The 44507-nt window shown below is 63.9% G+C and carries 41 protein-coding genes; 29 read left to right on the forward strand and 12 right to left on the reverse strand.

Annotated features, from left to right (window positions below; genetic code table 11):
• Both VIQ49_RS23265 and VIQ49_RS23280 read left to right on the forward strand, forming a co-directional pair.
• Positions 1-380 (forward strand): zinc-binding dehydrogenase (locus VIQ49_RS23265; protein ID WP_331888962.1); only part of this gene is annotated, 380 nt, incomplete at its 5' end.
• 416 nt (positions 381-796) lie between these two features.
• Positions 797-1225 carry a PPOX class F420-dependent oxidoreductase gene (locus VIQ49_RS23280; RefSeq protein ID WP_331888963.1) on the forward strand — a complete coding sequence of 143 codons (429 nt, stop codon included), beginning with the start codon at positions 797-799 and terminating at the stop codon, positions 1223-1225.
• A gap of 37 nt (positions 1226-1262) precedes the next feature.
• Here VIQ49_RS23280 and VIQ49_RS23285 read toward each other — a convergent pair whose 3' ends face one another.
• Together VIQ49_RS23285 and VIQ49_RS23290 are read right to left on the reverse strand one after the other, a co-directional pair.
• Positions 1263-2699, reverse strand: coding sequence for an AarF/ABC1/UbiB kinase family protein (locus VIQ49_RS23285; protein WP_331888964.1), 1437 nt, complete (start codon positions 2697-2699; stop codon positions 1263-1265).
• Positions 2700-2739: 40 nt separating this feature from the next.
• A complete protein-coding gene (locus VIQ49_RS23290) occupies positions 2740-3948 on the reverse strand; it encodes a cytochrome P450 (RefSeq protein ID WP_331888965.1) in 1209 nt (402 codons plus the stop codon).
• Between the two features lie 96 nt (positions 3949-4044).
• Between VIQ49_RS23290 and VIQ49_RS23295 the strand changes: the two genes are divergently transcribed.
• The 4 genes from VIQ49_RS23295 (at position 4045) to VIQ49_RS23310 (ending at position 7606) form a co-directional block, all read left to right on the forward strand.
• The gene (locus VIQ49_RS23295; protein WP_331888966.1) at positions 4045-4638 is read left to right on the forward strand and encodes a helix-turn-helix domain-containing protein; all 594 of its coding nucleotides are present in this window, start codon (positions 4045-4047) and stop codon (positions 4636-4638) included.
• Between the two features lie 127 nt (positions 4639-4765).
• Positions 4766-6805: a CocE/NonD family hydrolase gene (locus VIQ49_RS23300; RefSeq protein ID WP_331888967.1), complete on the forward strand. Its 2040-nt coding sequence runs from the start codon at positions 4766-4768 to the stop codon at positions 6803-6805.
• Between the two features lie 8 nt (positions 6806-6813).
• Positions 6814-7293, forward strand: coding sequence for an FCD domain-containing protein (locus VIQ49_RS23305; protein ID WP_331888968.1), 480 nt, complete (start codon positions 6814-6816; stop codon positions 7291-7293).
• A gap of 112 nt (positions 7294-7405) precedes the next feature.
• Positions 7406-7606, forward strand: a complete 201-nt coding sequence (locus VIQ49_RS23310) for a DUF3263 domain-containing protein (RefSeq protein WP_331888969.1) — start codon at positions 7406-7408, stop codon at positions 7604-7606.
• Between the two features lie 10 nt (positions 7607-7616).
• Here the strand turns inward: VIQ49_RS23310 and VIQ49_RS23315 are convergent, their stop codons facing one another.
• The gene (locus tag VIQ49_RS23315) at positions 7617-8054 is read right to left on the reverse strand and encodes an SRPBCC family protein (RefSeq protein WP_331888970.1); all 438 of its coding nucleotides are present in this window, start codon (positions 8052-8054) and stop codon (positions 7617-7619) included.
• A gap of 277 nt (positions 8055-8331) precedes the next feature.
• Between VIQ49_RS23315 and VIQ49_RS23320 the strand changes: the two genes are divergently transcribed.
• From VIQ49_RS23320 to VIQ49_RS23340, 5 genes are all read left to right on the forward strand, one after another.
• Positions 8332-8829 (forward strand): DUF6764 family protein, encoded by a 498-nt coding sequence (locus tag VIQ49_RS23320; protein ID WP_414731699.1) that lies wholly within the window; start codon positions 8332-8334, stop codon positions 8827-8829.
• 167 nt (positions 8830-8996) lie between these two features.
• Positions 8997-9965, forward strand: coding sequence for a polyphosphate kinase 2 (ppk2, locus tag VIQ49_RS23325; protein ID WP_331888972.1), 969 nt, complete (start codon positions 8997-8999; stop codon positions 9963-9965).
• 43 nt (positions 9966-10008) lie between these two features.
• Positions 10009-10830 (forward strand): hypothetical protein, encoded by an 822-nt coding sequence (locus VIQ49_RS23330; protein ID WP_331888973.1) that lies wholly within the window; start codon positions 10009-10011, stop codon positions 10828-10830.
• A 51-nt stretch (positions 10831-10881) separates the two neighbouring features.
• Positions 10882-12087 carry a DNA polymerase IV gene (gene dinB / locus VIQ49_RS23335; RefSeq protein WP_331888974.1) on the forward strand — a complete coding sequence of 402 codons (1206 nt, stop codon included), beginning with the start codon at positions 10882-10884 and terminating at the stop codon, positions 12085-12087.
• 89 nt (positions 12088-12176) lie between these two features.
• Positions 12177-13655: a DUF2079 domain-containing protein gene (locus tag VIQ49_RS23340; protein WP_331888975.1), complete on the forward strand. Its 1479-nt coding sequence runs from the start codon at positions 12177-12179 to the stop codon at positions 13653-13655.
• A 228-nt stretch (positions 13656-13883) separates the two neighbouring features.
• Here VIQ49_RS23340 and VIQ49_RS23345 read toward each other — a convergent pair whose 3' ends face one another.
• The 6 genes from VIQ49_RS23345 to VIQ49_RS23370 all read right to left on the reverse strand — a co-directional run bounded on the left by VIQ49_RS23345 (position 13884) and on the right by VIQ49_RS23370 (position 22106).
• The gene (locus VIQ49_RS23345) at positions 13884-15923 is read right to left on the reverse strand and encodes a prolyl oligopeptidase family serine peptidase (RefSeq protein WP_331888976.1); all 2040 of its coding nucleotides are present in this window, start codon (positions 15921-15923) and stop codon (positions 13884-13886) included.
• A gap of 114 nt (positions 15924-16037) precedes the next feature.
• Complete coding sequence (locus VIQ49_RS23350; protein WP_331888977.1) at positions 16038-17714, reverse strand: nucleobase:cation symporter-2 family protein; 1677 nt, start codon at positions 17712-17714, stop codon at positions 16038-16040.
• A gap of 130 nt (positions 17715-17844) precedes the next feature.
• Entirely contained in the window at positions 17845-18810 is a 966-nt protein-coding gene (locus tag VIQ49_RS23355) for a M28 family metallopeptidase (RefSeq protein ID WP_331888978.1), read from the reverse strand.
• 42 nt (positions 18811-18852) lie between these two features.
• Positions 18853-19113, reverse strand: coding sequence for a hypothetical protein (locus tag VIQ49_RS23360; RefSeq protein ID WP_331888979.1), 261 nt, complete (start codon positions 19111-19113; stop codon positions 18853-18855).
• Positions 19110-20057 carry a M43 family zinc metalloprotease gene (locus VIQ49_RS23365; protein ID WP_331888980.1) on the reverse strand — a complete coding sequence of 316 codons (948 nt, stop codon included), beginning with the start codon at positions 20055-20057 and terminating at the stop codon, positions 19110-19112. Before VIQ49_RS23365 ends, VIQ49_RS23360 begins: the two co-directional genes overlap by 4 nt.
• A 12-nt stretch (positions 20058-20069) precedes the next feature.
• Positions 20070-22106, reverse strand: coding sequence for a DNA/RNA non-specific endonuclease (locus VIQ49_RS23370; protein ID WP_331888981.1), 2037 nt, complete (start codon positions 22104-22106; stop codon positions 20070-20072).
• Positions 22107-22641: 535 nt separating this feature from the next.
• On the opposite strand from VIQ49_RS23370, the gene VIQ49_RS23375 reads away from it, so the two are divergent.
• From VIQ49_RS23375 to VIQ49_RS23425, 11 genes are all read left to right on the forward strand, one after another.
• Positions 22642-24192 carry a sugar ABC transporter ATP-binding protein gene (locus VIQ49_RS23375; RefSeq protein WP_331888982.1) on the forward strand — a complete coding sequence of 517 codons (1551 nt, stop codon included), beginning with the start codon at positions 22642-22644 and terminating at the stop codon, positions 24190-24192.
• A gap of 56 nt (positions 24193-24248) precedes the next feature.
• The gene (locus VIQ49_RS23380; RefSeq protein WP_331888983.1) at positions 24249-25316 is read left to right on the forward strand and encodes an ABC transporter permease; all 1068 of its coding nucleotides are present in this window, start codon (positions 24249-24251) and stop codon (positions 25314-25316) included.
• On the forward strand, positions 25309-25662 hold the full coding sequence (locus VIQ49_RS23385; protein ID WP_331888984.1) for a bifunctional 3-phenylpropionate/cinnamic acid dioxygenase ferredoxin subunit: 354 nt from the start codon (positions 25309-25311) through the stop codon (positions 25660-25662). Before VIQ49_RS23380 ends, VIQ49_RS23385 begins: the two co-directional genes overlap by 8 nt.
• Positions 25663-25712: 50 nt before the next feature.
• Complete coding sequence (locus VIQ49_RS23390) at positions 25713-26717, forward strand: sugar ABC transporter substrate-binding protein (RefSeq protein WP_331888985.1); 1005 nt, start codon at positions 25713-25715, stop codon at positions 26715-26717.
• A gap of 29 nt (positions 26718-26746) precedes the next feature.
• On the forward strand, positions 26747-27604 hold the full coding sequence (locus tag VIQ49_RS23395) for an alpha/beta hydrolase (protein WP_331888986.1): 858 nt from the start codon (positions 26747-26749) through the stop codon (positions 27602-27604).
• A 22-nt stretch (positions 27605-27626) separates the two neighbouring features.
• A complete protein-coding gene (locus VIQ49_RS23400; RefSeq protein WP_331888987.1) occupies positions 27627-29003 on the forward strand; it encodes an aromatic ring-hydroxylating dioxygenase subunit alpha in 1377 nt (458 codons plus the stop codon).
• Positions 28987-29574, forward strand: a complete 588-nt coding sequence (locus tag VIQ49_RS23405; RefSeq protein ID WP_331888988.1) for a 3-phenylpropionate/cinnamic acid dioxygenase subunit beta — start codon at positions 28987-28989, stop codon at positions 29572-29574. The genes VIQ49_RS23400 and VIQ49_RS23405 overlap by 17 nt, the downstream gene beginning before the upstream one ends.
• 18 nt (positions 29575-29592) lie before the next feature.
• Complete coding sequence (locus tag VIQ49_RS23410) at positions 29593-30831, forward strand: NAD(P)/FAD-dependent oxidoreductase (protein WP_331888989.1); 1239 nt, start codon at positions 29593-29595, stop codon at positions 30829-30831.
• Positions 30828-31691: an alpha/beta hydrolase gene (locus VIQ49_RS23415; protein ID WP_331888990.1), complete on the forward strand. Its 864-nt coding sequence runs from the start codon at positions 30828-30830 to the stop codon at positions 31689-31691. Before VIQ49_RS23410 ends, VIQ49_RS23415 begins: the two co-directional genes overlap by 4 nt.
• A 245-nt stretch (positions 31692-31936) precedes the next feature.
• Positions 31937-33064: a LuxR C-terminal-related transcriptional regulator gene (locus VIQ49_RS23420; RefSeq protein ID WP_331888991.1), complete on the forward strand. Its 1128-nt coding sequence runs from the start codon at positions 31937-31939 to the stop codon at positions 33062-33064.
• A gap of 120 nt (positions 33065-33184) precedes the next feature.
• On the forward strand, positions 33185-34396 hold the full coding sequence (locus VIQ49_RS23425; protein WP_331888992.1) for a multidrug effflux MFS transporter: 1212 nt from the start codon (positions 33185-33187) through the stop codon (positions 34394-34396).
• Between the two features lie 337 nt (positions 34397-34733).
• On the opposite strand, the gene VIQ49_RS23430 is transcribed toward VIQ49_RS23425, so the two are convergent.
• On the reverse strand, positions 34734-35948 hold the full coding sequence (locus tag VIQ49_RS23430; RefSeq protein ID WP_331888993.1) for an NADH:flavin oxidoreductase: 1215 nt from the start codon (positions 35946-35948) through the stop codon (positions 34734-34736).
• A 123-nt stretch (positions 35949-36071) separates the two neighbouring features.
• Here VIQ49_RS23430 and VIQ49_RS23435 point away from each other — a divergent pair, with 123 nt between their 5' ends.
• The 3 genes from VIQ49_RS23435 (at position 36072) to VIQ49_RS23445 (ending at position 38646) form a co-directional block, all read left to right on the forward strand.
• Positions 36072-36239: a hypothetical protein gene (locus VIQ49_RS23435; protein WP_331888994.1), complete on the forward strand. Its 168-nt coding sequence runs from the start codon at positions 36072-36074 to the stop codon at positions 36237-36239.
• 97 nt (positions 36240-36336) lie between these two features.
• A complete protein-coding gene (gene lpdA, locus VIQ49_RS23440) occupies positions 36337-37722 on the forward strand; it encodes a dihydrolipoyl dehydrogenase (protein WP_331888995.1) in 1386 nt (461 codons plus the stop codon).
• A 15-nt stretch (positions 37723-37737) separates the two neighbouring features.
• Positions 37738-38646: a 3-methyladenine DNA glycosylase gene (locus tag VIQ49_RS23445; protein WP_331888996.1), complete on the forward strand. Its 909-nt coding sequence runs from the start codon at positions 37738-37740 to the stop codon at positions 38644-38646.
• A gap of 83 nt (positions 38647-38729) precedes the next feature.
• Here the strand turns inward: VIQ49_RS23445 and VIQ49_RS23450 are convergent, their stop codons facing one another.
• Positions 38730-39605, reverse strand: a complete 876-nt coding sequence (locus tag VIQ49_RS23450; RefSeq protein WP_331888997.1) for a DUF559 domain-containing protein — start codon at positions 39603-39605, stop codon at positions 38730-38732.
• A 223-nt stretch (positions 39606-39828) separates the two neighbouring features.
• On the opposite strand from VIQ49_RS23450, the gene VIQ49_RS23455 reads away from it, so the two are divergent.
• Genes VIQ49_RS23455 through VIQ49_RS23465 form a run of 3 tightly spaced genes read left to right on the forward strand, consistent with a single transcriptional unit; the run spans position 39829 to position 42596 of the window.
• The gene (locus VIQ49_RS23455; RefSeq protein WP_331889002.1) at positions 39829-41916 is read left to right on the forward strand and encodes a RecQ family ATP-dependent DNA helicase; all 2088 of its coding nucleotides are present in this window, start codon (positions 39829-39831) and stop codon (positions 41914-41916) included.
• 27 nt (positions 41917-41943) lie between these two features.
• Complete coding sequence (locus VIQ49_RS23460) at positions 41944-42180, forward strand: type II toxin-antitoxin system prevent-host-death family antitoxin (protein WP_331888998.1); 237 nt, start codon at positions 41944-41946, stop codon at positions 42178-42180.
• The gene (locus VIQ49_RS23465; protein ID WP_331888999.1) at positions 42177-42596 is read left to right on the forward strand and encodes a type II toxin-antitoxin system VapC family toxin; all 420 of its coding nucleotides are present in this window, start codon (positions 42177-42179) and stop codon (positions 42594-42596) included. The genes VIQ49_RS23460 and VIQ49_RS23465 overlap by 4 nt, the downstream gene beginning before the upstream one ends.
• Here the strand turns inward: VIQ49_RS23465 and VIQ49_RS23470 are convergent.
• Positions 42593-44035: an amidase gene (locus VIQ49_RS23470; protein ID WP_331889000.1), complete on the reverse strand. Its 1443-nt coding sequence runs from the start codon at positions 44033-44035 to the stop codon at positions 42593-42595. The genes VIQ49_RS23465 and VIQ49_RS23470 overlap by 4 nt on opposite strands.
• 72 nt (positions 44036-44107) lie before the next feature.
• Here VIQ49_RS23470 and VIQ49_RS23475 point away from each other — a divergent pair.
• A partial coding sequence (locus VIQ49_RS23475; protein WP_331889001.1) for a FadR/GntR family transcriptional regulator occupies positions 44108-44507 on the forward strand: 400 nt, incomplete at its 3' end.

The raw sequence follows: 44507 nt of genomic DNA on the forward strand, positions 1-44507 counted from the left end.
GTGGCGACGAGGGCATTGCCAAAGTCCGCGACCTCACCGACGGACTCGGGTGTGAGATCGTGCTCGAAGCAGTCGGACACCGCCCCGCCTACGACCAGGCCCCGGGTGTCATCCGCCCGGGTGGCGTGATCAGCCGCGTCGGTGTTCCGCAATACAACGACGCCCCAGTCGGATTCGGCAGCCTGTTCGGTCCGAACATCACCCTCGCCGGTGGGCCGGCCCCGGTCCGCGCCTACATCGGACACCTGCTGCCCGCGGTTCCCGACGGAACTGTGAATCCCGGCAAGGTGTTCGACCGCACCGTCGGACTCGAAGAGACTTCGAAGGGTTACGCGGCCACGGATGCCCGCGAAGCGCTGAAAGTCGCGATCCGGCCATGACACTGAACCCGTCGACAGAGTGTGGGCGAGCGAAAGAAGGAAGGATTCTGTGAACTCCATGACACCTACAAATACTGTCCTCAACAACGGAATCACCATGCCTGCGATCGGCTTTGGCGTCTACCAAACACCTCCTGACGAGACGGCCGTAGCGGTGACCACTGCGTTGGACGTCGGATATCGGCATATCGACAATCCAGTCGCGTGGCGAACCAAAAGTCGAAGTGGCTCCCGGGCAAACGGTGTATTGTCCACCGGGTGAGGAGCATTGGCACGGAGCATCGCCGGATTCGTTCATGGAACATCTGGCGATGCTCGACAACGCCGACGATCCGGCGGCCACCACCACCTGGCTCGAACACGTCACGGACGACGACTACTTGCGGTGATATGGCCCCGCCGGGAATAGTCGACGTATGACCGACCAATCAGCGTTTCTCGAGTTCATCACCGAACACAGCCGAGGAACCCTCGCGACGATCAAGCGCAACGGGATGCCGCAATTGTCCACGGTGGCTTACTCGTTCGATCTACGCACGCGGATCTTTCGGATCTCGGTGACTGCGGGGCGGGCGAAGGTTGCCAACCTTCGGCGCGATCCGCGGGCCAGTTTCCACGTCAGCAGCGAGGACGGCTGGTCGTACGCGGTCGGCGAGGGTCGCGTGGAACTGAGCCCGGTCGCCTCGCAGACCTGTGACGACGACACGGTGTCGGAATTGATCGACCTCTACCGCGAGATCTCGGGCGAACATCCCGACTGGGACGAATACGCGCAGGCGATGGTCGACGACCAGCGGCTGGTGATCCGCCTCCACGCCGAACACTTCTACGGTCAAGTCGGCTGAGCGGCGACACCCGGACCAGGTCCCCGGTGCCGGCAGGTCAACGTTCGTCGAGGCCGAACGGCAGCCCGCGCTCGTATGCCCAGTGGGCGTGGAGTTTCGCTGCCCGGCCGAGGGGCGCTGCGGCACCGTCGAGCGTGTCGGTCAGATCACGCATGTCGAGCGTGGCGCCCAATTCACTGAGTATCGCGTGGACACCCATGTTGATCCGACTGATCATCAGGTAGTCGCTGGGCACGTTCATCTTGCGGACGGCCGATCCGAGGCTGCCGCTGTCGAAGACCGATTGCACCATTGCTGTGCCGTCGGCCGGGACAAAGGTGTGCGGTTGGTCATCGAGCACTGCCGCCGCAGACATCGCCCACCATTCGTAGGCCTCGTCGACGGTGAGTTGTGAGGCGGAGTCGACAAATCCGTGATTCTTCATGAGCCGGAAGAGTTTGTCACGATCGCCGTCACAGGTAGCCCGGAACATGGTGACGATTCCGCGCCGAACATGCTCCGGGAACTGTTTGACACAACCGAAGTCGACAAATCCGACCGATCCGTCGGCGCCGAACCGGTAGTTTCCGGGATGCGGGTCGGCATTGAAGAGATTGCTGTGCCGGTACGCCGAGGCCGCGAAAACACAGATGGACTCTGCCCATCTGTTACGCAGGTCTTCGTCTGCGGCCTTTGCCTCCGACCACGAGACCCCGTCTACGAATGTCATTGTCAGAACCTTTGTGCCGCAAAGGTGGGAGATGAGTTGTGGCACTCGGATGAACGGGTGGTCGCGGTAGAGGTCGGCGAAGCGCTCGATGTTGCGGGCCTCGCGGCGATAGTCGACTTCCTCGGCGATGCGCTCGGCCAATTCGGCGGCCGCGCCGCGTTGATCGGTGCGCATCGACCGCGGCGTCAGCGACATACCGAGTTTGAGGAACGTCGCGAGCAGTTCGGTGTTGGCGAGATCGTCCCGAATTGCCTGCGCGACACCGGGGTACTGAACCTTGACGGCAACACGGCGACAGTCGTCCAGACGGGCCTCGTGGACCTGGCCGATCGATGCCGCTGCCATCGGCTCCACGGCGAACTCGGCAAACAGCTCGTCGAGCGACGCACCGAGATCGGCCTCAACGATATCGCGCACGCACGACGAGTCCATCGGCGGAGCGTCGGCCTGAAGACGTTGCAAGGCTTGCTGATACGTGCTCATGGGTCCGATGGCAGCGCCGTCGACGCTGAAGGTCGACAGCAGCTGCCCCGCCTTCATCAGCACTCCCTTGGAGTGTCCGAGGAGCTCGGCGTACCGGTCCGATGTGCGCTCGTGGAAGCGATCGATGGCGTCACGATCGCCGGTACCCGCACGCAGGCCCGCAACGACGCGACCGCCGGCTGCCCGGGCGGCGAAGCCCACCACGGGCAGTGTGCGGCGTACCCGCCCCGCGCGTACGGAACGGAATCGATCCAGCTCATCGTGAGGTGGTTGATCATTCATCAGTACTCCTCGGGAGAGAGTTCACCGTTGGTAGGGGGGATCAGGGGGCGCGGAAGACCATCGGCACCGTTTGCGGCCCGCGCAAGATCACTGACGGACGGTGGGTTCCGGGCGCGCCCACCAGGATCGGATCCCGGTCGAGGACTCGACGCAACGCTGTGTCGGTCTCCAGCCGGGCCAAGGCGGCCCCGAGGCAGCGGTGCCGCCCGAACCCCAGCGAGAGGTGGCCGGGGGCTTCCGTGCGATCGATGCGGAACGAGTCGGGATCATCGAAGATGTCGGGATCCCGGTTGGCTGCCGCGATGGCAACCACCACCCGTTGCCCCGCCTCGACGGTGCAGCCCTCGAGGTCGTGGGACCGCAGTGCAGTGCGACCCACCGCGTGCGCTGGTCCCTCGAGCCGGAACAACTCGCCGACCACTTCGGGTGCGGTGAGGTCGATCCGGTCGGTGAGACGACCTCCTTCGGCTTCCGCGAGGAGTCGAATCATGCTGTTTCCCAACATGTTTGCCGTCGTCTCGTGGCCTGCGATCGCCAGTAGGATCGCGTTGACCACCACTTCCTCGAGATCGAGGGTCGTATCGACGGCGAGGAGGCTCAGGAGGTCGTCGCCGGGGTCTTCGCGCCGGGCGGCCGCCAGTGGCAGGAACTCGGCGATGAGGGCGGTGAGCGCTCCCATGTCGGGCGCCGATTGCCCCGGCTGGAGCACGCCGTCGAGAAGCCGCACCAGCTCTGCGGCCTCGGTCCACAGGATGCGAGTCGTATCGAGGTCGAGTGCGAGCCATTCGGCGATGACGGCGATGGGGAACGGTTTGGCGATGCTCGCCATGAAATCGAATGGTTGCCCGGTCGGCAGCGAGTCGATGGTGTCGGCGGCGATGGCTTCGATCCCGGGGGCCAGTGCCGAGACGTAGTTCGGTGTGAAGACATCACGAACCGAATCACGTAGACGCGAGTGATCGGGTGGGTCGGCCGTGAGCATGCTCCCGCCGAACGCGGAGTCGCCGATCCCTTGCTCCTCGAGCATCCGCCGGATGACATCGGACGACATCGGGTCGCTACTCCAGTCGCGGCCGACAAGGACCTCCCGAGCGGCCCGATATCCGACCACGAACCAGCTCTGCGCCTGGTCGTCCCACGCGACCTGACCGTGCTGATCTCGCCAACCCTGGTAAGCGGCGTAGACGTCGTCGGCACGCCACGGCGACCAGGCCTGGGTGATGGATCCTGGTTCGGTGTCGGCAGTCATTGTGATCCGCACTCCTAAGTGGACACTTGGGTGGTCTACTTGGCTAGACTAAGTGAGCACTTAGGAGGAGTCAATGGACATTTGTTGGCAGCGGTCATGAGCGCGTCGACAAGAGATCGCCTCATCGGCGAGGCGATGCGACTGTTCGGCGAGCAGGGTTATCGCGCGACCAGCGTTGCCCAGATCGAGGCCGCCGCGGGTCTCGCGCCCGGTTCCGGCGGCCTCTACCACCACTTCCGGTCGAAGGAACTTCTGCTCGAGGCGGGTATCGACCGCCATCTGGATCGACTGCGGGCGCTCCGCGACATCCGCCAGATCTTCGAAGGTCTGACCGACTTGCGGTCGGAGTTGTTGGTGCTGGGGCGCTACACGCTGGAGGTCATCGACGAAGAGTCCCAGTTGCTGCGAATCGCATCCTCGGAGTTGCGGAACCGCCCACAAAAGCTGACCGACACGTTTGCCGCTCTGATCGAGGAAACCTATGGCGGCATGAGTGATTGGGTCGCGCAGCGCGCGCCCGCCGCCGGCCGCGACCAGGCCGAAGCGATCGCGGCGGTAGCCCTCAATGCACTTTTTGCTCACCGGACGATGCGGGACTTCCTTGGTGTGCAGCCACTTTCTGTTGAGGACGGGGCCCTGATCGCGGAGTGGGTGGAATTGATAGCGGGGCGCATCGAATCGCTGGGTTGACAAAGTTACCCGCCGGTAGCAAGTTATGTCGTGCATCACTATGTGATTTGTGGGGGTCTGGATCACATCGGGGAGGTGTTCGTCGACAGGGCGAACCAACTGCATAGAAGACGGGGGCTCGGAGGGAATGTCGATTTTCAGGGGACGGCATGTGGTGGTCGCCGTTGCGTTGTTGGCGGTGCTGCAGGTGGGCTTGACGAGTGTTCCGATGGCGGGTGCTGCGACGTCGATCAATCCATCCGAGTGGACCGAGGTTCATTCCTCGGGTACGCAGAAATACGCCGGTGTCGCTGTGACGCCCAGCGTGCCGATCCGGATGTCCGATGGCACGGTGCTGCGCGCCGACGTCTATCGTCCGGCGGACGCCGCGGGTCGGGCCACCGCCGACAAGAATCCGGTGATCGTCAATCTGACGCCGTACAACAAGCTGATCAGCATGATCGCCGGCGTGGCGATGAATATCCCCGGACTGTCCGAACCCCTCATCGACTTCCTGGCGGGGATCGACCTGTCCGGCTCCCCGATATCGGGGACCGAACGATTGCTGAAGGTGGCCAGCGGCGGCCTGGTCAGTTCGTTCGCCGTGGACCCACAATTGGTCCGCAGCGGATACACGCAGGTTGTTGTCGACGTGCGCGGCACCGGGACCTCGCAGGGTGTCTGGGACGTATTCGGTCCACGTGAACAGCAGGACACACTCGAAGTGCTCGAATGGGCCCGGACCCAGCCCTACTCGAACGGCGACCTCGGGATGTCGGGGTATTCGTACTCGGCGATCAATCAACTCCAGGCCGCGTCGGCAAAGCCCAAGGGGCTCAAGGCGATCTTCCCGGCGGCGCCGATGAGCGACATCGTCGCCGACGTGGTCGCGCCGGGGTCAGGGTACGGTGCCGGATTCCTCGCGTTGTGGTTGTTCGCGGTCAACGCGACCAAGGTGATCCCCGACGTGCCGAGTCTGCTGCGCGGTGAATTCGATCCGGTCTGGCTATCCGATCGCCTCAACAACCCGGCGGTCTTCGCCCAGGAGTACCTCCAGGGGCTCGCCGCACCGAATGCGGAATCGCTGACCGGCCGGACAAAGGAACTGGTCCAGATCAATTCGGCGTACCGCGACGCGCTGACCACCGATGTGGCCCAGGTCGAGGTTCCCACCTTCATCGTCGGTGGCTGGCAGGATCTGTTCACCAATTTCGAATGGCGTGCGCTCGACCGGTTGACGTCATTGACCCCCGACAAGAAGAAGCTCGTGATGAGCACCGGCGAGCACGTGACGAACGGCTGGGACATGCTCGGTGGTCCCGGCGAGCCGCCGCCGATGGGGGTGCTGCAACGGGCCTGGTTCGACAAGTGGATCAAGGGCGTCGACAACGGAATCGATCAGTACGGCACCGCGACAAGCCATCAGCAGGGCGGTGACTGGGTGCAGTCGGACACGATGCCCCGAGCCGGCCAGGAACACCGGCGGCTCTACCTGACGTCTGCCGCCAGCGGTACGTCGCCGACATCGGTCGAGGACGGAACCCTGGCCGCCTCAGGGCCGGGAACCGCTGCGAAATGGACTGTGAGCCCGGGTGTCACGACCCTGTGCTCAGGCGATACCAACCGGGATCAGATCGGGTTCCTGAGCCCGTTCGACTTCTGTACGGGCGACAACAGAATCGCAGAACGCGGCGCACTCACCTTCACATCACCGCCGGTGCCGCAGGACACGTCGATCAATGGCCCGATCAACGTGCACCTGAGGACCCAGGTTGATGCCACCGACGGGTTCTACTCGGCGATCGTCAGTGACGTCGCACCCGACGGTACGTCGACCGTTCTGACCACCGGCTCGATGACGGTGTCCATCCGAAACCAGTTGCTGGAGTCGGCATCCGGATACGCCCCCAACGGTGATCTCACCGATCCGTACTACGAACTCGACGCGAGCGAGCGGGAGACGGTCACGCCGGGGGCCATCCAGGATCTCGACATCGGAACACTGGGTACGGACGCGCTGCTGAAGCCGGGGCATCGATTGCGGGTCAGCATCTATGCGCTGAACGCGCCCCGTGCGGTGAGTCTCGGGCCGGTGAGCCACGACAGCGGACTGAAGCCGGAACACGTGCTGATCGATCCGGCGAACCCGAGCTGGGTGTCCGTACCCAGCGACCGGCCGATCGGCTGACCGGATTCATGATCACCCAACGCGGTGACGACGAACTGCTCGAACTCTTCGAGGCGCAGCCTGCGCTCGACGCCGCGGTGGCGTCGGCGGCCGCGGACCGTCGCATCGACGTCGACCTGCTCCGATTGCAGGACGCCCTCGACCGTTCGATGCAGCACGAGGACCCGGTAGACGTCCGTCTCGCGTTGCGGCAATGGCACGCCGCCCTGCGGGAGGCCGCCCACAACCGAACCATGACCGATCTGCTCGATCGGCTGGACGCCCAGATCGAACTCGGCGCGCCGTGGAAGCCCTCGTATTCCGATGGGGCGTTCGAGCGCCCGATCGCCGAACACCGGGAGATTCTCGCCGCGGTGCGCGCGCGACCGGGACGCGGCACGCCTGGCGATGTTGGCGCACCATGCCGCCGACCGCGACAACCGAATTGCCGAATTGGTCCAGAGGCACACGTGATTCGGGCCCGCGAGGGCGCCTTCCGATTCCGGTGATTCCATGTGGTGTGCCTACTGGCGCCGCGCGCTACCCTGTGACTACAGTCACTGTTCGTGACTCGAGTCACATGGTCGAAGGGAGCGGGTCTTGGCACCGGATGCGAAGGAAATGTTGGAGTTCGAAGTCCAGTGGTACCGCCTCGGCGGTGGGCCCTCCGGCCAAATCCATGAGCGATTCGGAATGTCGGATCGCGACTACTTTGCGTCTGTGAACGATCTCCTCCAGGAGAGTCCGCCTGAGCAACTCTCGCCGAGTGCGATCGAAAGGATGCGTGGAGTCGTCCGCCGACGGCTCTGGATGGCCAAGTAGTCGGGTCCGATCACGCGAGCCGGCGTTTGGCCTCTTCCTTGAGGCCCTTCTGGGCAGTGTTGAGTGCGGTTTTCTGGGCCTGCTTGACCAGAAGGCCGGGGAGCTTGATCTTCAGTTCCACCTCGAGCTCGAACTCGATGTGTGAACCCTTGCCGTTGGGCGTCACGGTGTACTGGCCGTGCTGATGGGACAGTTGGTCGGCTTCGATGAGGTCCCACGTGCAGGTGTTCTCGGTCCACGAATACGTCAGGAGTTGGTGGTCCGTCATCCCGACGGCCTGGAGTTGGAGTTTGACGGTCTTCGGTGAGCCGTCCTCGTACTCTTCGGTGATCTCGGCCTTCTTGTGCGGGCCCGACCAGTCCGGGAGGGACTCCACGTCGAGCAGGATCTCCATGATGACGGCCGGGGGCGCGTCGATGTCGAATTCGGTCTTTGCATTCACAGGCATGGGGGAAAATTACACCGGATGCGCCGCAATATCTGTCATCTTCGGGGCCCGACCGGTTGTCGTCGGTTTGTGACCGAAGTGTTGTCATCGAATCCGGATGCGGACCGGCGGCGGGGAGTATGGTCTGTCCCTAGTAGTCGGCGCGCAGCATGACGTCGGCTCTTCCAAGGCCTGGAATCCTGGGGGGCCTTGTATTTCTCTGACCTTCTTGATGGGACGAAACTTGTTCAAAGCTAGTAGTTTTGGTGACCGCTCGCGCTCTTGGGCCGGGCGCGCGGTGGCCGTGTTCATCGGCGCGGGGGCGCTGGCGGTGGCAGGTTTCGCGGGGATGGGCACCGCGTCGGCGGACCCGATCATCTGCCAGGTGTCCAACGGGCACAACGTCATACACGTCGACGGCAACGGCGGCTGCGGTGCCAATGCCGGGCCGGGAAGCACGGCCAGGGCCGAAGATCGAAGCGGAGGCGGCACGGCGGTTGCGTCATCGAACACCGGTGGAAACGCGAACGCATTGAACTTACAGCCGGGCGCAGCGGCGCTGTCGGGAGCGATCACCGGTGGCACCGGCTACGCGGTGACCACCGGCCCCGGTGGGATGTCGGTTGCCCAGGCGCGTGCCGGCGGGACGTCGGTGGCGATCGCCGGGTGGGGCGGCACCGCCTACTCGGGACCGTATGGGGCACAGTGCACCGGCAGTTTCGCGGCCGCGGTCGACACCAACACCGGACAGGGCTGCATCGGCGCCGGAGGCATTTGGCTGTCGACTCCCAGATAACAAAGACATGGTGCGGGGCGCCCTTCTCCCCGCACCCCCCGACGAAGAGCGGTGCCGCTTACGGTGCCGCTCTTCGCGTATCCGCGAACCCTCTCCGTCATTGGACGTTGGTCCCGCATTTACAGAGTGGACACGTGACAAACGGCGATTCAGACTAGATTGAATCGGTGAACGAGATACTGCGTCTATCGGATTTTGGCCCCGATCATCCCGACATCGGACCCGACTTCAGCGTTGTTGCCGGACGTGAGGCACTGCAGAAGATCGTCGACCTCGCTGACACCACCCAATTCTTGGTCGACGACCGCGATGACGACGATCCCCGTCTGCTGACCCTGCCAGGGCGCAACGTCATAGACACCTGGCGTGAGGACTACCCCTACGACGAACGTATGGGCCGCGATCAGTACGAGCTCGAAAAACGGTTGCTGCAGATCGAGTTGCTCAAACTCCAGCGGTGGATCAAAGCGACCAACCAGCGCCACGTGCTGGTCTTCGAGGGGCGTGACGCCGCGGGCAAGGGTGGCACGATCAAGCGTTTCATGGAGCACCTCAATCCCCGCGGCGCCAGGGTCGTTGCCCTGGAGAAGCCGAGCGAGAGGGAATCGACCGAGTGGTACTTCCAGCGCTACGTGCAGCACCTGCCCGCCGCCGGTGAGATCGTCATGTTCGACCGCTCCTGGTACAACCGGACCGGCGTCGAACGGGTGATGGGATTCTGCACCGACCAGCAGCACGCCCAGTTCCTGCACCAGGCTCCACTGTTCGAGGAGATGCTGATCGACGACGGCATCAAGCTCGTGAAGTTCTGGTTCTCGGTGTCGCCGCTGGAGCAGCGCACCCGGTTCGCGATCAGGCAGGTCGACCCGGTGCGGCAGTGGAAGCTGTCGCCGATGGACCTTGCCTCCCTGGACAAATGGGACAAGTACACCGCGGCCAAAGAGGAGATGTTCGCCGGCACCGACACCGACCATGCACCGTGGACCGTCGTGAAGAGCAACGACAAGAAGCGTGCCCGTCTCAACGCCATGCGGTATGTGCTGAGCCTCTACGACTATGACGACAGAGACGACGAGATCGTCGGCAGTCCCGATCCGCTGATCGTGGGTCGAGGTAGCGACATCCTCGATGAATAGGACGTTGCCGCGTTTCACGCCGACGGATCGGTAGCCTGAGTCGGTGCGTTCCTTCCTTGCTGCCCTGTTCAGTCTTGTTGCGATCGTCGCCGCGGCCATTGCGGTGCCGGCATTCTGGGTCAATTCGAATCTCGTCGACCGGGATGGCTTCAGCAGCATGGTGTCCCCGCTCGCGGACAATCCGAAGGTGCAAGAGCACATCGCCGACGAGATCACCGTGCAGGTTGCTGCTTCTGCGCCATTGGTTCCGGAGGCACTGATCCGGCCGCTCGCGGACGCCTACACCCGCAGTGACGACTTCGAACTCGATTTCACAGAGGCGATGAACCAGCAACACGACTGGCTCTTCAAAGAGGCGACCCCTGAAGACGAAGGTCAGGTGATGTCGCTGGACCTGACGCCGATGGTGAACCGCATCGTCGATGACGGGATCTTCAGCGGCATCGAGGTCACCGGTCCCATCGAGGTGCCGCTGAGTGACTCCGCCGCGGCGGGCCTCGAGGCCGGGCGCTACCACGATCTCGGAGATCAGATCGGGTACATCGCCTTCGGTGCGCTGGTGATCGCGGTGGTCGCGGCGATCGGTGCGCTGGTGGTGGCGCGGCGTCGTGGATTGGTCCTGGCCGCAGTCGGATTCGGTGTACTCCTCGGTGGAGTGCTGACGTGGTTGCTGGGTGACTTCGCTGAGCGACGCGCACTCGACGAGGTCTCCGGCGCGGAGGGATCGGCGCGCGAAGTCGCCGAGCTCATCATCGATGAGGTCGCAGACAGCATGCAGCGGATCGGCCTGATCGCTGCGGTCGCGGGCGTGGTCCTGGCCGTGGTCGGCGTGGTGGTCTCGGCGATGCTGGAACGGCGGCGCTAGTCGCGTTCCGCGCGGGGCCGTGTTGTCAGAGCCTCATGCGAACATGTGTTCGTGTCCCGGATCGAGCAACGCGAACAGTCGAGCATCCTGCATGCCGATCTCGATTCGTTCTATGCCTCGGTAGAGCAGCGCGATCACCCGGAACTGCGCGGCCGTCCGGTGATCGTCGGTGGCGGGGTGGTGCTCGCCGCCAGCTATGAGGCCAAGGCCTTCGGCATCCGCACACCGATGAACGGCCGCGAAGCACTGGCGATGTGCCCGCGCGCAGTGGTGATGCCGGCGCGGTTCGAGGCCTATAGCGAGGCGAGCAAAGCGGTCTTCGAGATCTTCCGGGACACCACCCCGATCGTCGAGGGGATCTCGATCGACGAGGCATTCCTCGATGTCGGTGGCCTACGCCGGATCAGCGGTGCGCCGTTGGAGATCGGTGCCCGCCTGCGGGCTCGGGTGGCCACCGAGGTCGGGCTGCCGATCACGGTCGGGATCGCGAGCACCAAATTCCTGGCCAAAGTCGCCAGTGCCGTGGCCAAACCCGATGGCTTGCTCGAGGTCGCGCGCGGCAGAGAGCTCGAGTTCCTGCATCCGCTTCCGGTCGAACGGCTGTGGGGCGTGGGTGCGGTGACCGCTGCCAAACTCCACAGCGCAGGCTTGCGCACCGTGGGAGATCTGGCGTCGGTGGGCGAGCCCTTGCTGGGTTCGGTGGTCGGGTCGGGTGCCGGTCGCCACCTCTTCGCGCTGTCGATGGCCCGCGACCCACGGCGGGTGGAGGTCGGGCGGCGCCGCCGGTCGATCGGCTCGCAGCGAGCCATGGGTCGCCGGGCGAAAACTCCCGGAGAACTCGAGGCCACGTTGGTCGCGATCATCGACCGGCTCGGCAAACGGCTCCGCGCAGCCGACCGGATGACGCGCACCGTGATCCTGCGCCTGCGGTTCGATGACTTCACGCGCGCCACCCGATCGCACACGCTCTACGAGTCGACCGATCGCACCGACGTCCTGATGACGGCGTCGCGGAAGATCCTCGACGCCGCCATACCGATGATCGAGGCCAAAGGGTGCACGCTGCTGGGTGTCTCGTTCACCAACTTGTCCGGCCGGGACGTCGTGCAGCTGGCCCTGCCCTTCGAAGAGCACCACCAGGAGAAGTTGGACATCACGGTCGACACCCTGCGGGATCGCTTCGGATCCAAGGCGGTTACCCGCGCCGTACTCATCGGCAGGAGCGAGGGTATGCAGGTGCCGATACTGCCCGACTGACCACACGACCGCCGATCTCGTTGATGCGGTTGAGACAATCGGCGCCGGTGCCGTCGGCGTCCGGTCCCGAGCCACGCTACGGTGGCAAAATGGCTTCATCCACCGTGACGGACGCCGGTGACGTAACCGGAGATGAGCTCGACGAACAACCACACCTCCGCACCAAACGGGAACAACTGGTTGATCCACGGCGCTGGAGCGCCCCCTGGGTGGTGGCGTTCGGCGCGTTTGCCGTGTTGGCGGTCGTCTACATCGTTTATGCGGTCAGGCGTTTCGAGCGGCTCGGATTCACTGGCTGGGACCTGGGCATATTCACGCAGGCCGTCAGCGCTTACGGTCGTTTCGAGGCGCCGATCGTGCCCCTCGAAGGCACCGACGTCAACCTGCTGGGCGACCACTTTCAGCCGTGGATCGCGCTGATCGGCCCGATCTACCGGGTGTTCCCGAGCCCGATCACGCTGCTCGTGGTCCAGGCACTGCTGTTCGCCGTCGCCGCGGTACCCATCGTGCGGCTGGCGACCAAGAACCTGGGTGTGGTCATCGGCGTGCTGATCGCGATCGCCTACGGGTTGTCGTGGGGTATCGCTCACGCCTTGGCGTTCGACTTCCACGAGATCGCACTGGCGGTACCACTGCTGGCCTTCAGTGTTGTTGCACTCGTCGAGGAGCGGTGGCGGGCGGCGCTGCTGTACGCGTTGCCGCTGGTCTTCTGCAAGGAAGATCTTGGTCTGACCGTGGCGGTGCTGGCAGCGGTGGTGGCGTGGCGATGCGGTAAACCGGCCTACCGTTGGGCCGCGGGCACCGCGGTGTGGGGTCTGGCCTGGACCGCGTTTGCCGCCAAGGTTGTCATTCCGGCGCTCGGCAGCGGTGACTATTCGTATGACACGAAGTTCGCCGAGTCCCCGACGGACGGCGCGAAGGAGTTCGTCCTCGGATTCGCGGCCGGCGACGCCCGGGCCTCCACAGCGTTCATGCTGCTCGTGATCACGTTGTTCCTGGCGTTGCGATCGCCCGTCGCGCTGATCGCGATCCCGACCATCGCGTGGCGGTTCTGGAGCACCAACCACCTCTACTGGTCGGACGATTACCACTACGACGCCATCCTGATGCCGATCATGTTCGTCGCGATGATCGATGCCCTGATGTCGCTGAAGCGGCAGGGCCGGTCGCGGCGGGTGATCACCGGGTTCGCCGCCGGGTCAGCCGTGGTTGCGTTGGCACTGGCCGCCGGCGGTCCGCTGCACCGCCTGGCCGAACGCGATTTTTATGACCCGGCGACAGCCGCGCAATCGGTCGACCTGGTCGCCCGGCAGATCCCGAAGGGCGATTCAGTGGCCGCGACCAACAACATCGCGCCCAAACTGGTCTCCGACTACGACGTGACATTGTTCCCGAGGCTGAGCCGCGACCGGTCCGTGCCGGATTGGATCATCGTCGACACGAACACCTACAACATGTTCCCGACCAGTCCGGACGGTGTCCGGAAGGCATTGGAACAGACCGAAGCCGGCGGCCAGTACCGCGAGGTCGACAGTCACGACGGCGTGGTCCTGCTACGCCACCGCTGACTCGCCGACCGTGCCAACATCACCGCCGAGCGTGCCGAAATGACCACCGAGCGTGCCAACATCACCGCCGAGCGTGCCGAAATGACCACCGAGCGTGCCGAAATGACCACCGAGCGTGCCAAAAGCGTTGGAGCGTGTGCACTTTCGGCACAGTGAACGGCGATATAGGCACGCTCGACGGTTGCATCGGCACGCTCGGCGGTTAGCTCGACGGTTTTATCGGCACGGTCAACGGGGGCCGATGCTCTCCCACAGGAACTCGTAGGCCAACGCCGACTTGAAGGCCGCCTGTTTGTTGTCAGCGGCGCCACCGTGGCCACCTTCGATGTTCTCGTAGTAGCTCACCGAGTGCCCCAGTTCTTCCATCCGGGCGACGAACTTGCGTGCGTGGCCGGGGTGAACGCGATCATCGCGGGTCGATGTTGTCATCAGGAGTTTGGGATAGTCGGCGTCGCGGCGGAGCAGTTGGTACGGAGAGTATTTCGAGATGAACTCCCACTGCTCGGGATCGTCGGGGTCGCCGTATTCGGCAACCCAGGAGGCCCCGGCGAGCAGCAGGTGGTAGCGCTTCATGTCCAGCAGCGGTACCTGACAGACCAGGGCGCCGAACAGTTCCGGGTAGCTGGTGAGCATGACGCCCATCAGCAGGCCGCCGTTGGAGCCGCCCTGCGCTGCCAGCTGCTCGCTGGTGGTCAGTCCGCGCGCGATCAGATCCTTTGCGACACTGGCAAAATCCTCGTAGACGAGGTGGCGGCCGGCGAGTTGGGCCTGGGTATGCCACGTCGGCCCGTATTCGCCGCCGCCGCGAATGTTGGCGATGACATAGATGCCCCCGCGTTCCACCCAGCTGCGGCCGGAGACGGCGCCGTAGCTCGGGGTCATCGAGTTCTCGAATCCGCCGTATCCGTAGAGCAGTGTCGGACCCGAATCCACGTCATCGCGCTTGACCACGAAGTAGGGGATCCGGGTGCCGTCGTCCGAGGTCGAGAAGTATTGCGATGCAGACACATTGCTCGTGTCGAACAGCGTGGGCGACTGCTTGATCGGAGCCACGCCACCGGTGCTCGTCCCGTGCAGCAGGCTGGGTGGGGTGGTGAAGCTGCTCGCCGACAGGAACAGCTCGGCGCTGTGGTCGGGATCGGTGTCGAGGACGGAGATGGTGGCCAGTTCCGGCAATCCGACCAGTTCGGACACCGACCAGTCGGACACCGACAGCAGCCGGACCTCGGTCTGCACGTCCCGAAGAATCACCAGGACCAGATGGTCGGAGGTGAACGAGAAGTTCTGCAGACTCGTGTGGTCGTCGGGTGTGAACAGGACCGTCGCATCACGGTTTCCGGTCAGGTATGCGTCGTGGTCGAAGGCCAGCAACGTTCCTGTCGGATGCGTGTGGCCCGCGCTCAGTTCCCAGGGGGATCGGGTGAACACCAGCAGCCACTGACGATGCACGCTGGTGTGGGCATCGGTGGGAACGTCGATGAGCGTCGCCGCGTCCCCGTCACCGAGGAGGTAGAACTCGTGGTTGAAGAAATCCGTCGACCTGACGACGAAGTGTCGCTCGAAACCGGGGGTGTCGTCGTACATCCCCTGTACCGCAACATCTTCCACGGATCCGTCGAAGACCGTGACTGCTGAATCGAGTGGTGTGCCGCGGGTCCAGCGTTTGACGACGCGGGGGTATCCGGAGTTGGTGAGCGCGGATTCGCCGTCTGAATGCGTACCGAAATCGGTGCCGACATAGACGGTGTCCTGATCGATCCAGTCGATATCGGACTTGTTCTCCGGCAACGCGAAACCACCGTCGGCCGCGTCGATCCATGTCCGGGAGACCATGTCGAACTCACGCACGATCGAGGCGTCGGCCCCACCACGCGACAGCAGGATCAGGGCCCGCTCATGCGCCGGTCGCAGGACAAGTGCACTTTTCCAGACCCAGTTCTCGTCCTCGTCGGCCGCGACTGCATCCAGGTCGATCAGCACATCCCATTCCGGGGAGTCGGTGCGGTACTGCTCCAGCGTGGTGCGGCGCCACAACCCGCGAGGGTTGGCTGCGTCGCGCCAGTAGTTGTAGAGGTGGTCGCCGCGCCTGCGCACATACGCGATGCGATCGTCGGTGTCGAACACCTCGAGGGCGGCAGATTGCAGATCGGAAAAACGGGTGCCGGTGGTCAACCGGTCGATGGTGGGCTGGTTGTGCTCGCGCACCCAGGTCAGGGCGTCATCGCCGGTCACATCTTCGAGCCAGAGGTAGGGGTCGGAATCACTCACGCAGACCAGTCTGCCGCACCGACCCCCTCGGCGTTCACCAGCACCTCGTTCCTCCCGGCGGTCGAGATGCTGCCGGGTGCGGCGACGCCGGGCCGGCGACGCGATCGCTCGCCGTCAGGTCCGGCCCCTCTTCGAGAACTCGCCGTGGGTGTGTCCGTCCCATTTCTCGTACACCTGCTTGACCTTCGGATTGTCGTGTTCCCGAATCCAATCGCACAGTTCGGCGTCGGCATTCGGATTCGTGACAATGATGGTGTGCAGGTCTTCATGCTTTTCGGCGAGTGCACGCAGCTTCTCCGGACTGGTCGACGGGTCCGCGGCTTCGAGCGCATCTCGCGGATCGATGAACGGGCCACGCGGAGCGTCGAATCCGCCGCCGCCGATCTCGTCCTCGTCGACAGCACCCTTGCGCATCGCGGCCGAATTGAACAGCAGGTTGAGAATGATCGCGGTCAATGCGCCCGCCGAGATCCCTGAGTGGAATATCGTTTGGAACCAGTCCGGGAACTGCTCGTAGAGGTCCAATGCCACATCGACGGGTTCGGCGCCGAGGTTGCGATCGGTGTAGTACAGCTTGGCCTCGGTCAGCATCGCAACACCGACGGAGATCGCGACCACCAAGATGTTGGAGTTGTTGAACTTCACCTTCGACAGGGTCCGCACGCCGCTGGCGGCGACCATCCCGAACAACGCCACGCCGGCGCCGCCGAGTACCGGCAACGGGATGCCCTCGACGATTGCAGCCATCTTCGGGAGCAGCCCGAGGATGACGAGGATGACGCCTGCGCACGTCGCGACATGCCTCGTCTTGACACCGGTGATGGCGACGAGTCCGACGTTCTGCGCGAAGGCCGTATACGGGAAGGTATTGAAGATGCCGCCGAGGACGGTGCCGAGGCCGTCCGCCCGTAGTCCGTCCGCGAGCCTTTGCGGAGTGATCTTCTTTCCGACGATCTCTCCGACGGCCACGGTGTCACCGGTGGTCTCGGTCATGATGACGATGGCCACGATCATCAGCGCGAGAATCGAACTGATCTGGAACGTCGGCGCGCCGAACTGGAACGGCTGCACAAATCCCACCCAGTCGTAGTGACTGACGTTGTCCCAGGTGGGCATGCCGAACGGAATCGAGATCAAGGTACCGATGACGAGTCCGAGCAGAACCGACACCCGTCGGAACGCGTCCGGCGCGAATCGTTCGATCAGCAGGATGATCAACAGGGTCAGAAAGCCCATGCCGATGGCGCTGGGGGCGCCGAAATCCGGTCCCTTCGCTGTACCGCCGCCGAACCAGCCCGCCGCGACCCGCATGAGCGAGACGCCGATGATCAGGATGATGGTCCCGGTGACCAGCGGCGGAAAGAACCGGATGAGCTTGCCGAACACTGGTGCCATCAAGATCATGAACAGCCCCGACGCGATCACCGCCCCGTAGATGGCGGTGATGCCGTGCTCGACGCCGATGGTGATCATCGGGGCGACGGCAGCGAAGGTGACACCCTGCATCAGCGGCAGTCGGACGCCGAATCGCCAGAACCCCACGGCCTGCAGAATCGTCGCGATCCCGGCGACGAACAGGTCAGCCATGATCAGGTGCACGATGTCGGATGATTCGAGTTCGCCGGCGCTGACCATCGCTCCGCCGACGATCAGTGGTACCGCCACTGCGCCTGCATACATGGCCAGGACATGTTGGAGACCGAGTGGCAGCAACCTGGCCAAGGGGGGAATCTCGTCCACCGGGTGCTCAGCGGCGCGGCCCTTGGTGACAACAGAAAGTAACGAGGACACAGATGGTGGTCCTAACCCGTGCGAGGATCAATGTCGCCTCGAATGGTTGATTCCACACATTTCGGACAGGCTGTCAACGGGTTTCGCTGACGTTTCGGGGGAAATATACTCCTCCGCAGTCGGCGTATCGTCACCCGCCGGCCGGTGCCGAGCTGTTGGCATTCTGCTTGGCCATCACGCCCAAGCGGCCGGCAAGGACCGCGAGGTTCATCCTCAGGATCTCCATGGCCAGCGACGGATCCACGGTATCGATCGTGTCGCGATCGGTGTGGACGTCCGTATTGGCCCGGTCATCGGCTTCGATGGTGAGGACGGCGGGAAGTCCGGCATCGATGAACGGCACGTGGTCGCTGGCGAACGGATTCAGTGAGGTGGCCACCGCCAGGTGGGTGTAGGTACCGGCGGCCGCGACGAGATCGTTCATCAAAGTCTGCGACTTCTCCCCGCCTTCGATCATGACCCCGGGTGTAGCTGAGTTCCGTCGGCCGATCATGTCCATGTTGATGACGGCCGAGATGTGGTTTCGCTCCTCCGACGTGAGTGCCGCGACGTATTCGATGCTTCCCAGTAGTCCCTGCTCCTCGCCACCGAACAGGATGAGAACCACGTCGTTGTCCCACGATCGGCCGGCAAGGACCGCTCCGAGTTCGAGTACCCCGGCGCTACCCGAGGCATTGTCGTCGGCGCCGGGTGCCGGAAGCGACCGTCCGGCTTCGTTCACCGAATCCAGGTGTGCCGTGGCCAGCACCAGATGCCTTGTGCCGGTGCCGTGTCCAGGCAGATGCGCGACGAGGTTCGCGCTTGATCCGGCGCCGACCCGGACGGGTGTGCGGGTCACGGTGTACCCGGCGTCCTCGAGTTCGGTGGCCGCGAAATCCATGATCGACCAGAACTCCGGACTTCGGGAATGCCGGGTGGGTGGTGCGGTGATGGCCGACAGGAACCGGCTGTAGCGGGTCTGCGAGAGCGAGGAGAGCAGTGCTGCGATCTCCGGGTCCGGGGTGGACCTGACAACCGGAGGATGTTCGACCGTGGGTGCGGCCCGCAGCACGGCCGATCGCCGGCAGGTCTGTTCGTGTTGTTCGGCGGTGGACATTGCCGTCCTCTCAGTAGTGCAGGTCATTGCAGACTCGTTCGGTCAGTGCCGTCGGACTTCGATACGTTGGCTGTCGCGATGGACGACCTCCAGCGGCGGCGATCCGGTCGATTCGGGTAACCGCCCGCCGGGGACGTCGTCGGCGCCGAGCCCGAGTTCGACCATCGAGCCGTCGGGGTCGATCTCGATGCCGCGGCGGCCCCGGGCCGGCGGGAAATCGAAGCCGTCGGGCCGGTAGACGGCGACGTCGTCGTGGTCTTCTTCGAACGAGTGCCACCACCGGCGGTCGGCCATGTCGGTCACGAGGTGGGCGACCCCGCGCCGACCCCGGTACTTCCGGCCGCCACCAGCGTCGCCCGTGCGGTGTCGAGGCACGCGCGCATGCGGCTCACCTGTCCAGCGGTGAACATCATCATGGAATCGTCGTCGGTGTAGTCCATGTAATCCATGAAGAGGTCCCCGTGGGGCGCGTTGTTGCAGCTGACGTGGGGAAACGCCGGTTTGCCGACATTCTCCGAACCCTGATTCGGGGTGTCGGAGACCTCGTCGGTGCCGCCGCAACCACTGCCGTCGTCGCCCCAGATGTGGAACAGGTTGAGATAGTGCCCGATCTCGTGGGTGGCGGTGCGGCCGAGGTGGAAGGGCTGTTTTGCGGTCCCCGTCGTTCCGAACGCGGTGTGGGTGATCACCACGCCGTCCGTCTCCGCCGGTCCGCCGGGGAACTGGGCGTATCCGAGCAGGCCGCCACCGAGCAGACCGACCCAGACGTTCAGGTACTTGTCGGCCGGCCAGGCGTCGATGCCTCCGCGCGCGGTGAACTTGATCTTGTTGTCGCTGTTGAACGACGTCCTGGTGGTCGAGGTCCGGGTGATGCCGCTTGTCGGTTGGCCGTCGGGATCGACCGTCGCGAGGGAGAACTGCACCAGGGCGTCGCCGATCCGGTCCTTGAAGACCTCCGGCACTCTGTCGATGTCGTCGTTCGTGGCCCGGAAGTCACGGTTGAGAACCTCGATCTGACTGTGTACCTGAGCATCCGAGATGTTCTCGGCGTCGGTGCGCGCGACCACGTGCACCACCACAGGGATGTGGATGATCTCGGTGCTGACGGCTTCGAGGGCTTCGAGTTCGATGGTTGCGGTTTCGAGTTCGGCCCGCGCCTGCCGGTAGTCGGCCGATTCGGTGAGCAGGCGGCGGTGTTCGGGCATGGCCCCGCAGAGTCGCTGTGTCGGGGGTTCGATGGTGGTCATGATGTTCTCCGATCAGAGGATGACGTCGTTGGTACGAATGAGTTCGCGTGCGGTATGGGAGCTTTCGATGTGTTCGAGCGGATCCGCGCCGGTGTAGGCGGTCAGGTCGAGTCCCGTTGCGGCGGCGATTCTCCGGACCGGAACCTGGTAGGTGCGGTAGGCCCCGAAAGAAAAAGACTCTGGGGCGGTGCTGAATTCGTCCAGGAGTGCCTCCTGGCTGAGCAGGTAGCCGGTGGCGGACAACCTGCCGTCGACCTTGACCATCGTTGCCACCTTCCAGAACTGTCGGGGCAACTTGAAACCGCGGTAGGGCGGGTCGTCGTCTGCGAACACCGGTCCGGTGAGGACGCTGACCTTGATCGCGTTGTTCTGCGCGCTGCGCAACAGGTAGTCCTCCAGACCTACCCACAAGGTGCTTCCGGCGTTGAAATCATGGTGTTGCGGTGTGCAGTTGGTGAAGTGGAAGGTGTCGTCGTTGGCGGCTTTCGCCTGTGGGCCCCACGCCGGATCGAGTCGGCGCACCAGATGACCACGATCGAGCGGGTTGTCGCGATACAGGGCTTCGTCGGTCTGTTCGTCGGGGCGGATACGTGGATCGCGGATCCACCGGTCGGACTCACGGGGTGGGTCGTTCGCCGCACCGCCGTCGATGTTGACAGCGGTGAACAGGGCCATCCGGCGGGGTCGATTCATCACCACGCTGAAGTGGTGATACCGAAGTTCTTGCGATGAAATGGATTTGACCGCATCGGTCAAGAGAGGCAGCGGCACCGGATGGGTGAGGAAGTTCGGATCGTAACCGCCGCGAGTGGTGTAGTCGGGATCGATGGAGACCGCCTCGGTGCTTGCTGAACCGGAGGTTGTCACTGCTCCTGCCACGACCTGGCTGGTGGCCGACGGGGTGCCGGTGATGCGCACCGTGATCTCCACCGGCACGGTCACGGTCGTGACGGTGCTCGCGGAGTGCGCCTCGCCGTGGTCCGGTGGGGGTGAGGGTGGCGCTTCCGGTGGTGCGGGTGGCGGCGGATCACCGACCAGGACGGTGGCCAGTTCCAGCTGCTCGGCGGTCAGTGGCGAAGATCGGAGGTGGGCGAGGATGCTGCTGATCCGGATCCCCTCGTTCAGGTAGCCGCCGGCCTGGATCTGTTCGGCGACCGGCACGCTCGCGTGATGCAGCGCAACAACTTCCCACTGGTCGTTGAACACCGGTGAACCGGACGATCCGGGTTCGGTATCTGCCGAGTAATGTACGAAGCCGTCGGCGATGTCGACGAGTTTGTTCTCCCGCAACACGATCTGCTTCTTACGACCGCGCGGATGCTGAACGATCGTGACGTATTCACCGATGATCACCGTGCCTTGCGCGGCGGTGAGCCGGTTGTATCCGAACGATACGAGTTCGGACGCAGATGCGTCGACCGCAACCAGGGCGAAGTCGCGCTGACGGTCGGCCAGGAAGAACCGGTCCGGGGCGAACCGGAATGAGGTGCCGGTCAGGGCCGCGCCACCGGCTCCGTCCTGGTAGTTGAACTCGATCTGGCTGGTACGGGCGGTTTCGGCGTCCGGCAGTACATGATGGTTGGTCAGCAGCAGCGACGGTGCGACGAGGAATCCGGTGCCGAAGCCATGCGCCTGTCCTGAGCTGACATCGATGTGAACCCGCCCGATCGACCGTGATGCGCTCACACCGTCGTCGAGGTATCGAACGGCGAGGAAGTCGGCGGCGTTGATGATCCGTTCGAGATCGGCGCCCTGAACGTCGAGGGCCGTTGCCGCTTTGTCGATGCCCTTGGCGATCGTGGGTTCGGGCGTGGCTGCCGCGCGCGGATCGTAGTAGTGCGCAATTCGCGCCAGACGGTTGGTGATTCGGGCCGGGGAATCGACGTCGGCCAGGTCGCCCCGCGCCAGGGCGTCCTCGTTTCCGGTGCGATCGCCGATACGCCCCGCGATTCTTCGGGCGGCTGCATCGGTCTGCAGTTGATGTTCGGAGTCGAACGCGTCCGGATGTGGGTGGGCGAGTCCATCGGACGGTGTCGAGATGATCGTCATGGCCGGTCCCTGAGGTCTGAGTATGGAGATCGTGAATTGAGGTTCCCTCGAATCACGGATGGGTGCACGCGTAGTCCGCTACTCGAATCCGGGACGTGGCACTACGCGATCGCACCGAGCGGCACGTCGATTTCGGGGTTCGTCGATCGTCATCACTGTGATGGACCGGAAAACGGCCCACAATGTGAGAGATGAGGAGCTGACTATGCGATACGCACTACTTCCGAACAACCGTGAGCCCGGTGAAGGTGAGATCCCGGCAGCGGCCATGGCCCAGATGCAGGAGGCGGTCGAGGACCCGCGGTAGACGCCCCACACCGGAAATATACCTAGAAATCGTCAGGAATCGCCTTCCCATTCTCTTGGAGGCTGAACTTTTCGATGCCGTAACCCGGGAAACAAACCCGTAATCTCATGGCAAATAGGCGCACAAGTAGAACACTATTATCGGCAGGATACCTCGAATGAGGTAGGGCGATATTTGCCGCTGCATGGGTATGTTGTCGCAGCTTGCGCGCTGATTGACTTCTGCCCTATGACCACCGGAGATGACCAGGGCGCGCGGGTTCCCGCTCTGCAGATGCACGGAATTGCAAAGAGTTTCGGCGCAGCGATCGCGTTGCAGAATGTCGATGTTCATTTCCGGCCGGGAACCGTGACCGCGCTCACCGGAGAAAACGGATCAGGGAAGTCGACCATCGCGAAGATCATGGGCGGTATCCTCGCGCCGGATTCGGGCACGATCATGGTGCACGGCCAGGAACTGACCATTCCCAATGCGAAGGTCGCCAGGTCCCACGGAATCGCGCTGATCAGCCAAGAACTCACCCTGGCCAAGGACCTGACAGTCGCCGAGAACATCTACATGGGGCGGCTGCCGCGGGTGCTGGGAACGATGGTGTTGTGGCGTGAGGTCCGGTCGTCGGCGAAAGAGGTCCTCGAGGCCTACGGGATGTTGATCGACCCGAATGCGCGGGTCGGCGATCTCTCGCTCGAGACACAACAACAGGTGGAGATCGCTCGTGCGCTCGCCACTGACCCCGATGTTCTGATCCTCGATGAGGCAACGAGTTCGCTGTCGGAGAAGGCGGCTGCCCGGCTCCTCGACATGGTCGAGGTTCGGAGGGCGATGGGCACCGCCGTGGTGATGATCACCCACCGCATGAACGAGATCTTCCAGGCGGCCGACACCGCGGCGGTGCTCCGCGACGGTCACATCGTGGCGACGCGACCGATTGCGCAGACCACCGAGGCCGAACTGGTGCGCCTGATGGTGGGCCGCGAACTCGGTGACTACTACGGGAGCCGCACCGCCACACCGGAACTGTCGAACGCCGCCCTGGAGGTGTCAGGTCTCCGATCGCCCGGCAACGGACTGGAGTCCATCGACCTGCGGATCGGAAGAGGAGAAATCGTCGGGGTCGCAGGCCTTTCGGGATCCGGCAAGGAAGTCCTCGGCCACGCGCTGGCCGGTGCCGTCGACGCAGTGGGCACGGTGAAGGTCGCCGGTACGGCTCTCCCGCTGGGGCGTCCTGACCGAATCCTGAAGGGCGGGCTGGGCTTTGTCCCAGAGGACCGCAAGGCGATGGCATTGATGCTGGGCCGCTCGGTCGCCGAAAACCTCGCCCTGGCCTGGAAGAATGATGTATTCCGATACGGACTGCGACGGACCGGCCTCGAACGTCGTCGGGTGGCCGACACGGTCGTCCGCTACGACATCCGCGCGGCATCCACGTCACTCCCGATCTCGCAGCTCTCCGGGGGTAACCAGCAGAAGGTGACCATCGGCAGGCTCTTCGAACTCAACCTGCCGGTCTATGTGATGAGCGAGCCGACCCGAGGTATCGATGTCGGCGCGAAAAGTGCCATTTACACGTTGCTCCGCGAGCAGGCCGCCCGCGGCGCCGCGGTGCTCTTTATCTCGTCCGAGCTCAACGAACTGTGTGGCATGTGCGACCGAGTGATGACGATGTACGGCGGACGCGTGGTCGCCGAGTTCAGCGGCGCCGACGTCAACGAGGAAAGCATCAACCACGCCATGGTGACCGGACACACGGCCACCAACGAGGCACTGGCCACCGCCTGAACATCTTTCGATCGAACGATTTCGCAACAGCCCGAACGACATTGCAGGAGTTCTCGATGACCGCAACACTGGACAGGCCCCCGGCACCGCTGCCCGAACCCACGTCGGTCACCCGGCGGTTGCCCCGACCCCGCTTCGGTGACAGTGGCGGCGTGGTGGTCGCGCTGGTCGTGTTGGTGATCATCGCGGCAATCAGTCAGCCGAGCTTCATGACGTGGTCCAACATGATGAACATTGTCGGCGCCAACAGCGTTGCCCTGGTGCTCGCCATCGGATCGACGTTCGTGGTGATCGCCGGTGGCATCGACCTATCGATCATTTCGATGACCGCCGCCGCCGGGATGATCTTCGGCCTCATGCTCCAGGGAGGCATGCCAGCACTGCTCTGCATTGTCGGAGCGATGGCGGTGGGTGCGTTGATGGGAATCATCAACGGACTCTTGATATCCCGCGCCGGTATCTCCTTTCTGGTCGTGACCCTCGGTATGGCGTCGATCGCTGCCAGCGTGGCGCTGCTCTCCAACGACGGTGCCACCGTCAACGTCTTCGACGTCCCCGCGTTCTCGTCGATCAACACGTTCGCCACCGGCAAGATCGGGGAGATCCCGATCATCCTCATCTTCGACATACTGTTGGTTCTGCTGGCCATCGGAGTCCTGGGCTACACGAGGTTCGGACGATCGGTGTTCGCCATCGGCTCGAACGTCGAGGCCGCACGACTGAATGGCATCAACGTCCGTAACACCACCGCGATCGTCTACACCCTGGCCGGGCTGGCTGCCGGTGTTGCATCGATCATCCAGGTCGGCCGCCTCACCGGAGCCTCTCCGCAGATCGACCCCGCACTACTCAATGGAGTCCTGGCCGCGGTCCTCATCGGCGGCACCTCCTTCAGCGGCGGCAAGGGCAGCATCTGGGGCACCGTGGTCGGAGTCCTGTTCCTCGGCGTCGTGCAGAACGCAATGACCATCGCCGACATCTCCAGCTTCTGGCGACAAGCCGTCAACGGCGTACTGCTCATACTCGCGGTCGGTCTCGGCGTGGCCCGGTCGTCGGCCATGCGTAGCCGCCTTCGCAGGAGATCCTCGGCGGCGGCCGGACCGAAGGAGGCTGCCGGTGTCTGATCTATCGACAAACACGTGGGTGTTGGTCTGTGCCACAGACGAACTCGCGGTGGGAGAAGGCGTCAAGGTCGGCACCTGCCCGCCGATCGCACTGTTCAACATCGACGGTGAATACTTCGCCATCGACGACACCTGTTCCCACGCCGAGTACTCATTGACCGACGGTTATCTCGACGGTGACCAGATCGAATGCGAACTGCACTATGCCACGTTCTCGGTTCGCACCGGCGAAGCGCTCACTGCGCCGGCCACCGACCCGGTCGGCACATATCCAGTCCGTGTCGCCGACAACAACATCTTCGTTGCCGCGACACAGCGCTGTGTCATCGACAAGCTCCGCCGCTAGCTCTTCCCCCGCCACACGGCACAGCCCGTCCGAAAGGAAAACAAGACATCATGCGTTACAAGGGATCACAGATAGCGATGGCCATCGCAGCCGTCGGTGTCATCACCGCTGCGACCACCGCCTGCGGTGACAGCGGTTCGAGCTCGGGGGACTTCCTGGGCTTCTCATCGCCGGTCATGGCGCAGGAAGGCCAGAAGTTCATCGCGCAGGGCCTCGAGTCGGCGACAGCTGATCTGGGATGGCAGACCCAGGTGTACGACGCCAACCTGTCGACCGATACCCAGGTCTCGAACATTCAGACCATGGTCGATCGTCCGGTGACGGCGATCGCGGCCTGGGCACTCGACGAAGGGGCGATCAGTGGCGCCTACGCGCGGGCTGAGTCGGCTGACATCCCTGTCGTCGGGGTGAACTCCGGCGGCGAGGGCGTCGACACGATCGTCTGGACCGAGGCGACAACGTGCGAGGACGGCGGCGTGGTCGCGCAGGTGGCTCAGCTGTTCGCGGACGCCAAGCCAGGGGGAAACATCGCGATCATGTCGGGCCCGCCGGCGCCTTCGATCGTCTCGATGACCGAATGCTTCAGTAACGCCGCCAAGGCACTGGGGCTCAATATCATCGCTCAACAGGACAACACCGCAGACACCAGCGCCGGCGCGTCCACGCTGGCACAGGACATGCTCTCGGCCAACCCGAACATCGAAGGGTTCTGGGCGTACAACGACGCCACGGCGCTGGGAATCGCCTCGGTGCTCCAGTCGTCGGGCAAGACCGCGTACACCGCTGACAACCCGTCGGGCATCGTCGTCACCGGAAGCAACGGTGACACCTCCGCCATCACGGCGGTCCGCAATGGAACCATCACTGCAACAGTCGAAACCGACCCGGTGTGCACCGGATACACCATCGTGGCGGCCACCCGCGACGCAGCCGAGGGCAAAACGCAGGCGGAGTACGTCGTCAAGAGCAACATCGTCGACTCGCAAACCGTCGCCGACTACGTATCGCCCGAGGATCGCACCTGTTCCTTCGACGACCTCCCGCTGGTCAAGTAATCACCCGACCCGAACGCGAAAGGCATCTCATGCGTGACGTACAACTGGCCGAACCCGACGGCAAACAGATCGAAGTCGGCGGCCATTCCATCCACTACATCGACATCGGCAGCGGTTCACCGACGGTCTTCCTCCACGGCGGAGGCCCGGGATGTTCGAGCTGGACCGACTTCGGAACCGTCGCAGGTATCTTCGCCGACAGCCGTCGCCTGATCCTCATGGACATGCTGCAGTACGGCCGCTCGAGCAAGGAACCGTTCACCGCTCCACGTTGGAGCTACCACGCACAGGTGATCGCCAAGGCGCTGGACGCGATCGGGATCGAGAAGGCCGACTTCGTCTGCAATTCCATCGGTGGCGCCACCGCGCTGGCGCTGGCCGCGGAGCGCCCCGACCTGGTCGGCAAGCTCGTCGTCACCGGTAGCGAACCCGTACCGGGAGCGGTTCCGCTCACCCCGGAGTTGGGTGTCGAAGGCAAGACCGCCTGGACCCGGTATTACGCCGACGAGGGTCCGACGCACGAGAAGTTGTACGACATCATGGCCGATCTCGAATGGCTTGGTGGTGAGGATATCCCACAGTGGACGTTCGACCTGCGGTGGGAACTGAGTCGCCACGACGATCTGATCGCGCTCGGCCCCGACTGGAGTCCGGGTGGTGGCCGCGGGATCCCGCAGGACCTCTCTGATCATCTCGCACTGGTTCAGGCACCCACACTGTTTCTCTGGGGCGATAGTGACGCGTTCGCCGTGCCCGAATACGCACTGGCACTGAAGCATCGGGTGGCCGGATCATCCCTGCACGTGATGGGCGGCGGCGCGCATCACATGGAAGAACAGCAGCCCGCCGAGTTCGCGGCGATCGTCAACGCGTTCCTCGACCACTGATCCACTTGAACGGAGCACTCGCATGACACAGGACATCAACGACCGGTTGACCGAGTTGGTCAACTGGGAAGACGGGCTGATCGGCCCGGAGATCTTCATCGACGATGAGATCTACCGCAAAGAACTCGAGCAGGTCTTCGGGCGGGCATGGATCTTCATCGCCCACGATTCGATGGTCGCCAAGCCGGGGGACTTCTTCAACACGTACATGGGTGGCGACCCTGTAATCGCGATCCGCCAGAAGGACAACAGTGTTCGGGTCTTCCTGAACGCCTGCCGCCATCGCGGAATGAAGATCTGCCGGGCCGAGGACGGCAACGCCAAGAACTTCATGTGCACCTATCACGGCTGGACGTACAACACCGCCGGTGAGTTGATCAACGTCCCCAACCTGGACACCGCGTACTTCAACGAGCTGGACCAGGAGCGTTGGGGCCTGGTCGAAGTGGCCCAGATCGCGCAGTACAAGGGACTGTGGTTCGCCACTTTTGATGCCGCGGCACCGCCGCTCGAGGACTTCCTCGGCGACATGACCTATTACATCGACAGCTGGGTCGACCGCACACCTGGCGGAATCGAGATCCTGCCCGGCGTCATCAAGTGGACGATCCACGGCAATTGGAAGATGGGTGCCGAACAGTTCGGTGGCGACGGCTACCACGCCGTCATCACGCATGCCTCGTCGTTGGGTACCTTCGATCCCGGATTCCTCAAGGACATCAAAGGTATCGAGTTCGCATCACGCCAGGGCCATGGCTATTCGATGATCTTCGACCGGATGACCCGTTTCGCCGACGATCCGCTGGGTCGCTACAACGAGTCCCAGGTTCCGGACCGTCTGGAGCGGCTCGGTGATGCCCGAGCGAACACGGTCGGTAATTTCACGGTGTTCCCCAATCTGTCCGGACTCCCGGGCTCGGCAAACTTGCGCATGTGGCACCCGAAGGGTCCCAACGAGTTCGAGATCTGGTCGTGGACCGTTGTCGACAAAGACGCCCCGGATGCCGTCAAGCGGGCGCAGCGCACCTCCGCAGCGTTCACCGAAGGTGCCGCCGGTGTCGTGGAGACCGACGACGGTGAGAACTGGGACCTGATCGGGCAGATGCTCGAGCGCGGTGTCCAGACCCGCAAGATGGCGTGGAACTACCAGATGGGTCACGGTCACGAGACCGACAACGATCCGGTGTACCCGGGACGGGTGTTGCGTAACTACTTCGGTGAGGGCCCGCAGCGCGGTTTCTATCGCCGCTGGCTCGAGTTCATGACGTCGGAGGAGTGGCCGATCGCCCCGGCAACCGAACCCGAACGTACCGAGCACGAAGCAATTTCGATGAAGGCCCCGGCGGGCGCCCGGGCGATCGCGGCGATGAAGGGAGCGATCAATGCTGACAACGGGTGAACAAATCGGTCGTGGCCGTAATGCCCCGATGTTCCGGTCGATGGGTAAGGCGCCGGTGACACTGGAGGAGCAGTTCGCGATCGAACAGTTCCTGTACGCCGAGGCCGAACTGCTCGATGACTGGCAGTGGCGGACGTGGTTCGAACTGTTTTCCGACGACGCGCACTACCGGATGCCGATCCGACGAAATCGCCTACGGCGCCAGCGCAAGGTCGACGAGGCCGACGATCTGAACGGCCTCGAGGTCTGTCATTTCGATGACGACAAGGCGTCGCTCGACATGCGGATTCAGCAGCTCGAGACCGGTATGCACTGGGCCGAGGATCCGCCGTCGCGGTCCCGGCATCTCGTGACCAACGTCCGGGTACAGCGGGCCGAGGTCGAGGGGGAGTACGACATCCGGTCGAACTTCTTCGTCTACCGCAACCGCCTCGAGGCCGAGGTGGACCTGTGGGCCGGCGAGCGCCGCGATGTATTGCGGGTGGCCGGAGACAGCTTCCAGATCGCCGACCGCATCATCCTGCTTGACCAGAACCTGATTCTTGCCAAGAATCTCAGCGTGTTCTTCTGACACCAGGAGTCGTCGACGATGCCGAATATGAAGTCATTTGTGATAGTTGGCGCCGGTATGGCCGGCGCCAAGGCCGCTGAATCATTGCGGAACAAAGGGTTTGACGACCGTATCTTTCTGGTCGGGGACGAGGGGCGGCTTCCTTACGAGCGGCCGCCCCTGTCCAAGGAATGCCTGATCGGATCGAAACCTCTCGACGTCACCACGATTCGCGAGTGGGACACCTGGATGGAACTCGCCGTCCACCTGGTCCTCAATGATCCGGTCGCCACCCTCGATACTTTCGGTGGCGCCGTCCGGCTCGCCAGCGGTATCGAGATCAAGGCGGATAAGGTCCTCCTCGCCACCGGCGGCCGGGCCAACGTGATGGATGTGGCGGGCGCCGATCTGCCCGGGATCCACACGCTGCGGACGGCGGAGGACTCCGACGCACTGGGTGACCGGCTCCGCCGCGGTCGAGCCAAGGTCGCGGTCATCGGCGGTGGCCTGCTGGCCGTCGAAGTTGCTTCGGCGGCAGCGACTCTGGGTAACGATGTGACCTGGATGGTCCGGTCACGTCATCCCCTGACGGCAGCAGTGGGCGCCCATGCGGCCGACACTCTGGCGAGTCGATACTCGACGTCGGATCTCACGATCATGACCGGCGTCTCGGTGGCCGGATTCGAGGGGCGTGACAAGGTGCAGGGTGTCGCCCTGGACGACGGCCGCATCATCGAGGCGGACATCGTGCTGGTGGCCATCGGGCAGAGCCCGTCGGTCGGCTACCTCGAGCGGTCGGTGTTCGACACCAGGCATGGCGTGCAGGTCGATTCCCGTTTGGAGACAAAGGTTCCCGGAGTCTTCGCGGCGGGTGACCTGGCGAGCTTCGACGATCCGTTCATCGGTGGTCGGGTGCGCCACGGCACCTGGCTGAACGCGCAGCAGCAGGGTGACTACGTCGCCGGGGCGATGATGGGTGAACCGGAACCGTTCCGCAGTGTTCCTTGGTACTGGTCGGATCATCACGATCTGAACGTGCAGGTCGTCGGCCGCATCGACGAGACGGCAGACATCGTCACACGGCTCCATTCGGACGACTCGGTGAGCTTCTTCTATCTGTCTGGCAGCAGCATCGTCGGTGCTGTGGGAATCAACGCCAACCGCGATATTCGCGGTGCGATGTTGCTGATGGAGAAGGGCACGCCGATCGATGCCGAGGCGTTGCAGGACATTACGACCGACGTCCGCAAGATCGGGGCGAAGGTGGCGGCGCCGTGACCGTCGAAACGGTTCGTGATCTGCTCGTCGACCCGCGATACCAGCGCAGCATCACCACCCCCGAGATGGAGGTGGGCTACGTCGACCGGGGATCCGGGCCGATCCTGATGATGGTGCAGGCCTGGGGTCCCCGACCAGGCAGCACCGCCTCCCTGGTCTACAGCAAGGTCTTCGAGATGTTGGAGTCCCGGTTCCGTTGTATCGCTGTCGATCTGCCCAACTACGGGCTGACCGGTCCGGTCGAGTACCACGAACCGGTCCACGACGTAGCAGTGCGGGGCGTGCTGGCGGTGATGGATCACCTGCGGATCGACAAGGCGCCGATCGTCGGCAGCTCGATGGGCGCGACGACGGCGATCGACCTCGCACTGGCGAATCCGGAGCGGGTCGAGTCACTGTTGATCGGTGCCTGTCATGCGTCGACCGGCGGGGATCCGTATCTGATCACACCGTTCCCCTCGGAGGTGTTCCGGCTGTTCGGCGAGCTCGACGAGGCGCCGGACGACGAGGACCGACTGCGGCGGTTCCTGCGGGCGCTCTGGTACGACGAGTCGCTGGTGACCGACGACCTGGTGGCGGCGATGCAGGCGATGCGCACCGACCACGCCGATCACGGCGAGGCCGACCGGCAGTCGGTCAGCGTCCCGCACAGCAACATGGCGGCGCTGGCGGAGCTGGCGATGCCCGTCACGGTGGTGCACGGTCGATCCGATCGCATGGTGCCGTTCGAACAGGCACTGGCGATCGGTTCGTACATCCCGCACGCCGACGTGCGGCTCCTGGGGCAGTGCGGACACTGGCCGTCCTACGAGCGGCCGGATGCGTTCGTCGATGCGGTCTTGTCATCGGTGCAGGTCTGATCGATATCGGCGTGACCGTGACGCTCGTGAGCGAGAACTCAGTCATGAGCTGAGCGAACGATAGCGTGTCGCCTTAAACTTGGGACTTCAGCAGTTTGCGCGCCGATTCGGCGATACCCGACGATGTGTGGCCCGAATGATGTTCTGCCGACCAGCCCGCGGCAGGCATCGGGCGCGAACATCTGTTGCCGTACGTGATCGAAGGATCACGGCGGCGGGCGAAGAGTCAGTAACGGGAGTGCCCAATGGAACCCAGTCCGATCCGGACGAGCAATTCGATCGCGTGGGCGGGGGAGCGTACCAACACGAAAGGTGCTCGATCCAGGTACGCCGCGTTGATGAAACTGTCGGCATCGCTCGTCGATGTCAATGATCTGGCCGAACTCGGGGAAGCGTACTTCGGGCAGATCGGTGCTGTGATGGACCTGCCGATGCAGGCCATCTATCTCTTCGAGGCCGGGACACCGAACCCGCAGTGGTACGACTCGCGAAACGTGAGCGACCGGTTCATGACCACCTATGAGCAGTGTGGACGTCAGGTCGACGACGAGTTGCGCAGAGCCTTGTTGACTGCGGTTCCGGTGTACAACCTCGCCGAACGCACGGTGGCGCAGTGGCGCGAGACCGAGGTCTACCAGCGCGTGGATCGCCTCGAGAACATGCTGCACGTCCTCAAGGCGCCAGTTGTCGTCGGCGGCAACATCATCGGCACCATCGACTTCGCATCCGACTCGCTCGGCACCGAGGTCGGCGAGATCGACATGGATCTGATGTCGGCCATCGCCGATGTCGTGGGTGGTGCGGTGACGAACCTGCGTCGCCGCCAGGATCTGCAGCAGCAGGTCGAGGTCTCCCAGTTGGCGCTGCAGACGAGTTCTGCTGCAGTGGTATACTTTTCGGCCAAATCCAACGACCCGAACCTGACGCCCTCGGCGACGGAACTCCTCGGCGACCTGCAGGAGGGCAGCGACATTCTGTACCGGATCCTGCGTGATGTCGGAGTGGCGACATCGGTTGTCCATCGGTCCTATCTTGTGCGGATGACGAGTGGTGCAAAGGACGTTCTGGAGTGCACCGTCCGACCGGTGCCGGGTCAGCCCGGTGCGCAGGTCCTCGAACTCGAACTCGAGGCTGCCCGCACGAAATACAGGAGCCCGCGGCTGCTGACCCTCTCGACCCGGGAGTATGACGTGGCGGGTCTGGTCGCGGCCGGATTCACCGACCGCGATATCGCCGACGAGCTGGTCCTGAGCCTGCACACCGTGCGCCAGCACGTGAAGAACATCTACTCCAAACTCGACATCAGCAGCCGAGTCCAGTTGACGAGGGTATACCACGGTATGACGCCGCGGTCTGTGTCCGCCCGCGCCTGATCTACCCACTTTCAAAAGCCGTCCACGACCCGATCTGCCCGGTTCCAACCGGACGGGTCGAGTCGGCGCGAACCCATCCGACCAGTCGTATTCAACCAACCGCAAAGGACTTTCGTGTCGGTGCAGACCACCACGACCGCAGCATTGCCCGGTCCGATGATGATCTTCGTGTTGGCGTTCATGTCGGCAGTCAGCCCGTTCTCAACGGACATGTACTTGCCGGCCTTCCCGGTGATGGCGGATGAATTCGGAGCCACGACATCACAAGTCCAGTTGACCCTCACTGCGTTTCTCATCGGACTGGCGTTCGGTCAGTTGGTGATTGGGGTTCTGTCCGATCGGTTCGGCCGACGGATACCCATGCTTGTGGGGGCCGTTGCATGTTCGATTGCCAGCGCAATGTGTGCGATCGCACCCACCATCGACTTCCTGACCGCTTCGCGCTTCGCTCAAGGCTTCGCAGGTTCTGCCGGCATTGTGTTGGCCCGCGCAGTGGTCTCGGACCGCGCGAATGGCATCGCAGCGGCCCGCCTGTTCACCGCGATGATGGCCATCGGATCGATCGCGCCGGTCATTGGCCCAGTAGTCGGAGGGCTGATCGTCGTCGGCTCCGGATGGCGGACGGTCTTCTGGACGCTGGCTGCCTTCAACTTGGTGATGATGCTCGGTGCAGTGCTATTCGTCCCGGAGTCTCTACCGAAAGATCGGCGCCAGCGGAGCGGTGCGCGGTCACTGATGGCCAGTGCTCGAGGCGTACTCGGGAATCGCCACTACGTTGGATACACCCTGACTCTGGCATTCGCGTTCATGGTGCTGTTCGGCTTCATCTCGGCGTCGCCCTTCGTCTTGCAGAACATCATGGGCTTGTCCACGACCGCCTACTCCGCGGCGTTCGCCACGATCTGTGCATCGATCGCCATCTGCAGTGCGGTCTCAATGCGTCTGGTCGCGAAATACTCTCCACTGCAGGTACTTCGAGGTGGGGTGATCTCACTTGTCGGCCTGACACTCGCACTCCTGCTCGCCACCACAGTTGGTGGTGTGCCGCGATGGCCGACTCTGCTGCTCATGTTGTTGATCGTCGGGAGTCTGGGCTTTGTTTTCGGCAATGCAATCGCGTTGGCGAGCGCACAGGTGCGTCACGCTGCAGGCATCGGCTCCGCGGTCCTCGGGGCTACGCAGTTCACTTTCGGAGCAATAGCTTCTCCACTCGTCGGTCTCGGAGGCGACGACGCCGCATCACCGATGGGTTTCACACTGTTCGTCGCCGCAGTACTTTCCGGACTTGCGCTATTCACAACGCCACGAAAGGCCGAACGCCACACTGCATGAACTGTTCTCGGGCCAGGTCGCTGCGCTGGTTGGACTGTTCCAATGCCATTTCCGTGGCGGTTGACACCACCCATCACTGGGCGAATCCGGGTACTGCATCGTCTGTCCGGTTCCCGGGCCGACCATGACCGTGAGGCGATGAGCGCAGCGCTGATGTGCATATTTCTAAACACGTGTCACCCATGGGTGAACGTCACAATCAAACGTTGATGATGGATGGATTGCAAATAGTGGGCGGCGGGAGTGTGATCACAAATTGTATGGTCGCAAGATTGTGCCAAGTATGGGCGTTGAGAGGATCTGCGGCGGTGAGGACCGATGGGTAGTCTCGACGAACTCAGCCGACCGCTTCGGCCTCCGAGACCTCGCCCGTCCGGATCGGGCAGCGGGTATGGGAGTAGATCGTCGGCATGCACAGATTGCAGTGCACGCACTTGGACACCGTGGTCGGATCGGCTTCGATACGCAACGGGAGGTCGGGTTCACGTAGCAGCGCACGCCCCATGGCGACGAAGTCGAATCCCTCGGCCAGCGCGAGATCCATCGACGCGCGGTCGGTGATACCGCCCAACAGGATCAGCGGCATCGACACGGCCTCACGCAACTGCCTCGACAACGGCAACAAGTAGGCCGGCTCGTAGTCGTACTTCTTCAGGAACACCGGTGCAACCGCCTTGATGCCCCAGCGCATCACGCCGCGGAAGGCGTCGGAGAACTCTTTGCGCGGAACGTCGCCGTGGAACAGGTACATCGGGTTCAGCAAGGAACTGCCCGCAGTGGGTTCGATCGCATCGAGGTACCCGTCGGCCTCGAACATCCGGCCGACCTCGCAGGCCTCGTCGATACCGAAGGAACCGGGGAACCCGTCATACATGCTGAGTTTTGCCCAGATCGCGATGTCGTCACCGACCTCGTCGCGGGCGGCTTCGCTGATCTCGCGGCAGAAACGGGCCCGGTTGACCAGTGATCCGCCGTATTCATCGCGGCGGCGGTTCAGGAGTGGGCTCAGGAAACAACTGGCCAGGTAATTGTGGCCGAAATGGAGTTCGAGTCCGTCGAAACCGCTGTCGACCGCGAGCCGGGCGGCCCGCCGGTACTTCAGCAGCGAGTCGGCGATGTCGTCGGTGTTCAGCCGCTTGCACAACGCCATCCCCATCGGGGCCGGGATACGGGACGGCGCATGGGCACGGGCCTGGTTGGAGACGGAGTTCGCAACCGGACCGGCGTGGCCGAGCTGAGCTGCGGCGAGCGCACCTTCGGCGTGTATCGCATCGGTCAGGTCGATCAGGCCGGGGACCGCTTCTGGGCGCATCCAGATCTGATGCCGGTCGGTGCGCCCCTCCGGCGAGATCGCGCAGTAGGCGACGGTGTTCATCGCGACACCGCCGGCGGCGACCTCTCGATGGAACTCGATGAGTTCAGGTGTCACCAGGGCATCCGGTGTGGCCCCCTCGAACGTGGCGCATTTGATGAGTCTGTTGCGGAGTCTGAGCGGACCGAGCGACGCGGGAGCAAACGGTGTGGGCTGCACTTCGCCGACGATATCCCTCATCCGGACCGCAAACAAGAACATGTTCTAGTTCTGTTCACCCGGTGGTTCAATCCACCCAACTCTGGGTAACGAATAGAGATCATCACGAGATGTCGGTCGGGACCGAACACAGAGGAATGTGGCATGACAGCGCAGCAGACGCGGCCGCCTGAACCAGGCGGTCGCGAGACCGACGACGGGCTCGAAGAGCTGCCGGCGGACCCGGACGCCCAGGAGTTCGCGGATCGCGGAGGTGACTACGCCGCCCTGATGTCGCCGCCGGAGCGGTGGCTCTGGATCCCGGCCGGGTGATCGCCGGTCGGCAGTTTGTCATCGCTCGCCCGGGGCCGCGCAGCGGCTAGGGGGTATCTGTCAGCGTGCCGAAGTGCGGAGACGTAGTGTAGAGCGCGTGGCTGAACACTTTGACACAGTTGTCCTTGGCGGAGGCCCAGGAGGTTACGTCGCCGCGATCCGGTCGGCGCAACTCGGGGCTAAAACCGCAGTAATCGAAGAGAAGTACTGGGGCGGTGTCTGCCTGAACGTGGGCTGCATCCCGTCCAAGGCGTTGCTGCGCAACGCCGAGCTGGCGCATATCTTCAACCATCAGGCGAAGACCTTCGGCATGTCGGGGGATGTGACCTTCGATTTCGGGGCCGCGTTCGATCGCAGCCGCCAGGTCGCCGACCGGATGGTCAAAGGTGTCCATTTCCTGATGAAGAAGAACAAGATCACGGAGATCGACGGATATGGTCAGTTCACCGACTCCAAGACCATCGCCGTCGGCGATCGGGAGATCACGTTCGACAACGCGATCATCAGTACCGGTTCTGTGGTCCGGCTTCTGCCCGGCGTCGAACTGTCCGACAACGTCGTGACATACGAGGATCAGATCCTCACCCGCGAACTCCCCGGCTCGATCGTGATCGTCGGCGCCGGTGCCATCGGCATGGAGTTCGGCTACGTGCTTGCCAACTACGGAGTCGACGTCACCATTGTCGAGTTCCTCGACCGCGTGCTTCCGAACGAAGACGTCGACGCGTCGAAGGAGCTGACCAAGGCCTACAAGAAGCTCGGCATCAAGATCCTCACCTCCACCAAGGTGCAGACGATCGATGACCAGGGCTCGAAGGTGGTGGTCTCGTATGAGGATGCCAAGGGCAACCCCGGTGAACTCTCGGTCGACAAGGTCCTGATGTCTGTGGGCTTTGCACCACGTGTCGAAGGCTTCGGCCTCGACAAGACCGGCGTCGAGCTGACCGATCGCGGTGCCATCGCCATCGACGGTCACATGCGCACCAACGTCGACGGCATCTACGCCATCGGTGACGTGACCGCCAAGCTGATGCTCGCGCACGTCGCCGAAGCTCAGGGTGTCATCGCGGCCGAGACCATCGGCGGCGCCGAGACGATGATCATCGACGACTACCGGATGATGCCGCGGGCAACGTTCTGTCAGCCGCAGGTCGCGTCGTTCGGGCTGACCGAGGAACAGGCCAAGGCCGAAGGCTACGACGTGAAGGCAACCACCTTCCCGTTCTCCGCCAACGGCAAGGCCCACGGACTCGGCGAGCCCGGCGGCTTCGTCAAGCTGATCACCGACACCACGAACGATGAACTGCTCGGTGGACACCTCGTCGGCGACAACGTGTCCGAGATGCTGCCCGAGCTGACGCTGGCACAGAAGTGGGATCTCACGGCCAAGGAACTGGCCCGCAACGTCCACACGCATCCGACGATGAGTGAGGCCATGCAGGAGACCTTCCATGGCGCCATCGGTCACATGATCAACCTCTAGTGCCCCAGGTTCTCGATGAATGATGAAGGGCCCGGCGATAATTCGCCTGGCCCTTCATTCATTTCCCGGCTCTGGACTCCTCCGGGACCGCTGGATGTGCGGGCGACGCTTGGTCTGCATCGTCGGGGGAGCGGCGATCCGGCCACCCGATTTGCACCGAACGGATCGATCTGGCGTGCGGTGTACACCCCCGATGGTCCGGGGACGATGGCCTTTTCGCGTCAAGGCGACGACGTGCTGGGGCGGGCGTGGGGTCCGGGTGGGCCGTGGCTGCTCGAACAGATGCCGAAAATGCTGGGCAGTGACGACAATCCGGACGAGTTCGTGGCCCACCACGACGTCATCGCCAGACTTGCCAAGCAGGGGCGAGGACTTCGCATCGGCCGCACCGACCGGGTCTGGGAAGCGTTGGTGGCCGCGGTCCTCGAGCAGAAGGTGACCGGCGCCGAGGCCTGGCGGGCGTGGCGGTACCTGGTGAACAAATACGGTGAGCCCGCGCCTGGCGCGCCGAGCATGAAGGTGCCGCCACCGCAACAGGTGTGGTGCGAGATACCACAATGGGAATGGCATGCCAGTGGGGCCGAACCGCCTCGGCGGCGCACGATCGTCGCCGCTGCCGGCTACGACGTCGAACGCAAGGCTGATCGGCTGCATCTGCTGCGGGGCATCGGGCCTTGGACGGCAGCGCATGCGCGGATCCGCGCTGTGGGTGATGCCGATGCCGTACCGGTGGGGGACTTCCACATTCCGTCGATGGTGGGCGGCACACTCATCGGCCGCCGCGTCGACGATGCGGGGATGCTGGAGCTGCTGGAACCCTATGCCGGACATCGGTATCGGGTGATCAGGTTGATCGAGCTGTACATGCAGATGCCCGCCCGCCGCGCACCGCGCATGCCCACCCGCGACTATCGCAGCTTCTGACCGCCCGCCCCACCCCGACCCCGTCGAGCGTGCCGAACCGACCGTCGACCGTGCCGAACCGACCGTCGACCGTGCCGACGTTGTCATCGGTACGCGCCGCGATCGCGTAGGTGGCGGTCGATTTCGCTCAGGAGGTCTTCGGGTTCATCTTTCATTCGTTCGCCGTTGACACGCACCATGATCCAGCCCAATCGCTGTAACTTTGCATCTCTCGCCGCGTCGCGTGCCATCTGATCAGCCGAATCATGGAAGTCGGCGCCGTCGAACTCGATCCCGATTTTGAAGCGGCGATAGCCGAGGTCAATCCTGGCGAACTCGTAGCCGCTCTCGTCCGTCACCCAGATCTGAGATTCCGGACGCGGTAGTTCGGCATCGACGATGAGCAGCCGAAGCCAGCTTTCGGGTGGAGACTCGGATGTCGGATCGATATGGGGCACCAACTCGCGGATCTGCCGGATACCCCGCATATCGGGGTTACCGACGATGTAGCGCCACAACACCCGCAGATCGAGACCAGTGGCGTTGATGAGGTCGTCGAGATGACCCAGCGCGCGCCATCGTGGAGGTCGACGGCCGAGGTCGTAGGCCGTACGGACCGCCGTCGTCACGCGGCGCCCGTCGATGATCGTGACGTCATCGGGTGCCAAGTCCGCTCGGACAACCCGAATTCCGCCGCGGCACCGACCCTGTCCGGTTGGATGACGACTGATTTCGATCGGGGAATCATCGTCGTACCAGGACAATCCGTGGAGGAATGCCGCCGACAATCCCGACAGCGCTGCACTGGGTCCCGCTCGCAGCAAGGCGGCGTCGATCAAATCGAGTGGGCCCAGCGTCTTGGTCGAGCTGACCAGGACTCCCCGATGCATCCGGCGGAAGTTCCTTTCCATCATCCGGCGGGTGATGCCCTCGGGGCGTGGGGCGTCAGGGCCCCAGAACGGTGTGTCGCCAAGTGTCATACCAAGGTGGACGTTGGTGAGCGAACTGCGGTTCCGGCGGGCTCGTGCCTGTGGATGATTCGCCCGGACAAGCGTCTGGTCCGTGGATAACTGCCCGCTCGGAGCGAGTTTCGGCACGGTCGGCGGTTCGTTCGGCACGCTCGACGGTGGGGGCTGCTGGTCAGGCGCCACTGCGCGGGATGTCAGGGTGACAGGGCACGATGGGGACATGACGACTGGAACGATCGCCACCCGCGAGCAGGCTCAGGGCATTCTCGAGCAACTGGCAGGTCCCGGCGCCACGCTGCGCGACGACCAGTGGACGGCCATCGAGGCGTTGGTCGTCCAGCGTCGCCGGGCGTTGGTGGTGCAACGGACCGGTTGGGGCAAGTCGGCGGTGTACTTCATCGCCGCCAAGCTCCTGCGAGCGCAGGGACGCGGCGCCACCGTCATCGTGTCGCCGTTGCTCGCGTTGATGCGTAACCAGGTTGCCTCCGCCGAAAGGGCAGGGGTGAAGGCCGCGACGATCAACTCCGGCAACGTCACGGAGTGGGATGACATCCACCAGCGGGTGTCCGATGGTGATCTCGATGTCTTGCTGGTCAGTCCGGAGCGCCTCAACAACCCGGACTTCCGTGACAACGTCTTGCCCGCCCTCGCCGCCGACGCCGGTCTGGTGGTGGTCGATGAGGCGCACTGTGTATCGGACTGGGGCCATGACTTCCGCCCCGACTACCGCCGAATCCGGACGCTGGTCGCCGAACTCGGGACCGACGTTCCGGTGCTCGCCACCACCGCGACCGCCAACGATCGTGTTGTCGACGACGTTGCGGCGCAACTCGGGGTCGGTGGCGGCGACACACTCGTGTTGCGTGGTGGGCTCGACCGCGAGTCGTTGCACCTGTCCGTGGTCAAGGTCCCCACCTCCGCTGAACGGGTCGCATGGCTTGCGGCCCATATCGGTTCCATCGACGGGTCGGGCATCATATACACCCTCACCGTGTCGGCCGCGCGCGATGTCGCAACCCTGCTCACCGAGCTCGGGCACCAGGTCGCGGCGTACACCGGCGCCACCGATTCGGGCGAACGCGAGCAACTCGAAGCCGATCTGATGGCCAACCGGGTCAAGGCACTGGTCGCCACCTCCGCGCTGGGGATGGGTTTCGACAAGCCCGACCTCGGCTTTGTCATCCACCTCGGAGCCCCGTCGTCGCCGATCGCCTACTACCAGCAGGTCGGACGTGCCGGCCGCTCGACGGCCAGCGCCGAGGTGATCCTGTTGCCGGGCAGCGAAGACCAGGAGATCTGGCGCTATTTCGCGTCGGTGGCATTTCCGCCGGAAGCGTTGGTGCGCAGGGTGATCGACGTCCTCGATTTCGATCGGGCCCAGTCCACCCAGGCGCTCGAGCCACTTGTCGACCTCGGTCGCTCCCGGTTGGAGATGGTTCTGAAGGTTCTCGACGTCGACGGTGCGGTCCGACGGGTGAAAGGCGGCTGGATCGGCACCGGCCAGCCCTGGGAGTACGACGAGGCGCGCTACGAGAAGCTGGAGTCGGCCAGGAAAGCCGAGCAGCAGGCGATGCTCGACTATCAGAACACCCCGAACTGCCGGATGGTCTTTCTGCGTTCCCAGCTGGACGATCCCGATCTGATCGTCGACAGCAAGTGTGGCCGATGCGACAACTGTGCGGGCCAACGCTATTCGCCGTCGGTTGACGGCAAGTCGCTGGACGCGGCACGGGAACAGTTGCAGCGTCCGGGTGTTGAACTGGCACCCCGCAAGCAGTGGCCGACCGGGATGAAGAAGTTGGGCGTCGAACTGTCGGGCAAGATCGCGGACGGGCCGGCGACAGGCCGCGTGATCGGTCGACTCAGCGATCTCGGATGGGGGACCCGCCTGCGTCGGTTGCTCGATGAACCGGACGCCCCGGCTCCCGACGAGGTCGTGCGCGCGGCCGTTGCGGTTCTTGCGGCCTGGTCGTGGCAGACGCGGCCGACCGCGATCATGGGCCTCGATTCGGAGACTCATCCGATCCTGATCGGGTCGATTGTCGACCGGCTGTCCGAGCTCGGACGTCTCACCAACCTCGGGATCCTTCGGTACTCGCCGGAACACCGCCCGGTGACGGCCGCGAACTCGGCGTACCGGGTTGCGGCCCTCACCAATTCGTGGATCGACCCCGACCCCGCCGTCGTCGCGGACCTCACCGGGCCGGTGCTCTTGATCGACGATCTCGCCGATACCGGGTGGACGCTGACATTGGCAGCGCGCCGACTACGTCACGCCGGAGTCGCAGAGGTGTTGCCGTTTGCGCTGGCGAGCACGAACTGAGGTGTATCACCGGTGATACAATCGGGTATGGAAAGCGTGACGGTCCGTGCGTTGCGAAACAACGGTGGTGAGGTCTTGGACAGGGTTGTGGCCGGCGAAAGTCTCGTGGTGACCAGGGACGGCAAGGAGGTCGCCGAATTGATTCCGCGACGCCGGCCGGCCGTGGCCACAGCGGAATTGATCGCGCGGCGCCGTAATCTGCCGCTGGTCGATCCCGAGAAGTTCCGACAGGACATCGACGACACCATCGATCCGTCGCTGTGAGCACAGCTGATCGCGGGTTGCTCGACACATCGACGGTGATTCTGCTCGGACGCCTCGTCGATGTCGAAGAACTGCCCGCGCACTGCGAGATCAGCACGATCACGCTCGCCGAGCTGTCAGTGGGTCCGCATGTCGCTACGACGTCGGCAGAACGATCTCGCCGTCAAGCTCATCTCCAGCAGGCCGAAGCCGACTTTGACGCCATCCCGTTTGACGACTCGTCCGCTCGGGCGTTTGGGCGGGTGGCGGCGTCGTTGCGCCACATCGGCCGAAAGCCCTCCGCACGAGCGTACGACGCGCTCATCGCCGCAACAGCGATTGCCCATGGATTGCCGCTGTTCACCTGCAACCCGAGCGATTTCGCGGGCATCGACGACTTGGATGTTCGTCCGGTGACGCACCCGGATCGTCGCTAGGGGACCTGATTCGCGGTTGAAGGCTCCTGATCCTGGATCCGGGCGAACGGTTTCGCCGACTCGAGCTCGAACGCCAGCTCGAGGAGTGTTCGTTCGTCGCCGTGGGCCGCGGAGAAGTGGACGCCGATCGGGAGTCCGGTACCGGTGCGTCCCATCGGCAATGACATCGCCGGACTGCCGGCGGCATTGTTCAGCGGTGTGAAGCTGACGTAGTTGACAAGCCGCGGGAACATCACGTCGAATCCGGCTGCGGGGGAGAGGAAACCGAGTTCGGGTGTGGTGTGCCCCAGCACGGGGGAGAGCGCCACGTCGACGTCGTCGAATGCTGCCCGATACTGCTTCTCGCTGCGTTTGAGACCGCGGATCGACACCGGCGTCAGCCACGGCTTTCTGAGGAAGTCGCGGGCCAGTCCCGCGGTGAGGGCATCGACCCGGGTCTTGTCGAATCTCTCACCGGTGACCTGTCTGCCAAAGTATTTGGTGGAGAACGCCATCAGCGTCCAGTAGTGCAGGAAGTCGCGGACGAAAGCCTGGTCGGTGGGGACCTCGAGTTCGGTGACGTGATGACCGAGTGAGGTCAGCAGCTCCGCGGTCTGCACAACGGCGGTCCTGGTTTCGGTATCGGTCGGATCTCCGACGATGGAATTGGTCACCAGGCCGATTCGCAGCCGACGGTCCGACGGTCCTTCAACTCGTCCTATCGGTGGCAATTGCTTTGCGGGCCGGTACTTCTCGATGGCAGCAACAAACGCCGCGGTGTCTCGCACCGTCCGCGTCAGCGCTCCGTTCGACACGATGTCGACGGGCATCTGATGCCCTTGCAGGGACTGGACCTCGCGTCCGCGGGTCATCTTCAGGCCGACGAGGCCGCAGGCTGCGGCGGGGATGCGGATCGAGCCGCCGCCGTCGTTGGCATGCGCGATCGGCACGACGCCCGCCGCCACCAGCGCTGCCGAACCGCCGGATGAAGCGCCGCTGGAGTAGCCGGTGTTCCAGGGGTTTCGGGTGGGTGGCAGCGTCTCGAACTCGGTGGTGGCGTTGAAGCCGAACTCCGGCAGGGAGGTCTTCCCGAGCACAGTCATGCCCGTCGACAAATATTGATCGGCGAAGGGTTCGTTGGTCTTCCTCGGAGTGGGCCGGACCGCCTGCGAACCGTATGCGGTTGGCAACCCGGCGACGTGGGTGTTGTCCTTGATGAAGGTGGGCACCCCGGCGAACGCGCCTGTGGTGGCAGCTTCCGACGCTGCGAGCGCGCGGTCATAATCCCGGACGACCAGCGCGTTGAGGTCGGCATCAACCTGCTCGGCTCGTGCGATGGCGGCTTCGGTGGCCTCGCGGGCGCTGATCTCACCAGCTGCGATGGCGGCTGCGAGTGAGGAGGCGTCGTGCTCGCCCAGTGCGTCGTCGGTGTACGCGTGGACGTGGGTGCGATCGGTCATGCGGCCACGGTACGGCAGAGAAATTGGTAAGACCACTTGACCTATTACCGCGCGCGGTCTTACCGTTGAACCATGCCGTTTCAGCCCATCGAACGCCGCAGCGTTCCCGAAGACGTCTTCGAGCAGATCGTCGAAGGTGTCCTCAGTGGTGATCTCCCGGCCGGGCAGTCGTTGCCCAGCGAACGCGAACTGGCCCGGGTGCTCGGCGTGTCGAGGCCCGCGGTGCGGGAGGCGCTGAAGCGGGTGGCCGCGGCCGGACTCGTCAGCATCCGACAGGGCGATGGCACCGTCGTTCGAGATGTACGAAGGTTCGGCGGCCTCGACCTGCTGCCCCGGCTACTCATCAGGAAAGGCGAGCTCGACGTCTCGGTGGCCCGCTCGGTCATCGAGGCCCGGGCGCACATCGGGCCGAAAGTGGCCGAACTGGCTGCGCTGCGCGCGTCCGGCGATCAGATCACTGCGCTGAACGATG

The sequence above is a fragment of the Williamsia sp. genome, assembly GCF_036566845.1.
Lineage (GTDB): Bacteria > Actinomycetota > Actinomycetes > Mycobacteriales > Mycobacteriaceae > Williamsia.

Excerpts from the sequence above, each read along its gene's own strand:
- VIQ49_RS23310 (WP_331888969.1), top strand. The coding sequence starts at position 7,406 with ATGTTGGAGTTCGAAGTCCAGTGGTACCGCCTCGGCGGTGGGCCCTCC.
- VIQ49_RS23380 (WP_331888983.1), top strand. The coding sequence starts at position 24,249 with ATGACCGCAACACTGGACAGGCCCCCGGCACCGCTGCCCGAACCCACG.
- VIQ49_RS23450 (WP_331888997.1), bottom strand. The coding sequence starts at position 39,605 with ATGACACTTGGCGACACACCGTTCTGGGGCCCTGACGCCCCACGCCCC.
- VIQ49_RS23375 (WP_331888982.1), top strand. The coding sequence starts at position 22,642 with ATGACCACCGGAGATGACCAGGGCGCGCGGGTTCCCGCTCTGCAGATG.
- VIQ49_RS23405 (WP_331888988.1), top strand. The coding sequence starts at position 28,987 with ATGCTGACAACGGGTGAACAAATCGGTCGTGGCCGTAATGCCCCGATG.
- VIQ49_RS23300 (WP_331888967.1), top strand. The coding sequence starts at position 4,766 with ATGTCGATTTTCAGGGGACGGCATGTGGTGGTCGCCGTTGCGTTGTTG.
- VIQ49_RS23430 (WP_331888993.1), bottom strand. The coding sequence starts at position 35,948 with ATGAGGGATATCGTCGGCGAAGTGCAGCCCACACCGTTTGCTCCCGCG.
- VIQ49_RS23435 (WP_331888994.1), top strand. The coding sequence starts at position 36,072 with ATGACAGCGCAGCAGACGCGGCCGCCTGAACCAGGCGGTCGCGAGACC.
- VIQ49_RS23355 (WP_331888978.1), bottom strand. The coding sequence starts at position 18,810 with ATGTCCACCGCCGAACAACACGAACAGACCTGCCGGCGATCGGCCGTG.
- VIQ49_RS23420 (WP_331888991.1), top strand. The coding sequence starts at position 31,937 with ATGGAACCCAGTCCGATCCGGACGAGCAATTCGATCGCGTGGGCGGGG.
- VIQ49_RS23400 (WP_331888987.1), top strand. The coding sequence starts at position 27,627 with ATGACACAGGACATCAACGACCGGTTGACCGAGTTGGTCAACTGGGAA.
- VIQ49_RS23305 (WP_331888968.1), top strand. The coding sequence starts at position 6,814 with ATGATCACCCAACGCGGTGACGACGAACTGCTCGAACTCTTCGAGGCG.
- VIQ49_RS23315 (WP_331888970.1), bottom strand. The coding sequence starts at position 8,054 with ATGCCTGTGAATGCAAAGACCGAATTCGACATCGACGCGCCCCCGGCC.
- VIQ49_RS23370 (WP_331888981.1), bottom strand. The coding sequence starts at position 22,106 with ATGACGATCATCTCGACACCGTCCGATGGACTCGCCCACCCACATCCG.
- VIQ49_RS23285 (WP_331888964.1), bottom strand. The coding sequence starts at position 2,699 with ATGAATGATCAACCACCTCACGATGAGCTGGATCGATTCCGTTCCGTA.
- VIQ49_RS23410 (WP_331888989.1), top strand. The coding sequence starts at position 29,593 with ATGCCGAATATGAAGTCATTTGTGATAGTTGGCGCCGGTATGGCCGGC.
- VIQ49_RS23445 (WP_331888996.1), top strand. The coding sequence starts at position 37,738 with ATGAATGATGAAGGGCCCGGCGATAATTCGCCTGGCCCTTCATTCATT.
- VIQ49_RS23460 (WP_331888998.1), top strand. The coding sequence starts at position 41,944 with ATGGAAAGCGTGACGGTCCGTGCGTTGCGAAACAACGGTGGTGAGGTC.
- VIQ49_RS23295 (WP_331888966.1), top strand. The coding sequence starts at position 4,045 with ATGAGCGCGTCGACAAGAGATCGCCTCATCGGCGAGGCGATGCGACTG.
- VIQ49_RS23395 (WP_331888986.1), top strand. The coding sequence starts at position 26,747 with ATGCGTGACGTACAACTGGCCGAACCCGACGGCAAACAGATCGAAGTC.
- VIQ49_RS23290 (WP_331888965.1), bottom strand. The coding sequence starts at position 3,948 with ATGACTGCCGACACCGAACCAGGATCCATCACCCAGGCCTGGTCGCCG.
- VIQ49_RS23365 (WP_331888980.1), bottom strand. The coding sequence starts at position 20,057 with ATGACCACCATCGAACCCCCGACACAGCGACTCTGCGGGGCCATGCCC.
- VIQ49_RS23340 (WP_331888975.1), top strand. The coding sequence starts at position 12,177 with ATGGCTTCATCCACCGTGACGGACGCCGGTGACGTAACCGGAGATGAG.
- VIQ49_RS23390 (WP_331888985.1), top strand. The coding sequence starts at position 25,713 with ATGCGTTACAAGGGATCACAGATAGCGATGGCCATCGCAGCCGTCGGT.
- VIQ49_RS23280 (WP_331888963.1), top strand. The coding sequence starts at position 797 with ATGACCGACCAATCAGCGTTTCTCGAGTTCATCACCGAACACAGCCGA.
- VIQ49_RS23470 (WP_331889000.1), bottom strand. The coding sequence starts at position 44,035 with ATGACCGATCGCACCCACGTCCACGCGTACACCGACGACGCACTGGGC.